Below are 56711 nucleotides of genomic sequence, written 5' to 3' on the forward strand. Positions count from 1 at the left end.
AAGTCGCGCAAGACGGACAGCGAAGCGGCGCACGTGCGCGCCGCCATGGAGCAGGATGGCGCCGCCCTGTGCGAATTTTTCAGCTGGTTGGACGCCACCCTGGCCGACCCGCAGCGCGCGCCGTTGACGGAAATCGGCGTCGACGAGCACCTGACGGCCGCGCGTGCCCGCCGCGCCGGTTTTGTCAGCCCCAGTTTCGGCACCATCGCCGGCTTCAATGCGCATGGCGCCATCATGCATTACCACGCCCATGCGGATTCGGCCGCCACCATCGACGGCGACGGCCTGCTGCTGATCGATTCGGGCGGCCAGTACCTCGGTGGCACCACGGACATCACGCGCGTGGTCCCCGTCGGCACGATCACGGCAGAACACCGGCGCGATTTCACCCTGGTCTTGCGCAGCATGATCGCCCTGTCGCGCGCGCAATTCCCGCGCGGCGTGAAGTCGCCCATGCTGGACTCGATTGCCCGCGCGCCGCTGTGGGCCGAAGGCATCGACTTTGGCCACGGCACGGGCCATGGCGTGGGTTTCTTCCTGAACGTCCATGAAGGGCCGCAATCGATTTCGCAGTCCGCCATGCCGGAGCCGCAGACGGCCATGGAGATAGGCATGATCACCTCCATCGAACCGGGCATCTACCGGCCCGGCGAGTGGGGCATCCGCATCGAGAACCTGGTGCTGAATGTACCAGCGGGGACGACGCAGTTCGGCGAATTCCTGCGCTTCGAAACCTTGACCCTGTGCCCGATCGACACGCGCTGCGTGGAACGTTCGCTGTTGCGCGACGACGAAGCGGCCTGGCTCAATGACTACCACGCCACCGTGCGCGCGCGCCTGGCGCCGCACCTGGCCGCGCCGGCCGATGCGCCTGCGCTGGCGTGGCTGGAACAGCGCACGGGAGCCATCTGATGCGCTCGACCCGCGCCACCTCCGCCATCGAGCGGCTCAAGGAACGCACCGGCAACCGTCTGTACACGATGGCGCGCACGGGCGATGAACTGTTCTTCCTTACGGAAGGCCCGGGCTTGCCGCCCTTGTGCCCGCCGCTGGAACTGGACGCCTTTGTCGCCTTCGTGAATGGCCTGGGGCCGCAAAAGGCGCGCCGCGTCAGCAAGCTCGACGTGGCGTTTGAAAAGCAGCTGACGAAAAAGCCCCAGGATTAAATGCCGACCATCGACTTCCTGCGCGCCTACTGGTCGCCGGCCGAGCTGGCGACGAATGGCGTGATCCTGCTGAACCTGCTGGGCGCATTGCTGCTGGGCTTGCTGGTGGGTTATGAACGCTCGTATCACGGGCGCGCGGCCGGCATGCGCACCTACAGCCTGGTTTGTATGGCCTCGGCCGCGTTGACCGTGCTGGGCGGCTATCCCGAATTCTGGTACGGCGGCCATGGTGCCATCGTCGGCAGTGATCCCACGCGCGTCATCCAGGGCATCGTCACGGGCGTGGGCTTCCTGGGCGCTGGCGTCATCATGCGCGAGGGCTTCAATATCAGCGGCCTGACGACGGCCGCCTCGATCTGGGCCTCGTCCGTGATCGGCATCATGGTGGGCATCGGCTTTTATCTGTCCGCCATGGGTCTGGCCTTCCTGTGCGCGATGGCGATGATTTTCCTGTCAAAATTGGAGAACTGGCTGCCGTCGCGCCATGCGGTGGCCATCACCATGCGCTTCAAGCAAGGGTTCATTCCGCGCGAAGATGCACTGCGGCGCATGGCGGCCAAGCGCGGCTACGACATCGCCGGCGGCTCGCTGACCATCGGCAGCAGCGACGGCATGCAGGAATGGCGCTTTGTCGCCATCGCACATGGCAAGAACACGGGTGCCAGTCTGTCGGCCATGTCGGCCGAACTGGCCGCCTTCGATGGCATCGCCGGCTTCCAGCTGTCGCATGCACGCAACTGAAAAGGATGGACATGGACGCCCAGGCTCAAAAAGTACTCGATTTCTGGTTCCTGCCGCCGGACCACCCCGGCCACGGCCAGGCGCGCATGGAATGGTTCCGCAAGGATGACGGTTTCGATGCGCTGATACGCGCGCGTTTCGGCGCGCTGATCGATGCCGCCATAGCCGGTGCCTTGGGTGAATGGGATGCGACGCCGCACGGCGCGCTGGCGCGCCTCATCGTGCTCGATCAGTTCACGCGCAATGTGTACCGCGGCACGCCGCGCGCCTTTGCCGGCGACGCCTGGGCGCTGGCGCTGGCCGTCGCCATGACGCAGCAGGGACTCGACCAGCAGCTGCCGCCGATGCTGCGCGCCTTCGTGTATTTGCCGTTCGAACATGCGGAAGACCTGGCCATGCAGGCGCGCGCCGTCGAGCTGTTCCAGCGGCTGTCGCAGGCGCAGCCCGGTTTTGAGAGCATGCTCGACTATGCCGGGCGCCACCAGGAAGTGATCGCCCGCTTCGGCCGCTTCCCGCACCGCAACGCCATCCTCGGCCGCGCTTCCACTCCGGAAGAAGTGGAATTCCTGCGCCAGCCGGGATCGAGTTTTTAGAACATCATCATGAACGTGACATTGAATATCATCGGCGCCGGCCACGTGGGCAAGGTGCTGGGCCGCTTGTTCGCCGGCGTGGACGGCATCGCGGTGCAGGACGTGCTGACGCGCTCGATGGCGTCGGCGCAGGCGGCCGTGGACTTTATCGGTGCCGGCACCCCCGTCGACAGCTATGCGGCCTTGCGGCACGCCGACGTCACCCTGCTGGCCGTGTCGGACGACCAGATCGGCCCGGCCTGCGCGGCGCTGGTGGCCGAGGGACGCCAGGCGGGCGCCATCGTGTTCCACTGCAGCGGCGCGCTGGCGTCCAGCGTGCTGCTGGCGGCCACGCAGGCCGGTGCCTTTGTCGCCAGCGCCCACCCGATCCGCAGCTTCGCCGACCCGCAGCAGGTGGCGGCCACCTTCGACGGCACGTTTTGCGGCGTCGAAGGCGACCCGCTGGCGCTGGCCTTCCTCACTCCGGCCTTGAATGCCATCGGCGCGCGTCCCGTGCCCATCGATCCGGCCGCCAAGACCCTGTATCACGCCGCCGCCGTCTTTGCCAGCAATTACCTGGTGACGGTGCTCGATGCCGCCCTGCGCGCCTACCAGGCGGCCGGCATCCCCGAACCGGTGGCGCGCGAACTGGCGCAGCCGCTGGTGACGGAAGCGGTGGCGAACGTGTTTCGCCTGGGCGCCGCGCCCGCGCTGTCCGGCCCCATCGCACGGGGCGACTCGGCCACCGTGCAACGCCAGCAGCAGGCCGTGCAAGCCTGGGATGCGGCCACGGGCGAGCTGTACCGGGCGCTGGTCGCGCCCACGCAGGACCTGGCCAGGCGCAAGTCCGCGCTTTAGGCGGCGTGCAGGCGGTTGCGGCCCCGCTCCTTGGCCTGGTACAGGGCGCTGTCGGCGCGCGAGAAGAAGGCCGACTCGCTTTCCTCTGGCCGGTACTCGGCCACGCCCAGGCTGATCGTCACGGGCAGTTGCGGCTCGGGCAGGCCGAAATCGTGGCGTTCGACGGCGGCGCGCAGGCTTTCCGCCACCTCGACGGCCTGCGCCAGGCTGCAGTTATTCAGCAGCACCAGGTATTCCTCGCCGCCCCAGCGCGTGATGACATCGCTTTCGCGCACGGTGGCGCGCGCCACGTCGGCCACGCCGCGGATGACCTTGTCGCCCCACAGATGGCCGTGGGTATCGTTGACGCGCTTGAAGAAATCGATGTCGAAGAGGATGGCCGACATGGGTTGCGCATTGCGCTTGGACAATAACATCGCGCGCTGGAACAGCAACTCCAGCGATTGGCGGTTCAGCAAGCCCGTCAGCGCATCCGTCGAGGCGATACGCTCGATGCGGCGCTGGTAGCGGTTCACCGTCAGCAGGGTCAGCACGAGCACCAGCAGTGTCACGCCGAAGCTGATGGCCAGGTTGAAGATGAAGACGCGCTGCAGCGACTGTACCTCGTCGCTGACATTCTGCTCGACCACCAGATACCAGCCCAGTTCCGGAATGAAACGCGAGTTGACGAGGATTTGCGCGCGTCCCAGCTGGTAGGACAGGTGCGTCGGTGTGCTCTGGTGGTTGATGATCTGGCCGGCAATGGCGTTTACGCCGGGCAGGCTGCGGATGTTGCCGTGCCCGTTGCGCATGCTCTTGCCCGCCAAGACCAGGGTGCCGGCAGCGTCGACAAAATAAATGTTGCGGTGGAAGCGCGCCTGGTAGCGGTCGATGATGTGGCTCATGGTGGCCAGGGTCAGGCCGATGCCGGTAGCGCCGATGAACTGGCCGTCGTAGTCATAGACGCGGTGGTTGATGAAGATGGTCATGCTGTCGCGGTTGGCCATGTCGACGTCGACATTCGTTTCATAGTCGGTGGTGTCCATGGCGCGCACGCGGTAATACCAGATGTCGCGCGTCGCCTCCGGGCTGACGGATTTCAGGGTGCCTTCCGCATAGTAATATTTGCTGCTCTTGTCCGAGACGAGAAAGCTGGTGATGGCGCCGTATTTTTTCTTGACCTCGGCCAGGTAGCGCACGATCTGTTCCGGCTTGTTTTCGCCGGCGAGTATCCAGTCGCGCACGAAGGTGTCGTGCGCCATCAGCGACGAGATGAAGACGGGGCGCAGCATGTCCTTCTGGATTTCCGAGTAGATGTTGTCGCCCGTCAGCGGCAAGGTCTGGTCGGCGATGCCGTGTTCGATGGCCTGGCGCGAGGCCAGGTAGCTGGCCAGGCTGGTGGCCATGAAGCCCGCCCCCAGGATCAGGGTCAGGAGGATGAGCAGGCGGTACTTGATCGACAGAAGACGCATGGGGACGAGGCAGTGGCAGGCGGGATGGCCATCGTGAGGCAAGCCAAAAGTATGCAACAGGGCGGATATTGGCGCAATGATAACTGGTTTTCTTGATAATTTACGCTGTCGAACGCGACAAGATAACCACGACTTACCAAATAAAAGTGCCGATTTGTCGACAAAGATGCAAATTAGCAATAAGATTTGACGAGGGGAATCATTGCGCACCGCCCCTGTCTTGCCGCCCGTTTCAGGCGCGGGACATTCCGCGCAGGGAGTGTTGCATGTTATTTTTAAAGAGTACGTCCGTCAGCAAGGCCCCCGGCATCTACGAGGTCGATATCGCCGCCAAACCACCGGGCAAGACCTTCGGCATTTTTCTCGCCACCGATCCCGACCATCCGCCGCTGGCCTTGCTGGGGCAATTGAAGGCGCTCGGCTTCGAGAATACCTATAGTTCTCCCTACCTGCACAAGGATATGGGCAAAGTGCTGGACCTGCATTTCCAGAAGGATGGCACGGATATCTTCAAGGGCTGGAAAACCGAGGAGTGCACGCACAATCTGGCGGCCATCACGGCGCTGTTCGAGGAGCATGGCATTGCTATCGCCCCACGCGTCATGTCGATGGCGGAAGCCTACGCATAATTTGCTTCAACCCGCCTCCACGCCGATGTGATACAGCGCCCACGGGCAGCTGGCGAACCGTTCGGCCAGGGGCAGTGCCGCGACGGCCGCGATGCGGTCGGCATCGTGGATGGCCCAGAGCGGCCCCAGGCCGCCCAGCGCCATCGGCTGACCGTCCAGGTGGGTGGCGACGATAAAACGCTGTGCGCGCGCCTGCGCCATGGTCAGCGCCGCCGCATAGCCGTCCACGGCGCGCAGCAGCAGCCGCACGGCATCTTCCTCGGGCGCACCCGCCGCCTTCAAGACATCGGCCAGCAGCGGCCCGCGCAGGGCATGCGCCTTGCCATCGTATTCCAGCGTGGGGTGGATGGTGCGCGCCGGCAAATTCGCCAGCGCCGCAAAATCGAAGGCCCGCGCGCGCTCAAAGCTGATTTTCTGCTTGTGCATCATCTGGTCGCGCACGGCGTCGAACGGACCCCGGTTCGGTTTATCGATGCTGCCCGTGACGGTCAGCAGGGCCGGGCCGCGCAGGCCGGCGGGCGCCACCCGGGCGATGGCCGGCAGGGTAGTGGCGGCCATGGCGGCGGCGAGAAACTGGCGTTTGTGCATGCACCTCTCCTCTTGACTGGAAATCGCTAATGTCCTTAAGTCTATCTTAAGTTCGCTCAACGGTGCGCATTTTACGGTTATTATCAGTTTGCAATTCCCGCTTACATCTTGTCACAGTTCTTACGGAATGGAGAAAGACGTAGCTTTTTTCGCCTGTTATTGTGTAGTCATCGCACTTCGCTGAACTGCGAATCCAGGCACCATTCACTAATTGAGAGAGAGAACATGATGAAGAAGAAAATCCTGTTTGCAATGATCGCTACTGCTACCGCATTCACCGGCATGAGCGCCGCGCACGCCGAAGGCGCCTATGTGGGTGCCGGTGTCACGGGCAACCGCTACAACTTCGATATTCCTGGCGCCACCAGCGCCGATAATCACAGCGGCTACAAGGCGGGTGCCAAGATCTTCGCCGGTTACGATTTCGACAAGACCTGGGCGGTCGAGGGCGGCTACGCCGATTTCGGCAGCAAGGATTACAGCTATGTCACCGGCGCCGGCAACGGTTCCGTGAAAAGCGATTCGCACGGCTACTACCTGGCCGGCAAGGCCACCATGCCCGTGAGCGACAAGGTCGGCGTGTTCGGCAAGCTCGGCGTGGCCAAGGTCAAGAACAGCTTGAGCGGCACGGGTCTGTCGACTGGCATCAGCGGCAACGACAAGACGGGCGTGTATGCTTCTGTCGGCGCGCAGTACGCGATCAACGAGAAAGTCTCGCTGACGGCGGAAGTGGAACACTTCGGCAAGAGCGCCGACCAGGGCCGCAAGGCCACGGGCCTGGCACTGGGCGCACGCTACAACTTCTAATTTACTGGAAGTTTGCTGAAAAAAAAGGCAGTTACCACGAGGTAACTGCCTTTTTGCATTGCCGGACCGAAATTACGTGGTCAAAGGCTTGTAGCGGATACGCTTCGGTTTCGCGCCTTCTTCGCCCAGGCGCTTCTTCTTGTCGGCTTCATATTCCTGATAGTTGCCGTCAAAGAAGGTGACCTGCGAATTGCCTTCGAAGGCCAGGATGTGCGTGGCAATACGGTCGAGGAACCAGCGATCATGCGAGATGACCATGACGCTGCCGGCAAATTCCAGCAGGGCGTCTTCCAGCGCGCGCAAGGTTTCCACGTCCAGATCGTTCGACGGTTCATCGAGCAGCAGGACGTTGCCGCCCATCAACAGTGTTTTTGCCAGGTGCAGACGTCCCCGTTCACCGCCGGACAGGTTGCCCACTTGCTTTTGCTGGTCCGAACCCTTGAAGTTGAAGCGGCCCAGGTAGGCGCGCGACGGCATTTCGAAGCGGCCGACCGTCAGCATGTCGGCGCCGCCGGACACATCCTCGAACACGGATTTGTTGTCAGCGAGACTATCGCGGTTCTGGTCGACGATGGACACGCGCGCCGTCTGGCCGATGGCCACTTCGCCGCTGTCCGGCGTTTCCTTGCCGGTGATCATCTTGAACAGGGTCGATTTACCGGCGCCGTTGGGGCCGATGATGCCGACGATGGCGCCTGGCGGCACCGTAAAGCTCAGGTTATCGATCAGCAGGCGGTCGCCGAACGCCTTCGACACGTTCTTGAACTCGATGACTTCATTGCCCAGGCGCTCGGCCACGGGAATGAAGATTTCCTGCGTTTCGTTGCGCTTCTGGTATTCGTGCTCGGACAGCTCGTTGAAGCGGGCCAGACGGGCTTTCGACTTGGCCTGGCGCGCTTTCGGATTCTGGCGCGACCATTCCAGTTCCTTCTGCAGCGCCTTCTGGCGCGCCGATTCCGTCGCTTCTTCCTGCTTCAGGCGGGCTTGCTTCTGGTCCAGCCAGGTCGAATAGTTACCCTTCCATGGGATGCCGTGGCCGCGGTCCAGCTCCAGGATCCACTCAGCCGCATTGTCGAGGAAGTAGCGGTCATGGGTGATGGCCACCACGGTGCCGGGGAAGCGCAGCAGGAATTGTTCCAGCCAGTCGACCGATTCCGCATCCAGATGGTTGGTCGGTTCGTCGAGCAGCAGCATGTCGGGCTTGGACAGCAGCAGCTTGCACAGCGCCACGCGGCGCTTTTCACCGCCGGACAGCACGCCGATGGTGGCGTCCCATGGCGGCAGGCGCAGCGCGTCGGCGGCCATTTCCAGCTGCAAATTCAGATTGCCGCCGTCGGAGGTCGAGATGATCGCTTCCAGGCGCGCCTGTTCCGTGGCCAGGGCGTCGAAATCGGCGTCTTCCTCGGCATACGCGGCGTACACGGCTTCCAGCTTGGCTTGCGCTTCAAACACTTCGCCCAGGCCCGACTCGACTTCCTGGCGCACGGTTTTTGCCGGGTCCAGCTGTGGTTCCTGCGGCAGGTAGCCGATGTTCAGGCCCGGCATCGGCACGGCTTCGCCCTGGATGTCGGTGTCGATGCCGGCCATGATTTTCAGCAGGGTCGATTTGCCGGAGCCGTTCAGGCCCAGCACGCCGATCTTCGCGCCTGGGAAGAAGGAGAGGGAAATATCTTTCAGAATCTGGCGCTTGGGCGGGACGATTTTGCCCACGCGATTCATGGTGTAGACGTAATTTGCCATTAGAAATCTCGGGTGATATACAAAGACGGACAGGATACGGTAAACGCCCGCTTCCGGCCAGCGCTGTGCGCTGCGGAAACGGACCCCTGGGTGTCTAGGCGGCGCTGCGCGCGCGGCGGGCCGTCCACAGCCCTTCGGCCGCGTACAGGGCCAGCGCCGTCCAGATGACGAGGAAGCCCAGCATGCGCTCGGGCGTGAACGATTCGTGGAAGACCCATACGCCAATCAGCAACTGGCCCGTGGGGGCGATGTATTGCAACAGCCCCAGCACGGCCAGCGGCAGGCGGCGCGCGCCGGCGGCGAACAGCAGCAGGGGGATGGCCGTGATGGGGCCGGACGCCAGCAGCAGCGCGCGCGTGGCGGTGGAATCCGTATTGACGAAGCCGCTCTGGCCATGCCAGCCCAGCCACAGCATATAGGCCAGCGCCAGGGGAAACAGAATCAGGGTTTCGAACGACAAGCCTTCCAGCGCGCCCAGCGCGGCCGTCTTGCGCAGCAAGCCATAGCCGCCGAAGGTGGCCGCCAGCAGCAGGGCGATCCACGGTACCTGCCCCGCCTGCCAGGTGAGCCAGGCCACGCCGCAGGCGGCCAGGCCGATGGCCAGCCACTGCAGGCGGCGCAGGCGCTCGCGCAGCAGCAAGAAGCCCAGCATGACATTGATCAGGGGCGTAATGAAGTAGCCGAGGCTGGCGTCGACCACGTGGCCGTTGTTGACGGCCCAGATATAGATGAACCAGTTGGCGGACAGCAAGAACGCACTGGCGACGAAGCTGGCCACCACTTTCGGCTGGCCGCGCAAGGCGCCCAGCCAGCTCCACTGGCGGCGCACGGTCAGCACGATGCCCAGGAACAACAGCGACCAGACCATGCGGTGCGCCAGGATTTCCTGCGGCGCGATCTCGCCGATGGCATGGAAATACAGGGGAAACAGGCCCCAGCACAGGAAGGCGAGGGAGGCGTAGAGCATGCCTGGATTCATGATGGGCTTCGCTGGAGAGTAGACAGTCTGTCATTATGTCTGAAAACACCGGGGGCTGCCCGGCGCCGCTGGCGAGGCGTAGAATGGCAACAAATCAATGGCCGCAAGCCCGCGCAGCAAGGCGGAGCGGCACAAAACCACGACTTTGGGGCAGCCCGTAACCATGCAAAAATACTCTTGCTATTTGCTAATACCTATCATATTGTGCGATGCAACAAAACAAAAACGGGTGCAATCTTGACGTCGGAACATAAAAAAAGCGGCCTGGCCGGCTTGACGCTGGCGGCCGTCGGCATCGTTTACGGCGATATCGGCACCAGCCCGCTGTACACCCTGAAGACGGTCTTCGACCCGGCCCACGGCCTGGCGCTCTCGCCCGAGAACCTGCTGGGCATCGTCTCGCTGATTTTCTGGGGCCTGACCCTGATCGTCTCGCTCAAGTACGTGACCCTGGTGCTGCGCGCCGACAACCGCGGCGAGGGCGGCATCATGGCCCTGATGGCGCTGGTGCTGTCGTCCGTCAGCCGCCTGTCGCGCTGGCATTTTCCGCTGATGGTGATCGGCGTCTTCGGCGCCACCCTGTTCTATGGCGACAGCGTGATCACGCCGGCCATTTCCGTGCTGTCGGCGATCGAAGGCCTGGAAGTGGCCACGCCCGCCTTCAGTCCCTACGTGGTGCCGCTGACCATCGCCGTGCTGGTGGGCCTGTATTCCGTGCAGTCGCATGGCACGGCCGGCATCGGCCGCTATTTTGCCCCCGTCATGGTGCTGTGGTTTGCCGCGCTGGCCGGCATGGGCGTGGTCAACATCATCAAGTCGCCCGCCGTCCTGGCCGCACTCAATCCCCTGCACGCGGCGACCTTCCTGATGAATAACGGTTTCGTCGCCTTCGTCGCCCTGGGCGCCGTGGTGCTGGCGCTGACGGGTGCCGAGGCGCTGTACGCCGACATGGGCCACTTCGGCAAGAAACCGATCCGCCTGGCCTGGTTCCTGATCGCCTTCCCCGCGCTGGCGCTGAACTATCTGGGCCAGGGCGGCTTGCTGCTGGCCCATCCCGAAGCCGTCTCGAATCCGTTTTACCAGCAGCTGGGCGCGTGGAGCGTGTATCCGCTGGTGATTTTGTCGACCATGGCTACCGTGATCGCCTCGCAGGCCACCATTTCCGGCACCTTCTCGATGACCAAGCAAGCGATCGCGCTGGGTTTCCTGCCGCGCATGCGCGTGCGCCACACGTCGGAAAGCGAAATCGGGCAGATTTACATCCCCGCCGTGAACTGGCTGCAGCTGGCCGTGGTGCTGCTGGCCGTCGTCGGCTTCGGCTCCTCGGAAAACCTGGCCGCCGCCTACGGCATTGCGGTCACGGCCACCATGCTGTCGACCACCATCCTGACCTTCTTCGTCATCCGCTACCGCTGGAAGATGAACCTGGCCCTGTGCTGGGCCGCCACGGGCTTTTTCCTGATCATCGACATCAACCTGGTGTCGGCGACCGCCTTGAAACTGTTCCACGGCGGCTGGTTCCCGCTGCTGCTGGGTTCGATCTTGTTCATCGTCATGCTGACCTGGAAACGGGGCCGCCAGCTGGTGTTCCAGAACCTGGAAAAGCATGCGATTCCGCTCAACGATTTCCTTTCGTCGCTGTTCATCGCGCCGCCGCTGCGCGTCCCCGGCACGGCCATCTTCCTGCGTGGCGAAACGGATGGCGTGCCGCATGCGCTGCTGCATAACTTGCTGCATAACAAGGTTCTGCACGAGCGCGTGATTTTCCTCACCGTCTTCATGCATGAAGAGCCGTGGGTGGCGCCATCGGAGCGCGTGCGCGTGGTGGAGCTGGGTCACCAGTGCTACCAGGTCAACGTGCATTATGGCTTCAAGGATGAACCGGACATTCCGGCTGCGCTGGCGCAGTGCGCCGAGCAGGGACTCGATTTCGAGATGATGGAAACGTCGTTCTTCATTGCGCGCCAGACCATCATTTCGACGCCGGGCGCCGGCATGATGCCGTGGCGCGAACACCTGTTCGTCACCATGTCGCGCAATGCGCGCACGGCGGCCGACTACTACCAGATTCCGAGCAACCGGGTGATCGAACTGGGCACGCAGGTGGAAATCTAGGCAATGTGGTTGTTGTGCCAATGTTGTATTGGCACACAACCGCCACCGTGCTTACGTCTGCTTACAAATGGGGCACATGACTCCTGTTAAACTCCAGCCCGTACCGGTCCGCACCGTACGGGCCTTAGTCACACACCAATATTTAAAGGGAAACCATGAAATCGGTATTTCAATTGATCGCCACCCTCGCTTGCGCCGTTGCCCTGACCGCTTGCGGTGCCGCCGCCAACACGGAGAAGCCGGTCGTGCTCGACCCGAACACGCAAGTGAAAGAGTTCCTCTTTCCTGACCTGGTGAAAGGCACCGGCACGGTCGCCGCGGCGGGCGATACCTTGACGGTGCTCTACACGGGCTGGCTGTATGACGCGAGCAAGCCGGATGGCAAAGGCGCGCAATTCGACGCGTCCCCTTCTCTCAACGGTTATACGTTTGTCCAGGGCATCGGCAAAAATATCCTGGGCTGGGACCGTGGCCTGGTCGGCATGCAGGTGGGTGGCACGCGCCGCCTGCTCATTCCGTATGAGCTGGGTTATGGCGTGAGCGGCACCCGTGACGCGACGGGTGCGGTGGTGATCCCGCCTTACGCCGGCCTGGTGTTCGACATCACGCTGCGAAAAGTGGATAAAAAGTAAGCACGCGCAGGGCACATGAAAAGGGCGATTCCACGGAATCGCCCTTTTTGCTTTGCTGGCCGGTTTAAGCGGGCGCCAGCTCCTGGAAGTAATACGTGGCGCCGCCCAGGTTGGCCGGCGCGTCATATTGCAGCACTTGCGTGCGGCGCAGCGCCACCGGGGCGCTGAAGGCGGGGCCGTCGTAGACGAAGGTGTGGAATTCGCCGTTTTCGCCGCAGGCATCGACGCCGGGCGGCAAGTCGGCGAGGAAGGCGGCGTCGAACTCGCGCCCGCAAAATTCGCGTGGCAGGTGCTGGCCATTGATGCAGACGACGATGGCCTTGAAGCCGGCGGCGAGAAATTCATCGACCAGCGCGCGCCGCGCTTCGCCCCACAGGGGCAGGTGTGCCGTCAGGCCGGCGCGGGCGCAGACTTTTTCTTCCCAATCGCGGTGCGGCTGCAAGTCGATGTCGCCGAAGATGGCGTGTTCTATGCCTGCGTCTTTCGCCGCGCGCAGCATGGCGATGAATTGCTCTTCGTAGCTGGCCCAGCTGGCGTGATAGCGCTGCAGGCGCGCGCCCAGGCTGGCTGCCTGGGCTTCGAGCAATTCCGGCGGCACGCCGTGCGAGCGCGATTTGCGGCCATCTTCATCCATGGCCGTGATCAACAGCGGCACGTCCAGGCCGGCGTTGCGCGCGCGCCACAGGGCCAGGCACGAATCCTTGCCGCCGCTCCAGGAAATCAGCGCCGTCGTCATGCCGGTTTCTCCGCGCGCAGCATGTCGACGTGCTGTATGCCGTCTTCGTCGTACGGTGCGCTGACGGTGACAAAGCCGAACGACTGGTAGAAGCGCTCCAGGTACTGCTGCGCGCCGATGCGGATGGCGTGGCCAGGGTGCCGGCGTTCCGCGCGCGCGATGCCCTCAAGCAATAACTGCTTGCCGGCGCCGCTGCTGCGCGCTTCGGGCGCCGTCAACACGCGGCCCAGCGACATTTCCACATACTTGGCGCCCGGCGCCAGCACGCGCAGGTAGGCGGCCAGCACGCGCTGGCCATCGGCCGTCTGCCAGCCCAGCAAGTGCATCGCTTGCTGGTCATGGCCATCGAGGTCCGGATACAGGCACTGTTGTTCCAGAACAAAGACGCGCTGGCGCAAGGCCAGCACCTGGTACAAATCGTGGGGGCCGAGTTCGTCGAACGTGTTCCATTGCCAGCTGATCATGGGGCATCCTTGATTGAGAGTGGCCGTGATTTTACCGGCTTCACGGCGCCGGCGTGGGATAGCGCTGCGCATACCACTGCTTCAGGTGCTCGATGCAGCGCGTCACGCGGGGCGCCACCAGCTGGCGCGACGGGTAGATGGCAAACAGCGCCAGGCTGGGGCGCTCGATTTCCGGGAACAGCTCGACCAGGGCGCCGCTGGCCAGCTCTTCGCGGCAGACGAAGGTGGGCAGGATGCCGATGCCCAGGCCGCGCAGGATCAGGCTGCGCATGAACAGCGTGTTGTTCGTGCGCACCCAGTTCGGCACCTCGATGTCGCTGTGCGGCCCCGCATGGCGCAGCGGCCAGCGGTTGCCGAACAGGGCGTGGCTGTAGATGAAGCAGCGCTGGCGCGTCAGGTCCGTCGGTTCGGCCAACGGGCCATGGCGCTCCAGGTAGGCGGGCGCGCAGCAGATGTGCAGGCGGTAGTCGTGGATGTGGCGCGCCACGTAGCTCGAATCGGTGAGCGCCGTGGTGACGCGAAAGCCCAGGTCGTAGTTGGCGGCCGCCAGGTCGACGTATTCATCCTTCAGGTCGACGTCCAGCCGCAGCGCGGGCCAGTCGGCCATGAAATCGGCCAGGCCTTCGGCCAGCTCGCCCACGCCCAGAGATAATGGCGCATTGATGCGCAGGCGGCCCGTCACGTGCGCCGTGGAGTGGGCCACCATGTCCTCCGCCTGCGCCAGCTCGTCGAGCAGCTTGCGGCAGTGCTCGAGGTAGGCGGCGCCCGTTTCCGTCAGAGCCAGCTGGCGCGTGGTGCGCGTCATCAGGCGCCCGCCCAGTTCCTGCTCCAGCTGGCCGATGCGCCGGCTCACGTACGAGGCCGACAGGTCCAGTTCGTCGGCCGCGCGGCGAAAGCTGCCCAGCTCGGCCACGCGGCGAAACAGCTGCATCGCCTGTAATTTGTCCATGTCACTCCTATTCAGTCCTATTCCGCATCAGTGCTGTGCATTATTCATCATTTTTCCGCATTTTGATTCGGAATATGCTGGTGACCTCTCCACAGAAAGGCCACACCATGAAAAAATTACTCATCAGCAGCCTGTTGCTGGCTGCCTTTTCCGGCGCCCAGGCGGCCGAGGTTCTCGTCGTGCTGTCGGACGCGAATCACCTCGATTTGCGCGACGGCAAGGTGTTTTCGACGGGCTTTTATCTGAATGAATTGATGCAGCCCGTGAAAAAGCTGCTCGACGCGGGCCACACGGTGACGTTCGCCACGCCGCAGGGCCCGGCGCCGACTCTGGACGCCAGCTCGGATACGGACGCCTATTTTGGCGGCGACGCGGCGGCCCACGCGGCGCACAAGGCCTTGCTCGACCAGCTGGCGCTGACGGTGCCGGGCCGCTCGCCCGTGATCAGCCTGAAGCGGGTGGAACAGATCGGTTATGGCCATTACGCGGCCGTGCTGGTGCCGGGCGGCCACGCGCCCATGCAGGATCTGTTGAAGGATGCCAGCCTGGGCGCGCTGCTGCGCCAGTTCCACGCCGACAACAAGCCGACGGCGCTGCTGTGCCATGGCCCCATCGCCCTGCTGTCGGCCCTGCCGCAGGCGCAGGCATTTGCGGCCGCGCTGGAAGCGGGCCGGACACCGGCCAAGCCGGCGGACTGGATTTACAGCGGCTACCGCATGACGGTGATCAGCAATGAGGAAGAGGCGGCGGCGCAGGGCGCCTTGAAGGGCGGATTGATGAAGTTTTATCCGCAGTCGGGCTTGCAGGCGGCCGGTGCGCAATATGTGCAGAACCAGGCGCCGTGGACCAGCAACGTGGTGGTCGACCGCGAATTGATCACGGGACAGAATCCCGCCTCGGCGCCCGCGCTGGCAGACAAGCTGCTGCAGGCGTTGCGCTGAAGCAAAAATCCCCGGCTGCGCCTGGGGGGCGCGGCCGGGGAGGCGCAACGTGTTGCTGCTATTACACGATCGTCAGGGTGACGTCGATGTTGCCGCGCGTGGCGTTCGAGTACGGGCAGACGATGTGGGCGGCGGCGACCAGCGCTTCGGCGGCGGCGCGTTCCATGCCCGGCAGCGAAATCTTCAGTTCCACTTCGATGCCGAAGCCCGTGTCGATGGCGCCGATGCCGACATTGCCTTCGATCGACAGGTCCGCCGGCACGGCGATCTTGTCGCGGCCGCCGACGAATTTCATGGCGCCGATGAAGCAGGCCGAGTAGCCGGCGGCGAACAGTTGTTCCGGGTTGGTGCCCACGGCGCCATTTCCGCCCAGTTCCTTCGGCGTGGTCAGCTTGACGTCCAGCACATTGTCGGACGAGACGGCACGGCCTTCGCGGCCTCCGGTGGCGGTGGCTTGCGCGCGGTACAGGACTTGTTTGATCGACATGATGGTTTTCCTTGTGTTGATTAAATAGTTAACGACTAAATAGTGTGCTACTTGTTTCGTGGGCCGCAGCCCCAGGATGTCCGTCTGAAGAAGCAATTCCGGCGTCCATGTGCTCAATATATATCGCGCACTATTTAATTGCAAGCGATTTTATTTCGTGGCGGCGCCTATTTAAGCTTTATTTTCTTGCCTTTGTCGCCAGTATTGGCCTTCCATCGCATAATGGCCATCGCCGCCGGGGCCGATGGTTATGCTTGGCTCCACTTCACACCCCAGGGAAAAAATCATGACCAGCCTCTTTTTTATTCTCCGTCTCACCTTGGCGACGATGCTCACCTACATCATCGCCACCGCCCTCCTGGTCGAAAACTTCCTGCGCTATATCTTCGGGCACACGGAAGGCTTTTTTGTCATCGTCGGCGCCCTGCTGGCCAGCGCCGTCATCACGAATGCCTTTTCGCATGTGCGCCGGGTGCGCCTGATCGTCGGCGACGTCAATGCGGCTACCCTGTCGAGTCGCCAGCGGCGCCAGATCGAGATCCCGTTCGAGGCGGGCGAGGCATTCGACATGATCGACGCGGCCATCCGCGAATTGCCCGGCAGCGAAGTGGTCGAGAGCGCGCGCGACAGCCTGCAGGTGCAAGCCCGCGTGCGCCGCGCGGCGCCGTACACGGACACGGGCTTGCCCCGCATGCGCGTGCTGGGTTTCCTCGAGCCGCGGCCGAACCAGATCCTCGCCACCGTCACGCCGAATGGCGAAGCGGGCAGCGTAACCCTGATCTGCGAGCCGGCGCGCAATGCCTGGACCGACTGGTTCCTCGTCGACCATGGCAGCAACCTGGAAAACGCGGAAGCGGTGACGCGGGCGATCACCCGCCGGGTGGCGCAGCGCCGCCGCGGCGAGCAGGCCGAGGCGCGCCAGACGGTGACGGAAAAGGAACTCACGGTGGCCAAGCTGAGCCTGCTGCACGCGCAGGTGGAGCCGCACTTCCTGTACAACACCCTGGCCAGCGCCCAGCTGCTCACGCGCAGCGACCCCGTGCGCGCCGACGAGATGCTGGGCAACCTGATCCTGTATTTGCGCCACTCGCTGCCGCGCACGGAGCAAGCCATGTCGACCCTGGGCACGGAGCTGGAACGGGCGCGCGCCTACCTCGACATCCTGAAAATCCGCATGGGCGGGCGCCTGAACCTGCAGATTGAGGTACCGCAATACCTGCGCCAGGTGGAACTGCCGCCGATGATGCTGCAAACGCTGGTGGAAAACGCCATCAAGCATGGCCTGGAGCCGAAAAGCGGCGGCGGCACCATCTGGATCATGGCGCGCAGCGGCAATGGCACGGTGATCGTCACGGTGGCCGATGACGGCAAGGGTTTCAGCGACGACGGCGCCGGCACGGGCATCGGCCTGCGCAATGTGCGCGAACGCCTGCGCCTGATCTATGGCAATGCCGCCGCGTTTGCCATCGTCGCCAATTTCCCCGATGGCGTGACGGCCACCCTCACGGTGCCGGACAGCACGGCGCAAGGAGTGTCGTATGCATCCGCCTGAAATGACGTGCGTCATCGCCGAAGACGAAACCCTGCTGCGCGACGCGCTGGTGGCGATGCTCGGTGAACTGTGGCCGGACCTGCGCATCGTCGCCGCCTGCGACGACGGCGGCACGGCGCTCGAGGCCATCGCCACGCGCAAGCCCGATATCGCCTTCCTCGACATCCGCATGCCGGGCTTGACGGGGCTGGAAGTGGCGGCCGGCGCGCTGGAAGCGAGTCCCGCCACGCAGGTGGTGTTCGTCACGGCCTACGACCAGTACGCGATCGATGCCTTCGATAACGGCGCCGTCGACTATGTATTGAAACCGATTGCCCGCGAGCGGCTGCAGGCGACCCTGCAGCGCCTGCAGGCGCGGGCCGGCAAGGCCCGCGCGGGCGACGGCGCGCTGGCCGGCTTGCTGCAGCAATTGAGCCATGTCTTGCCGGCGGCGGCCAAGTCGCCGCCGCTGGTGTGGCTGACGGCCAGCAGCGGCAAGGATACGCGCCTGATCATGGTGGAAGACATCGCCTATTTTCAATCCGACACCAAGTACACGGCCGTCATGACGGCCGAGGGCGAGGCGCTGCTGCGCAAGCCGATCCGCGAACTGCTCGACGTGCTCGACCCGGCCATTTTCAAGCAGATCCACCGCTCCACCATCGTCAACATGAAGATGGTGGCCTCGGTCACGCGCGACGAGGTGGGGCGTGGCGCCTTGCGCCTGAAAACGCGGCCGGAAACCCTGGCCGTGAGCCAGCCGTTCATGGCCTTGTTCCGGAACATGTAGGCCGGCTTAGTCCGCCGTCTCGAAACCTTCGAGCACATTGACGACATTGATGCCGATTTCCTTGACCGCATAGCCGCCTTCGAGGATGAAGGCGGTGGGCAGGTTCAGATGCGCGAGGCGTTCGCCCACGCGCAGGTAGTCGCCGCTTTGCAGCGAGAAATGCGACAGCGGGTCGCCCACGAAGGTGTCGACACCGAGCGACACCACCAGCGCGTCGGGCGCGTACATCTTGATGCGCAGGCAAGCCGTCTCCAGCGCGGCGAACCAGCTGGCCGTGGTGGTGCCGGCCGGCAGCGGCAGATTGACGTTGTAGCCGAGCCCCGCGCCGCTTCCCGTCTCGTCGGCGTGGCCCAGATAAAACGGGTATTCGCTGCGCGGATCGGCGTGGATGGAGGCGAACAGCACGTCGTCGCGTCCGTAAAAGATGCTTTGCGTGCCGTTGCCGTGGTGGTAATCGATGTCGAGGATGGCGACCTTGCGCGCGCCGTCGTCGAGCAGATGCTGCGCGGCCAGGGCCGCGTTGTTGAGAAAACAGTAGCCGCCGAAGAAATCGCTGCCCGCATGGTGGCCCGGCGGGCGCGTCAGGGCAAACGTGGCCCGCTCGCCCAGGCGCAGCGCATGGGCCGCATTGACGGCGCAGTCGGCGCCCGTCTTGGCCGCCGTCCATGTGCCGGCCGTCAGCGGCGTGCCGTTGTCCATCGAGTACAGGCCCAGCTTGGCCGTGAAGTCGTCCGGTTCGATGTCGCTGCGCAAGGTGCGCACGGGCCACACGGATGGCAAGGCATCCTTGCTGGCGTTATCCGGGTCGAGTGCCAGCCAGTCGTGCCAGGCGTGGCGCAGGAAATGCAGGTAGCGCGGCGTGTGGATGCGTTCCAGCGACGTCAGCGGCACGCCGTGCGGCGTGACGATGCGGCCCAGGTTGCGCCGTCCCAGTTCGGCCACCACCATGTCGGCCCGCTCCGGCGCCTCGAAGCAGGGCACCATGGCGCCGCGAAACCATTCGAAGCGGCCCCGGTGCTGGCCGTGCAATTCATTATAGAAGGTCAGCATCGGGGCGTTTTGCGCAAGGTCAGGTGTGCGAGCACAAGGTGCTGGCGCGGTAGGCGGCGACGAAGTCGTCGAAGCTGCCGGCGGGCGCCGCTTCCATGGCGCGCTGCTCGGCCAGAGAGCTTTCCGCCAGCTGGTCGAAATACGCGCTTTGCCCGGGTGTGGGCGGATGCGCGCGGAACCAGGCGGCGTGGCGTTCGCTCTGGCGCAGGCCGAAGGCGGCAAACGAGCCGCCGTTGGCGCGCAGCTCGGCCAAGACCTTCGCCGAGGGCGTCGCGTCCGGGTCGGCCAGTTTACGGGCTTGCGCCGCCAGGCTGTCCGCATGCTGCGTGCCGCCCTGGCGCGCGTCGAGCAAGGCCGCCACGGGCGCGATACGCGCCAGCAATTCCTCGCCCCACGCCTGCAGGGTGATCTCTTCGCCGTCGCGGCGCAGGCTCAAGCCCGGCTTGCGGCCTTCTTTGACGGTGCGGGCGAAATTGTGCGTGTAGCAGGCGCTTTGCTCGGCGGAAATAGGCGCGCTGTCGTCGAGCGCGCAGAACAGCAGGAAGGCGTCGAGGAAGCGGCCTGTTTCCAGGCTGATGCCGACCGGTTCGAACGGGTCGACATCCATGCAGCGCACTTCGATGTATTGCACGCCGCGCAGGCACAGGGCCTGGATGGGGCGCTCGCCCGTGCGGATCACGCGTTTCGGGCGGATGGTCGAATAGTACTCATTTTCGATCTGCAGCACATTGGTGGACAATTGTATCCACTCGCCATCCTTCTTCGTGCCCAGCGCCGCGTACGGCGGATACGGGTCGTTGACGGCGTGCGTCAGGGCGTTGACGTAATCATCGAGGCTGTTTTCGTGCGGACGCAGGCCGGACTGGGCATCGTTCTGGTAGCCGAGGTCGCTCATGCGCAGGCTGGTGGCGTACGGCAGGAACAGGGTGTCGTCGGACAAGGTGTCGAGCTTGTGCGCGCGGCCGCGCAGGAAGCCGGCGGACAGGGCTGGCGAAGCGCCGAACAGGTACATCAAGAGCCAGCTGTAGCGGCGGAAATTGCGGATCGTCGCCAGGTAGCTTTCCGACTGCACGTCTTTCGGCGTGGCGGTTGCGTGCGCCGGGCTGGCGCTGGTGCCCGGATGGCTGGCCAGCACTTGCCACAGCTGCTCGTCGAGCGAATAGTTGTAATGGATGCCGGCGATGCATTGCATGGCTTTACCGTAGCGCAAGGCCAGGCCGCGCCGGTAGACGTGCTTGAGCATGCCCATGTTCGACGTGCCGTAGTTGGCGATCTCGATATCTTCCTCGGGCGGCAGCTGGCAAGGCATCGACTGGCTCCACAGCAACTCGTCGCCGAGGCGGCTGTAGGCATGGCGGTGCACGGTATCGAGCTTGTCGAGCGTGACGGCGATGTCGGTTTCGGCCGGGGTGATGAATTCGAGCAGCGCTTCGGCGTAGTCGGTGGTGATTTCAGGGTGCGTCAGCGCCGAGCCCAGGGCGGCGGGGTGGGGCGTGGAAGCCAGATGGCCGGCATGGTCGACGCGCAGGGTTTCACGCTCGATGCCGCGCAAGCCGCCCAGCAGCGCGCGGTTGGCATCTTCGGTCAGCAATGCCAGGCGGCGAGTCAACAGGTTGGGCAATTTGAGCTTCCTTTCTTGTGCAGCATATAAATAATTTGTGCTGAGATTAACCGAATTTTGGCAAATGCGTCGGCGCCGGCCCAAAAAACGCCGCGTCGCCAGCGTCCGCCCCGGGCAAGGGGGGCGGCGCTTCGGTCAGGAATTCGCTTGATATTTTAACAAACTGCGGGGGGATCTGGCGCGCCGCCGGGTCAAGCTTTGCGCAGATGGCGCGGTCAGCCCAGGCGGGCGCCGCTGACTCTTTCGATGCCGGCCAGGTCGCGCCAGCTTTGCACTTTGTTGTAGCCGGCAGCGGCCAGCAGCTCGCGCACCTGGGCCGCCTGGTCATAGCCGTGTTCCATCAGCAGCCAGGCGCCCGTCGCCAGGTGGCGCGCGGCGCCGGCAACGATGGTGCGCAGGGCCGACAGGCCATCCGCATGGTCGGTCAGCGCGCCGGCCGGTTCGAAGCGCAGGTCGCCCTCGGCCAGGTGGCGGTCGCCGCTGGCGATGTAGGGGGGATTCGAGACGATCAGGTCGAATTTTTCCGTGCCCAGCGCCTCGAACCAGTCGCTGGCCATGAAGGTGATGTTGACGCCGTTGGCGCTGGCATTGCGGCGCGCCACGGCCAGCGCCGCGCTGCTCACGTCCAGGGCCGTGACGACGGCGTCCGGCCGCGTGTAGGCCAGGGCGACGGCGATGGCGCCGCTGCCTGTGCCCATGTCGAGCACCCGGCCGCCGGGCGGCAGGCGCTCGAGCGCCAGTTCCACCAGCACTTCCGTGTCGGGGCGGGGGATCAGCACGGCATCGTTGACTTCAAAGGGCAAGCCGAAGAATTCGCGCTGGCCGACGATGTAGGCGATCGGCTCGCCTTGCAGGCGGCGCGCCAGCAAGACTGACAAACGCTCGGCCTCAGCGGCAGTGAGCACACGCTCCGATTGCGTGATCAGCGAGACGCGCGACAGGCCCAGCGCGTGGCCCAGCAGGATGCGGTTGTCGAGCGGATCGAGCAGCGGACGGATTTGCAGGGCGCCGACAGTGCTGCCGGCGGGTATCAGTGTTTCTGGCATGAATAGTCTATTATTTCTTGCGGCGCAGCAGTGTCCACAGCAGGCCTACGGTAAAAATGGCAAACCAGATGAACGCCCATTGCGGGATGGACAGGCCGAAAAACGGCTCGCCGGCATTTTCGCAGGCGCCATACGATTCAAACATGAAGGGTATGAGTTCGGCCGTGAAAATCTTGTTCAGCGCCGTTTCCACCGGGTCGATGCCGCACGAGAAGCCGGGGTTGGCCAGCACGTACAAATGCTTGGCGCCCACGCCCAGGCCGCCCAGGGCCGCCAGCACGCCGATGCCGGCGCCGATTTTCGGGCGGTTGGCGGCGGCGCCCGCCAGGCAGGCGATGCCGATGGCGAGGAACAGGTAGCGCTGGATCACGCACAGCGGGCACGGCGCCATGTTCATGGCATGCTGCAAATACATGGCCACACCCAGCATCAGGAAACACAGGGCGGCGATCGACAGGAGGACGGTGCGTGAATTTTTCATGGGCGACACGGTGAGGTGGATGGAATCGAGCTGGTCATTTTCGCACAAGGGCCGATTTTTATTGCTTAGCCGCTACTTAAACCCTTGATCTGGCTGGGCGCTTTAAAAAGTGTTCAGGGCAAGGCGCAGCGCCGCAGGCAGTACGAATGTACGGCCAGGCGATGCAACGCCGCCATGGACGCTTTTTAATCGCCCAGCGCGGCAAGCAGCTCCGCCTGGTGCTCCGCCGCCAAGGCATTCGTCAGTTCCGTCAAATCCCCATCCATGATGAAATCCAGTTTATATAACGTCAGGTTGATGCGGTGGTCCGTCAGGCGGCCTTGCGGGAAGTTATACGTGCGGATGCGCTCGCTGCGGTCGCCCGAGCCGATCAGGCTCTTGCGCGTGGCCGCTTCCTTCGACTGCTGTTCGCGCAATTGCACGTCCTTGATGCGCGCGGCCAGCACTTTCATCGCCTGCGCCTTGTTCTTGTGCTGGCTGCGGTCATCCTGGCATTCGACGACGATGCCGGTCGGCAAGTGGGTGATGCGCACGGCCGAATCCGTCTTGTTGATGTGCTGTCCGCCCGCGCCCGAGGCGCGGTAGGTGTCGATGCGCAGGTCGGCCGGGTTGATGTTGACGTCTTCCACTTCGTCCGCTTCCGGCATCACGGCCACCGTGCAGGCGGAGGTGTGGATGCGGCCCTGCGTTTCCGTGGCCGGCACGCGCTGCACGCGGTGGCCGCCCGACTCGAATTTCAGCTTCGAATACGCGCCATTGCCGACGATACGCACGATCACCTCGCGGTAGCCGCCCAGGTCGGAGTCCGACGACGACACGAGTTCCACCTGCCAGCGGTTGCGCTCGGCAAAGCGCGTGTACATGCGCAACAAATCGCCGGCGAACAGGGCCGATTCGTCGCCGCCCGTGCCCGCACGAATTTCCAGGAAGATATTGCGCTCGTCGTTGACATCCTTCGGCAGCAGCATGGTCTGCAGTTCGCGCTCGAGCTGCGCCATGGTGGCCTTGGCTGCCTCGATCTCTTCCTGGGCGAATTCCTTCATGTCCGGGTCGGACAGCATCTCTTGCGCTGTCGCAATATCGTTGCCCGCTTCCTGGTAGGAACGGTACAGGGCCACCAGCGGGCCCAGTTCGGCGTGCTCGCGCGTCATCTTGCGGTAGCTGTCCATGTTCGACGTGGCGTCCGGGTGCATCAGCAGTTCGTCGAGTTCGACCAGGCGATTCGCCAGTTGATCGAGTTTGGCCAGCATGGATGGTTTCATAGCGATTCGCGGTAAAAAGAGTGTAGGGATGATGCAGGCCCGGCAGGCGGGCAGGGGGCGGCCGCGCGGGCGGCCAGCGGGGCTGCGCTAACGGCGGGGGCGGAACAGTTTCGGCAGCAGGGTGACCAGCTGCTTGCGCTCGTCGCCTTGCGCATGGTGCAGCGCCTGCTGCGGGCCGTGCAGGAACTTGGCCGTCAAGCCTTTCGACAGCGCTTCGAGCACGGCGTCGATGTCGGCACCCTTGGCCAGCATCTTGCGCGCCCGTTCCACTTCCATCAGGCGCAACGATTCGCTGTTTTCATGCAAATGCTGGATGACGGGCACCATGGCGCGGTCGTCGACCCAGCTCATGAACGATTGTACGCGCGTCTCGATGATGGCCTCGGCTTGCGCCACGGCCGCTTGCCGGCTTTCCAGGCCCGTCTGCACGACTTTGCCCAGGTCATCGACCGTGTACAGGAAGACGTCGTTCAAACGGCCCACTTCCGCCTCGATGTCGCGCGGCACGGCCAGGTCGACCATGAACATGGGCTTGTGGCGGCGCGCCTTGATGGCGCGCTCGACCAGGCCCAGGCCCAGCAGCGGCAAGGACGATGCCGTGCACGAGATGACGATGTCGAACTGGTGCAGCTTTTCCGGCAGGTCGGCCAGGCGGATGGCCGTGCCGTTGAAGCGGTGCGCGAGTTCCTCGCCGCGCTCCATGGTGCGGTTGGCAATCGTGATGCTTTTCGGATTTTGTGCGGCAAAGTGGGTGGCGCACAGTTCGATCATTTCGCCGGCGCCGATGAACAGCACATTCTGTTCGGCGATCTTGTCGAAGATGCGTTGCGACAGGCGCACGGCAGCGGCCGCCATGGACACGCTGTGGGCGCCGATTTCCGTGCTGCTGCGCACTTCCTTGGCCACCGAAAAGCTGCGCTGGAACAACTGGTGCAGATACGTGCCCAGTCCGCCCGCCTCGTCGGCCGTGCGGATGGCGTCCTTGATCTGCCCCAGGATCTGCGTTTCGCCCAGCACCATCGAATCGAGCCCGGAGGCGACGCGGAAGGTGTGGCGCACGGCATCGTGCTGCGGCAGCATATATAAGTGGGGGCGCAGCTCGCTGTAGTTGAGCTTGTGGTAGTCGGCCAGGAAATGCGCGCCCGCGTCGAGCGGGTTCGGCACATGGCTGGCCGCATACAGTTCCGTGCGGTTGCAGGTCGAGAGGATGGCCGCTTCGTCGTTGTCGCGCAGATCGATGCGCTGGAACCAGGTACGCGCCGCCATCACCGCCGAACCCAGATGCTCAGGCGCAAACGCCAGCTGTTCGCGGAGCGACACTGGGGCGGTGGTATGGTTGAGACCGACGGCGAGCAGTTGCATTTCAGGGCTGTTGGGATGACTTATGCCGACATTATAACGCTTTGTGCCCGCGCTTTGAGCAGGTCAGCCGTTTGCCGCCGTTCAGCCGCCCAGTTTTTCCAGACGGTAACCATAACTGTAGACGGGCACGAGGCGGTAGCCGTGTTCCGGTTTCAGCTGCAGCTTGTTGCGCACGCGCGAAACGTGGGTATCCATGGTGCGCGAGGGCAGGGCCGTGTCGCGTTGCCACACGGCTTCGTGGATGTAGGCGCGCGACAGGGGGCGGCCCAGGTTGCGGAAAAACAGCAGCGCCAGGGCGAATTCCTTGTGCGTCACGTCCAGCACTTCGCCATCCTTCAGCAGCCGGCCGGGGCGGGTTTCAAATGTGTAATGACCGAATTGCAAGTTCTCGGCGCCATTCTGGGCCGGGTAGGCCACGCGCAGCAGCGCCTGGGTGCGCAAGGTCAGTTCGCTGCGCCGCAGGGGCTTGATCATGTAGTCGTCGGCCCCAGCCGTCATGCCCGCCACCACGTCGTCCTCGCCGGAACTGTTGGTCATAAACAACACGGGCGCCTTGGGCGCCAGTTTTTCCCGGGCACGGCGCAAGACTTCGGCGCCGTCCAGATCGCTCACATGCCAGTCGAGGATGAGCATGTCGCAACTGTCCTTGCGCAATTGCCCCAGCATTTCCTTGCCACTCTGAAACTCGTGGCAAGCGTGGCCGGCGGCGGTGAGCACCTGGCAGATCAGTTCTGCCTGGCTATGGTCGCTATCGAGTACGGCAATTCGCATAATGGGCTGGAGTGTGTAGCAACAAACAGACGGTCTGCTCTGCTTATCGTAATGTTAAGGAATGCTCAAGTGAAATATAACAGAGATTGCAACTGTGTCCAGTGAAATCGGCAGCGCAGGCCTTTACGTTACACTTGTTCATCTACCCCCTACCAGCGGAGAAGCGGCCATGCCAGACAAGAGCACTACCGATTGGACCCTGATACCGGCCAGTCATGCGGAAATCGAGCAAGTGCGTGAACGTTGCCGGCGCCTGGTGCAGCGGCGCGCCATGATGTCGGCCGGCGCCTCGGCCATTCCCATTCCCGGCATCGACCTGATGTCGGATGTCGGCCTGTTTTCCATGCTGATCAACGATATCAACCACGAATTCGGCCTCACGCCCGAGCAGATCGAGCGCCTGAACCCGCAGTTCAAGATGATGGCCTACCGCGCGGCGGTGGGCATGGGCGGCATGCTGGTGGGAAAGTTGGTGTCGCGCGAACTGATCCTCCACCTGCTCAAGCGCAGTGGCGTCAAGATTGCCACCAAGCAGGTGGCGCGCTTCGTGCCGTTCGCCGGCCAGGCGGTGGCGGCAGCCATCGGCTACGCCGTATTCCGCCAGATCGGCAACCAGCACGTGAACGCCTGCGCCGCGGTGGCGCAGGAATTGCTCACGGTGAGGCCGGAGTAGGTCTTACGCGTCCGGCAGCACCACGTTGACGTCGAGCACCTCCAGGTTGCCCTGGCGGTCCAGCGAGATCTTGATGTCGTCGGCATTCACCTTGGTGTACTTGGAAATGACGGCGATCAATTCCTTGTGCAGGGCGGGCAGGAAGTCCGGACCATCGCGTCCGCTGCGTTCGCGGGCGATGATGATCTGCAGGCGTTCCTTGGCCGCGGTGGCCGTCTTCGGCTTGGGGGGGAACAGGAAAGAAAGCAAGGCCATATCACTTCGCCCCAAAAATGCGCTGGAGTAATCCAGGCTTTTCATAGTTGGTAAAGCGCAACTCGACCTCTTCGCCGAGGAAACGCGAGACCACGTCTTCATAGGCTTGCGCCACGTCCGTGCCCGTGAAATGGATGGCCGGGTTGCCCTGGTTCGAGGCGGCCAGCACTTGTTCCGATTCCGGAATGATGCCCACCAGCGGGATGCGCAGGATTTCCTGCACGTCCTGGTAGGACAGCATTTCATCCGATTCCACGCGTTTCGGCGAGTAGCGGGTGATCAGCAGATGTTCCTTGACGGGCTCGCCGCCCGTCTGCGCGCGGCGCGACTTGGCTTGCAGGATGCCCAGGATGCGGTCCGAATCGCGCACCGACGACACTTCCGGGTTGGTGACGATGATGGCTTCGTCGGCAAACGTCAGCGCCATCAGCGCGCCATGCTCGATGCCGGCCGGCGAATCGCAGATGATGAACTCGAAACCCATGTTGATCAGGTCGTTCAACACGCGTTCCACGCCTTCTTCCGACAAGGCATCCTTGTCGCGCGTCTGCGACGCGGGCAGGATGAACAGGTTGTCGCAGTGCTTGTCCTTGATCAAGGCCTGGTTCAGGGTCGCTTCTTTATTGATCACATTGATCAGGTCGTAGACGACGCGGCGCTCGCAACCCATGATCAGGTCGAGGTTGCGCAGGCCCACGTCGAAGTCGAGCACGGCTGTCTTGTGGCCGCGCATGGCCAGGCCAGTGGAAAAACTGGCGCTAGAGGTCGTCTTGCCGACACCGCCCTTGCCGGACGTCACAACAATAATTCTTGCCACAAATAATCCTTTTCAGATATCTCTTGAATTGTGCAGCTTAAGAGCGGTTCACGGGAGTGACCGGATTGACAGAGTGTATATCGATTCTGTCTCCAGCCAAACGAATTTGCGCGGGTCCGCGCGCCATTTCCGGGGGGAAACCATCCTCGAACGTGCGGTACACGCCGGCGATCGAGACCAGTTCCGGTTCCATGGCCAGCGCGAAGATGCGCGCCTGGGGATTGCCCGAGGCGCCGGCCAGCGCGCGGCCGTACAGCGAGGAATACACGTGGATGCTGCCGTCGGCGATGATTTCGGCGCCATTGTTGACGACGGCGGTGATGATCAGGTCGCAGCCGCGCGCGTAAATGCGCTGGCCGGCACGCACGGGCGTGTCGATCACCATCACTTGCGCTTCGGCGCCCGACTGGGCGGCGGCCGTGGCGGAATCCTTGGGGCCATCCTTGGGCGGCGCATCGTCGCGCGTCTTGCCGCTGTCGAGGCTCAGGCCTTGCGCCAGGATGGCGTCATGCATGTCGGCGGGCGCATTGCGTACGGCCACGGCATTCAAACGGTATTTTTTCAGCAGGGCCACGAGGCCGGCCCAGTCGATGGGCGTGCTGCCAGGCGGCAAATCGGCCACGTCCAGCACGGCCAGGTCGTCCTCGAAAAAATCGGCCACGCCCCCCGTCATGTCGCGCAAGGCGGCATCGAGTGCCTGCGTATCGGCGCTATGCATGATGGCGGAAACGGCAACGACGGTGGAAATCTTGATTTCGATAGGCTTCTGCGACGGGCTTTTGGACATAAACATTTATCAAAGTGAAACTGCGGCAGGCCAGATGTTCCGTACGGCAACAATGGGAGCAGTAAATTTCTTGCATTCTACTGCAAAAAAATCAGCATCAGGGGCCTGGAGTGTGCTATTCCGCAGGGCAACACCTACTTCAGGTCAAAAAAAACGGGCGGCGCCCCGGAAAACCGGTGCGCCGCCCCGAAAGCAGCCCAACATGCGCCCTGACGGCGCTGTTCCTGGCTCAAGCCGCGCGCATCTGGCGCGCCGCCGCCACCATATTTTTCAGGGCCACCTCCGTTTCCGCCCAGCCCCGCGTCTTCAAGCCGCAGTCCGGGTTCACCCATAAATTGGCTGACGGAATGACCGCGCTGGCTTTTTGCAGCAATTTCACCATGTCGACGGTCGTGGGGATGCGCGGCGAGTGGATGTCGTACACGCCGGGGCCGATTTCGTTCGGATACTGGAACTGGCCAAAGCCCGTCAGCAGCTGCATGTCCGAGCGGCTCGTTTCTATCGTGATGACGTCCGCATCCATGGCGGCGATCTGCGGCAGGATGTCGTTGAACTCGGCGTAGCACATGTGGGTGTGGATCTGCGTCGTGTCCTTGACCACGGAAGCGGCGATGCGGAAGGCGCGCGTGGCCCAGTCCAGGCAGGCATCCCACTGGCCGCGGCGCAGCGGCAAGCCTTCGCGGATGGCCGGCTCGTCGATCTGGATGATGCCGATGCCTGCCGTTTCCAGGTCTTGCACTTCATCGCGCATGGCCAGGGCGATCTGCAGCGCCGTCGTGGCGCGCGGCTGGTCGTCGCGCGCGAACGACCATTGCAAGAGCGTGACGGGCCCCGTCAGCATGCCTTTCATGGGTTTATCCGTCAGGCTTTGCGCGTGCACCGTCCATGCGACGGTCATGGCGGCCGGGCGCTGCACGTCACCGTAGATGACGGGCGGCTTGACGCAGCGCGAGCCGTACGATTGCACCCAGCCGTGGCGCGTGAAGGCGAACCCGTCGAGCTGCTCGCCGAAATATTCGACCATGTCCTTGCGTTCCGCTTCGCCATGCACGAGCACGTCCAGGCCCAGCGCTTCCTGGCGCACCACGGCGTGGGCGATTTCGGCGCGCATCTGCCGTTCATACTCGTCCACGGCCAGTTCGCCCCGTTGATGGCTGGCGCGGGCGGCGCGGATGGCCGCCGTCTGCGGGAAGGAGCCGATGGTCGTCGTGGGAAAGTCGGGCAGGCGCAGGCGCGCGCACTGCATGGCCTGGCGCTGCGGGAAGCCGGAATCGCGGCGGTCGACGGTGGGCGACAGCGTCTGCAGGCGCTGCGCGACCGCCGCACGGTGCACGCGGGGGCTGGCGCGGCGGCTGGCGATGGCCCGGCGGGACCTCGCCAGCGCGGTATCGTCGGGATGGCCTTCCAGCGCACCTTTCAGCAGCGCAAGTTCCGTGAGTTTTTCCGTGGCAAACGCCAGCCAGCTCTTGATGTCGCCATCGAGGTCCGTCTCCGCTTCCAGGCTGAACGGCACGTGCAGCAAGGAGCACGACGGCGCCAGCCACAGCTGGCCGTTGCGTTTGGCCGCCAGCGGCTGCAGCACGGCCAGGGCCGCGTCGAGGTCGGTGCGCCAGATATTGCGCCCGTCGACGATGCCGACCGACAAGACTTTATGCGCGGGCAGCCAGTCCGTCACACTGGTCAGTTCATGCGGCGCGCGGATGCCGTCCACGTGCAGGCCGGCCACGGGCAGGCGGCACGTCAGGCTGAGGTTTTCTTCCAGCGGCGAGAAATACGTGGCCAGCAGGATATTCACGCCCACCTGGTTCAGCTGCCAGTAGGCGCTTTCGAAGGCGCTGCGCCAGGCATTGGGCAAGTCCAGGCCCAGGATCGGTTCGTCGAGCTGCACCCAGGCCACGCCTTGTTGTTTCAGGCGGTCGAGCAGGGCGCCGTAGACGGGCAGCAACTGTTCCAGCAGGGCCAGGCGCTCGAAGCCCGGCGTCTTTTCCTTGCCCAGCCACAGGAAGGTGAGGGGGCCGATCAGGGCCGCCTTGACCTCGTGGCCCAGCGCCTGTGCCTCGGCCACTTCCGCCAGCAGGCGCTCGCAGGCCAAAGAAAATTGCGTCTGCGGCGATAATTCGGGCACCAGGTAATGGTAATTGGTGTCAAACCACTTGGTCATTTCCAGCGCGGCTGTGCCTGCGGCGTGTTCATGGTGCGCGTGGCCGCAGCCGGCATGCGCGGCGTGCGCGTCCGCGCCGCGTGCCATGGTGAAATAGCGCGCCAGCGGCGATTGCTCCGGCGTAAAGTTGAAACGCGCCGGTTCGCAGCCCAGCAGCTGTATATGGCTGGCTACCTGGTCGTAGAAGGCGAAGTCGCCCACGGTGACGCAGGCCAGGCCCGCGTCCCTTTGCAGGGCCCAGTGGCGCGCCCGCAGTTGCCGGCCCGTCGCTTCCAGGGCCGCCTCGGAGACTTCGCCGCGCCAGTGGCTTTCCAGCGCCCGTTTCAGCTCGCGCGCGGCGCCGATACGGGGAAAGCCAAGGATGTGGGTACGAATGGTCATGATGTCATCGAGATTTAATGTGAATGCGCTAGAGTGTGCGGCAACTTGGTCTATAATCAAAACGAAACATTTTGCCGAATAACATGAAAATAATTCACGTACAGACGTCATTTCCCCGATGCTAGAAATCCGCCACCTGCGCACCCTGAGTGCCCTGCGTTCCTCCGGCAGCCTGGTGCGCGCCGCGCAACTGCTCAACCTGACCCAGTCGGCGCTGTCGCACCAGATCCGTTTGCTGGAAGAGCGCTACAAGGCGCCCCTGTTCGAGCGCAAGTCGATGCCGATCGCGTTTACGGCCACGGGCAGCCGGCTGCTGGAGCTGGCCGACAAGCTGCTGCCCGAGATCGAGCTGGCCGAGCGCGACGTGGCGCGTTTGTCGCAGGGCGACAAGGGGCAGCTGCGCGTGGCGCTCGAATGCCATACCTGTTTCGACTGGCTCATGCCCGTGATGGATGCGTTCCGCCAGCGCTGGCCGGAAGTGGAGATCGATCTTGTCTCCGGCTTTCACAGCGAACCGGCGGACTTGCTGCGCTCGGGCGAGGCGGATCTGGTCATTGGCTCGCCGTACGGCCCCGATTTCACCGTGTTTCCCCTGTTCCGCTTTGAAATGCTGGTGGTGATGGCGCAGAAGCACCGGCTGCAGGCGCAGCGCCGCCTCGCGGCGAGCGATTTTACGGGCGAGACCCTGATCACCTATCCCGTGCCGGAAGAGCGCATCGACCTGATCCGCGAAGTGCTGCGGCCGGCCGGGATCCAGTTTGAACGCCGCACGGCGGAATTGACGGTGGCCGTGCTGCAGCTGGTGGCGAGCCGGCGCGGCATCGCCGCCTTGCCGAACTGGGCCATCAAGAATTACGTCGATTACGATTATGTGGTGGCGCGCCCGGTGGGCGAGCACGGCTTGTGGAGCGACCTGTACGTGTCCGTGCCGGAACCGTTGCAGGACAAGGCGTATGTGCGCGATTTCGTCAGCGTGATACGCGAACAGTGCGCGGCCTCGCTCGACGGTATCAAGTTGTTGTCCTGATCAACGTTGAATTGGAAACAAACCAACAGCAAAGCTTGATAAATATCAAGGTTCAGCAATGAACCACCGCTTACAGTTGAGTACTGTGCGGCGCAACATGGCGTCGCCTACTCTTTGGGGAGGAACGACATGTTTTCATTTTCCGAACAATGGGCACTGGCCGGCAAGGCCGTGGTGGAAGCACAATTGATCGCTGCGCAAGCGTATGCCCAGGCCGCCGTCGACAGCGGTGCCAGCGTGCTGGACTTGCAGATCGATGCGGCCCGCACGGCGCTGGCTGCCGCTACGGTAGCGGGCAATCAGCTGTTGTCCGTGAAGGACCCGCAAGCGCTGCTGCAACTGTCGCGCACGCAGTCGCAACTGGCCATCGAACGCATCGGTGCTTATGGCCGCCAGGCAAAGGATGTTGCTCAAGAAACCCAGGAGAAATTCGACACTGTGACAAAGGGTGAGTTTGCTGCATCGCGTCAAAAATTTGGCGAGCTGTTGCAGGTGGTAAAGCAAACGCCCGTGCCCCTGATTATTCCCTTCAATAATTTTCTAAAAACCACTTTCGGCGGCGCCGATGAAGGGTATGATAAAAATAAAAACACGCGTCCTGCGCGCCAGGCGTAAGCGTTTTGCGGCCCGGCAGCGGCTATCCGCCGCGCCAGGTTGCCCGCCGCCACCGCAAGCAGGCTGTCATCGCCGCCGCCAGCGGTGCGGCGCTGGAACTGCGGCGCATGCCGCGCTAGAATGAAACGCAGCTTGCTGTGTCTTCCCGGATTCACTGGATTCCAATTGGATTCTATTAGCACCTTGACCTTGGCCCTCGTGGCCAGCATATCGGAGAAATAAATGGATGATGTCGTAATCGTGGCCGCCGGCCGTACCGCAGTCGGCAAATTCGGTGGCAGTCTGGCCAAGATTCCTGCGTCCGAACTGGGCGCGCATGTAATCAAGGGCTTGCTGGCACAAACCGGCATCGACCCGAACCTGATCGGCGAAGCGATCCTGGGCCAGGTGCTGACGGCTGCCGTCGGCCAGAACGCCGCGCGCCAGGCCGTCATCAAGGCTGGCTTGCCCAGCTCCATCCCGGCCTTCACCATCAACAAGGTCTGCGGCAGCGGCCTGAAGGCCACGCACCTGGCGGCGCAAGCGATCAAGTGCGGCGACGCCAACATCATCATCGCCGGTGGCCAGGAAAACATGAGCGCGTCGCCGCACGCGATGAACGGCTCGCGCGACGGTTTCCGCATGGGCGACTTCAAGATGATCGACACCATGATCGTCGACGGCCTGTGGGACGTGTACAACCAGTACCACATGGGCATCACGGCGGAAAACGTCGCCAAGAAATACGAAGTGACGCGCGCCGAACAGGATGAATTCGCGCTGCAGTCGCAACTGAAGGCGGAAGCGGCGCAAAAGGCGGGCAAGTTCAAGGATGAAATCCTGCCGCTGGAAATCGCCAACAAAAAAGGCACCGTCGTCTTCGACAGCGACGAATACATCAAGCCCGGTTCGACCCTGGAATCGCTGGCCGGCCTGCGCCCCGCGTTCGCCAAGGATGGCACCGTCACGGCCGGCAATGCTTCCGGCCTGAACGATGGCGCCGCCGCCGTCATCATGATGTCCGCTTCGCAAGCGAAGGAACTGGGCTTGAAGCCGCTGGCACGCATCAAGGCCTACGCCTCGTCGGGCCTGGACCCGGCCGTCATGGGCATGGGCCCCGTCTCCGCTTCGCGCCTGTGCCTGAAGAAGGCCGGCTGGACGCATGAAGAGCTGGACTTGATGGAAATCAATGAAGCGTTTGCCGCGCAAGCGATTGCCGTCAACAAGGAAATGGGCTGGGATACCAGCAAGATCAACGTGAACGGCGGCGCGATCGCCATCGGCCACCCGATCGGCGCCTCGGGCGCGCGCATCCTGGTCACCCTGATCCACGAAATGATCCGCCGCGACGCCAAGAAAGGCCTGGCCGCGCTGTGCATCGGCGGCGGCATGGGCGTCGCCCTCGCAATTGAGCGTGATTAATCGCTGACACCGGACTTGGGCCGTTACGCGCAATGCGTGGCGGCCTGGTACGGTGCGGTACGCCGCCGTCATGCGGCAGTTTTGGATCGCTGTATTTAAATAATTAACTTTTTGGCAATAGAACGACACTGAGGGGATGAAAAATGGCAAGAGTTGCATTGGTAACTGGTGGCATGGGCGGTCTGGGCGAAGCGGTGTGTTTCAAGCTGGCGGCGCTCGGCTATCGCGTGGTGACCACATATTCCCCAGGCAATCCGAAGGTCGCTGACTGGCTGGCGACGACGAAGGACATGGGCTATGACTTCAAGGCGTATCCGTGCGACGTGGCCGACTACGATTCGGCAGCGGCCTGCGTGGCGGCCGTGGAAGCGGAAATCGGTCCTGTCGACGTGCTGGTGAATAACGCCGGCATCACGCGCGACATGACGTTCAAGAAGATGGACAAGCCGAACTGGGATGCCGTGATAGGCACCAACCTTGATTCCGTGTTCAACATGACCAAGCCCGTCTGCGACGGCATGGTGGAACGCGGCTGGGGCCGTATCATCAATATCTCGTCCGTGAATGGCCAGAAGGGTGCCTTCGGCCAGACCAACTATTCGGCCGCGAAAGCCGGCATGCACGGTTTCACCAAGTCGCTGGCGCTGGAAGTGGCGCGCAAGAACGTCACCGTCAACACCATCTCGCCAGGCTACATCGGCACCAAGATGGTCATGGCGATTCCGCAGGAAGTGCTCGACAGCAAAATCATCCCGCAAATTCCGATGGCGCGCCTGGGCAAGCCGGAAGAAGTGGCTGGCCTGGTCGCCTACCTGGCTTCCGATGAAGCCGCGTTCGTCACGGGCGCGAATATCTCGATCAACGGCGGCCAGCACATGTCGTAATCGTTGTTGAGGTAAAACAAAAAGACAGCTGCGGCTGTCTTTTTTTTTGCTTGCAAGCAAAACAAGGAGATCGCCGGATTTGCCTTAGAATCAGTATTTCTCCACTGCATCATCTCCATGACCCTAGTTCCCGCCTTGCGCCGCGCCAGCGTGGCCGCCATTCTCTTCCTGGGCGTCAGCGCGGCCCAGGCCAGCGTCGCGTTCCACGTTACGGTGGTTACCGAGCGCGTCAACCAGCCCGGCGTGAAAACCAGCCTGCCCGCGCGCGATATTCAGGACAGCGATGTCGTGCTGGGTCTCCATTACCTGAGCGTGCGCGATGGCAAGAGCTTGTCCGTGCTCGACTTTGCCACGCGCCGCCGCCACGTCATCGATACGGCGGCGTCCACCTACGATACGTATTCGCTGTTCGACGTGGCGGGCTTTCGCCGTTTCGAGATAGAACACCGCAAGGGCATGGCCGGCGCGCTTGAGGCTGGCGGCTTGCAAGCCCACGTCACGCCGCCCGTGTACGAGGAGCAATCGCTGTCCGTGCTCGCTGGCAAGCGGCATGGCGCGCTCGTGCCTCAAGTACTCGACGGCGCCGTGCTGTGGTCGCTTGACGGGCAGCCCCTGCTGCGCCTGGGCATCGCCGGCAGTCCCGTCAGCGGCGACGACGCGACGGCGTTTGCCCAGTTCCTGCGTTACACCTGGGGCGGCCACCCGCTGGTGCTGAAGATGCTGGCCGACGGCAAGCGCATTCCCGCCACCTTCACCTTGCACTACCAGGAGGTGGGCGGCACGGTGACGCGGCAGTTCCGCATCAGCGCCATGACGGCGGGCGCACCGGCCACCTACACCTTGTCCGCCTACCGGCCCCGTCCGCTGGCGGCCGATGCGTCCCCGCTCGAGCGCGTGCTGGCGCAGGCGGCGCTGTTGCCGCGGCCGGGACCCCAGGCCCACCCTGCGCTGCGGGCCGAAGCGGAAAAACTCTTTGCCGCAGACCAGCCTTTTGACGCTTTCCTGACCATGCTGGAAGATCATTTTTCCACGGGCGAACTGGTCGACAAGCTGTCGCCCCAGCAGATACTGGCCATGCAGGAATGCCAGCCCATCCATGATTTGACGCGGGGATTGCTGGCCAAGGATCAGGACGGTATCGCGGCCGCGCTGGCCAGTGTGCAGGAATTGAGAAAGCAAACGGGGCTGGAGCAGCCCGTCTTGGCCTTGTTTGAGGGGAATTTGCGCGCCAAGCTGGGGCAATGGCCGGCAGCGACGGCCTTGTATCTGCAAGTGCTGCAGGCCAGGCCGCGGATGGCGGCCGTGTACCAGGACCTGGGCGACGCCTTGCTGGCGCAATTCGATGCGGCCAATGCCTGGCGCAGCTGGGATGCGGGGCGGGCCATGGCGCCGGCCCTGCGGCAATTTCGCAAGGTCAACGACCTGGAACGCAGCCTGCTGCGCGATTACCCCGCCTTCTTTGCCGGCGGCGCGCCGCCGCTGACAGTTCAGCCCAGCACCAGCCGTCCGGCCAGCAGCACGAAGACGGTGGGCAGCACGAACTTGCCGTAAGGCGAAGGTTTGCCGCGCAGGCGGCGCGCCAGGCGTGCGGCCAGCACGGCGTACAGGGCATCGAACAGCAAGCCCACCAGCACCAGGATGGCGCCCAGGCGCAGGTATTGCATGCCGACCTGCTCGCTACCGGTGACGAATTGCGGCAGGAACATGCTGCAAAACAGCAGTGCCTTCGGATTGAGCAGATTCGTCAGGAAGCCGCGCACCAGGCTGGCGCGGGCGCCGTGCGCCGTGGCGGGGGCGGCCGCTTCCTGCGCCGTTTTGGTGGACAGGGCCGACTGCAGCAGGCGCAGCGCCAGGTACAGCAGATAGGCGGCACCCGCCCATTTGACCCACTGCAAGGCTTGCGGATGCGTCACCATCAGCGCCGCCAGGCCCGCGCCCGACAGCGCCACGTGCACGGCGCGCGCGCCGGCGATGCCCAGCGCCGTCACCAGCGCCGTGGCCACGCCGCGCGCGGCGCCCGTCGCCAGCACCAGCGCCATGTCGGGGCCCGGTAATAAAAAGGCGCCGGCCAGTGCCAGCAGGTACATCAGGAAGGTAGAATCGGACATGGCGCAGTTCGGTCACAGGCAAGAGTAAGGGCGGGAGCAACGGCAGCTTGCCGCATGCTCGCCGGGCCTCATTATGTTCTTGTCGTGATGAAATGTGCTTGCTTTTCCTGCCCTGCATGCCCTAGTATTCGGGTAGATTCCACTCCTATAAAAACAAAAATTAGATGAAAATTTCAGAAGTTAGCCTCGACGCCACCGATTTGCAGATACTCAGGCTGTTGCAGGATGAAGGACGGCTGTCCAACGCGCGCCTGGCCGAGCGCTTGAAGCTGAGCGAAACCCCCGTCTGGCGCCGCCTGCGGCGCCTGGAAGACGAGGGTTTTATTACCGGCTACCAGGCTTTGCTCAACCGCAAGAAGCTGGGCATCGGCCTGGTGGCCTTCGTGCGCGTGGTGTTTGCCAACCATGGCGGCGAGCAGCCGTCGCAGTTCGAGCAAGCCATCGCGACCATTCCCGAGATATTGTCCTGCCACAATGTAGCAGGCGAAGCCGATTATTTCCTGCAAGTGGTGGCGCGCGACCTGGAAGCGTATGGCGAATTCGTCTCGACCGTGCTGCGCCGCCTGCCCGGCGTGGCGGAAATCCAGTCCAGCCTGTCGATGCGCGAAATCAAGTCGTCGAACCGCCTGCCCCTGCTGCTGGCCTGAGCCGGCGGGGGCGCACTATAATTGGAACAGTTGCCAGGAATCGTGCCTGGCGCCCTGACCGCCATTCCAAGGACCGCCATGCCCGATTCTTTGTCCCCCCTGTTTCCCGCCCTGACGCCGAACCGGCACGGCATGCTGGCCGTCGATGACGTGCACACCATTTATTGGGAAGAGTGCGGCAACCCCGACGGCATTCCCGTGCTGTTCCTGCATGGCGGCCCGGGCGCGGGCCTGTCGCCGCAGCACCGCCGCTTCTTCGATCCGCAGCGCTACCGCGTGATCCTGTTCGACCAGCGCGGCGCCGGCAAGTCCACGCCGCTGGGCGAGTGGCGCAACAACACGACGCAGCTGCTGATCGAGGACATCGAAACGCTGCGCATCCGGTTCGGCATCGCCCAATGGCTGGTGTTTGGCGGTTCCTGGGGCTCGACCCTGGCGCTGGCGTATGGCCAGGCGCATCCGGCAGCCTGCCTCGGCTTCGTGCTGCGCGGCATCTTTTTGTGCACGCAGGCGGAAATCGACTGGTTCATCGAAGGCGTGCGCTGGTTTTATCCGGACCTGTACGAGGAATTCGCCGCCCCCATTCCGGCAGAGGAACGGGGCGACCTGCTGGCGGCCTACGTGCAACGCATTCTCAGCAGCGACCCCGCCGTGTACTGGCCCGCGGCGCGCGCCTGGAGCCGCTTCGAGGGCCGCCGCGTGTACCTGATGCCGCAACCGGAAGATGCGCCGAACGATGCGCTGGATCTGGGCGTGGGCCGGCTCGAATCGCATTACATGGCCAACCTCGGTTTCATGGAGGAAGACCAGCTGATCCGCAACATGGGGCGCATCGCGCATTTGCCGGCCGTTATCGTGCAGGGACGCTACGACGCCATCTGCCCGCCACTGTCGGCCTACCGTTTGCAGCAAGCCTGGCCTGGTTCCCAGCTTGAAATGATTCCCGACGCGGGCCATGGCGCGCTCGAGCACGGCATCGCTTCGGCGCTGGTGCGCGCCACCGAGCGCTTCGTGCCGGGGCGCGGCTTCGCATGACCTTGCAACGCGCCGGTTGGCAAAGCAGCCAGCCGGCGTGCGCCACCTGCTACACTATGGCCTGTGCTGGCGCCACGGTCGGGCGCCGGTGTGAACCCACGACTTTTTATCCATGAACATACAGATCGGCGACATCGGCCATATCATCCAGCTGGCGATTGCGCCGGTTTTCCTGTTGACCGGTATCGGTACCATGCTGGTGGTGCTGACCAACCGCCTGGGCCGCATCATCGACCGCACGCGCGTGCTGGAAGACCGGCTCGACATCGGCTACAACGATTTCTATATGGATGAGCTAGATACCCTGTATCAGCGTACCCATCTGATCAATTACTCGATTTCGCTCAGCACGGCGTGCGGTTTCTTCGTCTGCGTCATCATCGCCATGCTGTTTTTGGGCGATATTCTGAACCTGACCCTGGATAAATACATCGCGGCCTTCTTTGTGCTGGCCGTGATTTGCCTGATCGGCTGTTTTATTTATTTACTGCGCGAAATTTACCTGGCTGCCAGGGCCCAGCGCATCCGGCGCCATATCCGCCCGCCCCGCTAGGCGGCGCGCCGGTTTACCCTACTATTGAAGAACGAGTCCCGTATGCACGATTACAAACGTCCCCCCACCCTGCACCGCTACGGCCAGCGCAGCGAACTCGAGCTGGCCTTGAGCCTGGGCCAGTTCCGCCTGATGCCCGTGGGCAATTGTTTGACCCTGAGCTTTTCGCAAGTGTGGGACAAGCAACTGTTCGACCTGTTCGCCCCGGCCGACGCTTGTTTGATCATCCACAATACGGAAGAATTCGGCGAACGCCTGCACCGCGCCGTGCAGCGCACCTTGCCCAGCTGGGCAGGCATCGATGGCCTGGTCGAATACGGCCAGCGCGCCGCGCTGGGCGCCGCCTTCACCAAGACGCGCGCCGAAGCGTTTGAGCAGGAATGGCTGTTCGCCTGGCGCTCGATGCAGCCGCAAGCGAGCCTGAACCCCGTCACGGTGAAGCTGGGCAGCCTGGAAAACTTCGCGGAAATCCGCGACCGCGATACGTATTTAGCCTGATTTATCCGGATTTATCGGCGTACTGGCTGTCGATGCGGGTGAGCACGGCCGCCATCATGCGCTCGATATCGCCGCGTATCATGGTCGTGCCCAGCATGCCGGGCACATAGAAGCCCGGCATCAGCCGGCTGGAAAAGACGATGCGCGTGCCGCCCGTCTCGGGCACGGGATACAGATTCCAGCGCGATTCGTAATGCCGCATGTCGCCCGAGATCAGGGCGATGTCGATGGCCGTCAACGGCGTTTCCGTGGCCCGCACCACCAGGTGGATGGGGTGGTTCATGAACAGGAAGCGCGCCATGCCCTGCTGTTCGATGATGACTTCATTGCCGTTGCGCGACAGCACGCGGCAGGAACTGAGGTCGGGCACGAATTCGCTCATGCGCTCGTAGGTGGTCAGGGTCTTCCAGACGGACGCCGGCGGCGCCTGCACGCTGCCGCTGGCATCGACTTCATACATGCGCTGCCCGTCGACCTCGATGCGCTTGACGTCGACCTTCAGCTTGTCCAGGCGTGGCGCCTGCGCCAGCGCGGTCGCGGGGACGGCGCACAGCATCAGCAGGCAGAGGAAGAGTCGCGTCATGCCACCTAGCCTACGGGAAACTCGCGCCCGGCACAAGCTGTACCCATCGCCAGCCTGTGCGACCAGCAATTTAGAACTCCCGGTCTAGAGAAAGTCGCTGCGGCGAGCGGCAATGCTTGTTACCGTACGGCCTGCAACCACCTTACCGGACCGATCACCATGACTGCCTATCCCCATCTGCTGGCCCCGCTCGACCTGGGTTTTACCTCTTTGCGCAACCGCGTCATCATGGGGTCCATGCACACGGGCCTGGAAGATCGTTTTTATCATTATGGCAAGCTTGCCGCGTTTTACCGCGAACGGGCGCGCGGCGGCGTGGGACTGATCGTCACGGGCGGCATCTCGCCGAACCGGCAAGGCTGGCTGCTGCCGTTCGGCGGCACCTTGAATTTCCTCGGCGACGTGCCCAACCACCGCAAGGTGACGCGCGCCGTGCACGAGGAGGGCGGCAAGATCGTCATGCAGATCCTGCATGCGGGCCGCTATGGCTATCAGCCGTTCGTCGTCTCGGCGTCGGCAAAAAAGTCGCCGATTTCGCCGTTCCGCCCCCGTCCCTTGAGCGAGCGGGGCATTGAGCGCACCATCTGCGACTACGTGCGCTGCGCGCGCCTGGCGCAAAAGGCGGGCTACGACGGCATCGAAGTGATGGGCAGCGAAGGCTATCTGCTGAACCAGTTCCTGTGCGCGCGCACGAATCTGCGCCAGGACCGCTGGGGCGGCACGATCGGGAACCGCATGCGCCTGCCCGTGGACATCGTGCGCCGCATCCGCGCCGCCGTCGGCCCCAATTTCATCATCATGTACCGCCATTCCCTGCTCGACCTGGTTGAGGGCGGCAATACCTGGGACGATGTGGTGACGGTGGCCAAGGCCCTGGAGCAGGCGGGCGTGACCATTCTCAATACGGGCTTCGGCTGGCATGAAGCAAGAGTCCCCACCATCGTCACCTCGGTGCCGCGCGCCGCGTTCGCTTCCGTGGCGGGCCGGCTGCGCCGCGAAGTGTCCATTCCCGTGGTGGCGTCGAACCGCATCAACATGCCGCACGAAGCGAACGCCATCCTGGAGCGGGGCGACTGCGACCTGGTGTCGATGGCGCGCCCCTTCCTGGCCGATCCTGACTTTGTCGCCAAGGCGGCCGCGGGCCGCGCGGATGAAATCAACACCTGCATCGGCTGCAACCAGGCCTGCCTCGACCACACGTTCGCCAACAAGCGCGCCAGCTGCCTGGTCAACCCGCGCGCCTGCCATGAAACGGAACTGGTCTATGCGAAAAAAGCCGTGCCGCGCCGCGTGGCCGTCGTCGGCGCCGGGCCTGCCGGCCTGTCGGCCGCCACCGTGGCCGCCGAATGCGGGCACGAGGTGACCCTGTTCGACAGCAGCGACAGCGTGGGCGGCCAGTTCAAGGTGGCCATGCAAATTCCCGGCAAGGAAGAATTTACGGAAACCATCCGTTATTTTGCCCGCCGCATCGCCTTGTCGAATATCAAGCTGCGCCTGGGCCAGCGCGTCACGCGCGAGCAGTTGCTGGCCGGCGGCTACGACGACGTCATCGTCGCCACCGGCATCAAGGTGCGCCTGCCGGCCATTCCCGGCATCGACCATCCGACGGTGCTGTCCTACCTGGACGTGCTGCAATCCAGGAAGCCCGTGGGCGCGCGCGTGGCCATCATCGGCGCGGGCGGCATCGGCTTCGACGTGGGCGAGTATTTGCTGCACGACCCGGCGCACCCGCTGCCCCAGCCCGTAGCGACGTGGGCGGGCGAGTGGGGCGTGGACTTGAACGCGGCGACGGGCGGCGGCCTGGTGCCACCCGCCGCACCGCATCCCGTGCGGCAGATTTTCTTGTTGCAGCGCAAGACGTCGAAAGTGGGCGCGGGCCTGGGCAAGACCTCGGGCTGGGTGCACCGCGCGGCGCTGGCGAGAAATGGCGTGGCCATGCTGGCCGGCGTCACCTACGACAGGATCGACGGGCAGGGCTTGCACATCACCGTGGGCGGCGAGCAGCGTCTGCTGGCGGTGGACAACATCGTCATTTGCGCGGGCCAGGACAGCTTGACGGAACTCATGCCGCCCGTCGGCAAGGATGGCAAACCGCTTGCGTCGGGCGGCCCCCGCTTCCATAAAATCGGCGGCGCCGCGCTGGCGGCGGAGCTCGACGCCAAGCGGGCGATACGGGAAGGTGCCGAGTTGGCCGCCAGCCTGTAAAAAGAAAGCCTGCCGGCTGGGTAGCGGGCAGGCTTGCTGGATGGAAAGGGTACCGGCTTAATGCCCGCCATGCCCCTTCTTCGCCGCATCAAAACTCTGCAGCACGTGTTCGGCCATGCCGTTCGCCAGTTCGTGTTCGCCGATGAACACCTTGCCCGCGTTTTCCGCGCGCAACAATTCCGCCTCTTCCTCGCTGTGCGTGCGCACCACCGTCATGATGTTCGGGTTCAGCGCGCGCGCCGTTTCGATCATGGCGCGCACGTGGAAGGTGTCCGGCGTGGCGATGACGAGCATGGTGGCGTGCGTGATGTGCGCCTGGATCAGTACGGCCGGCTCGCCCGCATTGCCGGCCACGGCCGGGATGCCCTGCTTGCGCAGCTGGTCGACGATTTCGCGGTTTTCCTCGGCCACGACAAAGTGGATGCCCCGCTCCATCAGGGCGGCGGCGATGCGCCGGCCCACGCGGCCATAGCCGACGAGCACGATCTGGCCCGACAGCTTTTCCTGCGGCACCGTCATCGGCAGCTCGGCCAGCGGGTCCGTCGTGCGTTCGAACTTGCGGGCGAAGTCGCTGTTGCCGATCACGCGCAGCAGCGGCTTGGCCATGCTGAACACCAGCGGGTTGAGGGCAATCGACAGGATGGCGCCGGCCAGGATCAGGCTTTGGCCTTCCTGCGGCATCAGGCCCAGGGACAGGCCCAGGGCGGCCAGGATGAACGAGAATTCGCCGATCTGCGCCAGGCTGGCCGAGACGATGATGGCCGTTTTCGGCGGATAGCGCAGCACCATCACGAGCAAGAAGGCGGCAATCGACTTGCCGAAGATGATGATGGCGCACACGGCCAGCACCTGCAGCGGCTTGTCGATGAGGATGGTCGGCTCGAACAGCATGCCGACGGAGACGAAGAACAGCACGGCGAACGCGTCGCGCAGGGGCAAGGACTCTTCCGCGGCGCGGTGACTGAGTTCGGATTCGCGCAGCACCATGCCGGCGAAGAAGGCGCCCAGCGCGAACGACACGCCGAACAGCTTGGTCGAAGCGTAGGCGATGCCGACGGCGGCGGCGATCACGCACAGGGTGAACAGTTCGCGCGAACCGGTGCGCGCCACTTGCCACAGTATCCACGGGAACAGCTTGCGGCCGACCACCAGCATGAAGACGATGAAACCGGCCACTTGCCCCAGAGTAATGGCCAGGGTTTGCCACAGGCTGGCCGCCTCGGCGCCCGGCGCGACCTTGCCGCCCAGCACACCGGCAAACGCCGGCAGCAGCACCAGCACCAATACGGTGACGAGGTCTTCTACCACCAGCCAGCCGACGGCGATGCGGCCATTGAGCGAGTCGAGGATGCCCCGTTCTTCCAGCGCGCGCAGCAGCACCACGGTACTGGCCACGGACAGGGCCAGGCCAAACACCAGTCCGCCGCCGAGGCTCCAGCCCCACCAGTGGGCCAGGCCCATGCCCATCGCCGTGGCGACGCCGATCTGCAGGATGGCGCCGGGCAGCGCGATCTTGCGCACGTCCCACAAATCTTCGATGGAAAAGTGCAGGCCGACACCGAACATCATCAGCATCACCCCGATTTCCGCCAATTGCCCGGCTATTTCCGCATCCGCCACAAAACCGGGCGTGGCCGGTCCGATGATGATGCCGGCGGCCAGATAGCCGACCAGGGCCGGCAGTTTCAGGCGCGCGGCGATGAAGCCGAAGATGAGGCCGAACCCGAGGGCGGCGGCGATGGTGGTGATCAGGCTGATGTCATGGGGCATGCGTGTGGGGTTCCTTATGGGGACGTGCGGATGGAAAAGATGTTGCTCAGCGACCAAGTATAAACGCATCAAAGGCCCTGCCGGAAAATTTCCTGCGGCTTTATTGCAAAAAACCTGTGCTATATCTTCGTCCAGCTGGAAGCGAACGCCCGCCTATCCGTCACGAACATCGCCTAATTCAGGAATCAGGCGATGTTACACCCATGCGCTCAGAGCTTGCGCACGACCACGCAGCCGATGGAATAGCCGGCGCCGAACGAGCAGATGACCCCGGTGCTGCCGGCGGCCATGTCATCTTGATATTTATGGAAGGCAATGATGGAGCCGGCCGACGAGGTGTTGGCGTAGGTGTCGAGGATCACGGGCGCTTCGTTGGCTTGCGCGTCGCGGCCCAGGATCAGGCGCGCGATCAGCAGGTTCATGTTCAGGTTGGCCTGGTGCAGCCAGTAGCGGCTCACTTGCGCCACTTCCACGCCGGCCTTGGCCAGGGTCGCCTTGATCATTTCGGCCGCCATCGGGCACACTTCCTTGAAGACCTTGCGCCCTTGCTGGCGGAACAATTTGTCGGCCTTGCCCACGCCGGACTCGTCAAAACGGTTGAGGAAGCCGAAATTGTTGCGGATGGCGTTAGAAAAGCGCGTTTTCAGTTCCGTGCCGATGATCTCGAACTGGTGGCTGGAAACGGCCGTATCTTTCGCTTCGACGATGATGGCCGTACAGGCGTCGCCGAAAATGAAGTGGCTGTCGCGGTCGCGCCAGTTCAGGTGGCCGCTGGTGATTTCGGGATTCAAGACCAGCACGGCGCGCGCCTGGCCGCTTTGCACGGCGGCCACCGCTTGCTGGATGCCGAAGGTGGCGGACGAGCACGCCACGTTCATGTCAAAACCATAACCATCGATGCCGAGCGCATCCTGCACTTCCACGGCCATGGCCGGGTAGGCGCGCTGCATGTTGCTGCAGGCCACCAGCACCATGTCGATGTCGGCCGGCGTGCGGCCCGCGCGCGTCAGGGCGTCTTTGGCGGCGGCGACGGCCATTTCCGCCTGCAGCGACAATTCGTCATCGCCCCGTTCAGCAATGCGCGACACCATGCGCGCCGGGTCGAGGATGCCTTCCTTTTCCATCACGAAGCGCGACTTGATACCGGACGCCTTTTCGATGAAGGCCACGCTCGACAGCTCCAGCGCCGTCACTTCGCCCGCGGCGATCGCGCCAGCGTTGTCGGCATTGAACTTTTCCGCGTAGGCATTGAAGCAGGCGACCAGCTCTTCGTTGGAGATCGAAAATGGCGGCGTGTACAGTCCGGTACCGCTGATGACGACTTGTTTCATGGTTAAACTTTCAAATTTGGCAATCGACGTGGCGCCGATAAGTGAAGCAAATTTTACACAAACGGGCTCGACTGTAGAGAGTTTCGTGTTGCGGGGCAGGGGGATGTGTGGCGGAAGATTGATTTTTGTCGCGTGGACGGCTTACCGGGGGGCATGGCGCCCCCCGCGCTACTGCTTACTTCTGCTGTTCTTTCTTGACGTCGGCCTGCACCACCACCGGTTCGGCCTTGGCCAGCTGGACTGGTAAACCCTTCAGGTGGTTCAGTGCCTGGTGCAATTGGAAATCGTCCTGGCTGCCGAATTCCAGCGGTTTGCGGGTCTTTTCCAGGGCGATGATGCGCAATTGCTCTTCCATTTCGTCGTTGACGGGCGCGGCCTTGGCGCTTTCCTTGTCGCGGTCGTTGCTCAGATGCTTGGTCAGGTCCGCTTCGCGGATGCGCAAGCCGTTCAAGCCGTCGCCGTCCGCATTCTCATCGACCAGCAAGTCGGGCACGATGCCCTTGGCCTGGATCGAGCGGCCGTTCGGCGTGTAGTAGCGGGCCGTCGTCAGCTTGACGGCCGTGTCGGCAGTCAGCTGGCGGATGGTTTGCACGGAACCCTTGCCGAAGGTTTGCGTTCCGATGATGGTGGCGCGCTTGTAATCCTGCAGGGCGCCGGCGACGATTTCGGACGCCGAGGCCGAACCTGTGTTGACGAGCACCACCAGCGGCACTTTCTTGATGGCGGCCGGCAATTTTGCCAGTGCGTCGCCTTCCGAGCGGAACGTATAGTATTCGGCGCGGCCGTAGAACACCTGTTTCGAGTCCGGCAACTGGCCATTCGTCGAGACGATGGCCGCATCCTTCGGCAGGAAGGCGGCCGAGACGCCGATGGCGCCCTGCAGCACGCCGCCCGGATCGTTGCGCAGGTCCAGCACCATGCCCTTGATGTTCGGGTCTTGCTTGTAGAGCGCCGTGATCTGCGCGGCCATGTCGTCGACGGTCGGTTCCTGGAATTGCGACACGCGCAGCCAGGCGTAGCCGGGCTCGACCATTTTCGCCTTCACGCTCTTTTGATGGATTTCCTCGCGCGTGATGGTGAAGGCCAGCGGCTGCGGTTCATCCTTGCGGGCAATGGTCAGCGACACCTTGGTGCCCGGTTCGCCGCGCATGCGCTTGACGTTGTCGTCCAGGCTGACGCCCTTGACGGGCTGGCCGTCCAGACGGGTAATCAGGTCGCCGGCCTTGATGCCGGCGCGGTAGGCGGGCGAATCCTCGATGGGCGAGACGATCCTGATGTAGCCGTCTTCGCTCAGGCCGATTTCGATGCCCAGGCCGACGAACTTGCCTTCCGAGCCTTCGCGCAGCTCGGCGTAGGCTTTCTTGTCGAGGTAGGCGGAATGGGGGTCGAGCGAGGCGACCATGCCGGCAATGGCGTCTTCCAGCAGTTTTTTGTCTTCCACCGGCTCGACGTAATCGGACTTGATCAGGCCAAACACGTCGGCCAGCTGGCGCAGTTCTTCCAGCGGCAGGGGCGGCTCGACGGTCTTTTGCGCCATGGCCGAAAATTGCAGCGACACGGCGACGCCGGCCACCACGCCCAGGCCGATCAAGCCGGTATTTTTGAGTTTGCCCATCATTGCACCTTTGCAGCTAGCGTGTCTTGCACAAGCGCCAGTCCCCGTGGAGCGGCGCTTTGTTGAAAGTATAGACCTGAATCTCTGCCGGCGTGGGCCGGCCGTGGAAAAAGCGTGCCTGGGCTCAGTCTACGCGCGAAAACGGGGCTGCCAGCTTGCCATATGTTGCGGTTTTGTATGCGATGTATGGTTAGTCTTGAGGGGAGTAAGCATTTGTAAGAGTCGAAAAAAAGCGTGTGCCGCGGCCCTATAGTGGACTCGCATTCTCGACCCGAAGTGGTTTTGCCTGCGTCCGCGGACGCAGGCTTTTTTTTATCCACGGGTTCAAGCTCATTTAGACTGGCGCTTCTTCCTTGGCAGCGGATAAAAAAATGTTAACTGATTTGCAGGCACGCGCCGCGCTCACCGCGCTGATTGAAAAGTATCTGCAGGGGCGGGATCCTGATGCCGGCCTGCTGATCGACATCGTTCAGGATCCGTCACGGCAAGTGCCGATTCGGGGTGTGCTCGACGATATCGGACAGTTCAATCACACGCAGTTCACGCAACAGGAGCTGGCGCTGATCGACGACCTGCTGTATCTGTATGGATAAACGCGTGAACACACCTTGAGCCTGGCCGAACTGAGCGGCGACTCCCGGGGCAGTCCGGGGGCAATATTGGCCAAAGGGCATGGTCGCGTGCTACATTCCTGCAGTGCCTGGCGCGGCAGGCTATCCGCCCGCAGCTATCCGCCCGGTCTCTTTGACATGCCCCATAAGGACAATCCGTGAATCGCTATCTCTTGAGCAGTCTGACCCTGACCCTGTTGGCTGCGTTTGCCGATGCCGCCGAACCCGCATCCGCCGTGGCCGCCCCGACCGTGGCGCCCAGTGTCGCACCTTCCGCGCCTGCCGCCGCCGGCATCGTTTCCGGCATCGACGTGCAGTACATCGACCCTGCCGTGCGCGTGCAGGACGATTTCTTTACCCATTTGAATGGCAAGTGGCTGGCCACGGCCGAAATTCCCGCCGACAAGTCGAGCTGGGGCTCGTTCGCCAAGCTGCGCGATGACACGACGCCGCAATTGCGCGGCATCATCGAAGCCACGCAACAGGACAAGACCAAGAAGGCCGGTTCCGAAGCGCAAAAGATTGCCGACCTGTACGCCAGCTACATGGATGAAGCCAAGCTCGACGCGCTGGGCACGAAGCCGCTGGCCGGCGAACTGAACCGCATCCGCTCGCTGCGCGACAAGAAGGGCGTGCCCGCCCTGATCGCCCACCTGAGCCAGGCGCGCGTGTCGACCCCGTACGCCGTCTACGTGGGCCAGGATGCGCGCGCCTCGACGAAATATGCGGCTTACGTGAGCCAAAGCGGCCTGGGCATGCCCGACCGCGACTACTACCTGGAAGCCAAGCAGGCTGGCGTCAAGGAAAAATACCAGGCGCACGTGGAAAAGATGCTGGCCATGGCCGGCGACAAGAACGCCGCCGCCCGCGCCAAGGCCGTTGTCGCCCTGGAAACATCGCTGGCCGAAGTGCAATGGACCAAGGTCGAGAACCGCGACCCCGTGAAACGCTACAACAAGACCGACATCACCAAGCTGAACGACCTGACCCCCGGTTACGACCTGAAGTCGGGCCTGGCCGCCCTGGGCATTGCCAACAAGGTCGATTACGTCATCGTCAACCAGCCCAGTTACCTGGCCGGCTACAACAAGGTGCTGGCCGCGACCGACCTGGACACCCTGAAAGCCTACTTCGAATGGCAGTTGCTGAACAGCTATGCCAGCTACCTGTCGAAAAACTTCGTCGACGAGAGCTTTGCCTTCTATGGCACGGTACTCAGCGGCGTGACGGAAAACCAGCCGCGCTGGAAGCGTGGCGTAGGCGCCGTCGAACTCGTGCTGGGCGAAGCCGTCGGCAAACTGTACGTGGCGCAATATTTCCCGGCTGAGCGCAAGGCGCACATGCAGGAACTGGTGAAAAACGTGCTGGCCGCCTACAAGGACAGCATCGACACGCTGGACTGGATGAGCCCGGAAACCAAGAAGGAAGCGCAAGCCAAGCTGGCCAAGTTCACGCCGAAGATCGCGTATCCGAACAAATGGCGCGATTACACGAAGCTGCAAATCGTGCAGGGCGACCTGGTGGGCAACATAATGCGCGCGGCCAATTTCGCTTCCGCGCGCCAGGTGGCCAAGCTCGGTAAACCGATCGACCGCGAAGAGTGGGGTATGACGCCGCAAACGGTGAACGCCTATTACAGCTCGACGATGAATGAAATCGTCTTCCCTGCCTCCATCCTGCAGCCGCCGTTTTTTGACGCCAACGCGGACGACGCCGTCAATTATGGCGCCATCGGCGCCGTCATCGGCCATGAAATCAGCCACGGCTTCGACGACAAGGGCAGCCAGTCCGATGGCGATGGCAACCTGCGCGACTGGTGGACCCCGGCCGACCGCAAGAACTTCGCGGCCAAGGCCGACGCGCTGACCAAGCAATACGACGGCTACAGCCCATTGCCTGGCTACAATGTCAACGGCGCGCTGACCCTGGGCGAGAACATCGCCGACAACTCGGGCGTGGCGATCGCTTATAAAGCCTATAAAATCTCGCTGGGCGGCAAGCCGGCGCCCGTGCTGGACGGCCTCACGGGCGACCAGCGCTTCTACATGGGCTTTGGCCAGGTGTGGCGCAGCAAGATGCGCGAAGCGCAGCAGATCGTGCAGATCAAGACCGACCCCCATTCGCCGGGCCAGTACCGCGCCAACGGCACCATGGTCAACCAGCCTGGCTTCTATGAAGCGTTTGGCGTGAAACCGGGCGACAAGATGTATGTTGCCCCGGAAAACCGCGTGATCATCTGGTAATCACGTGCACGTCGTCGTAGAAAACGTACTACTGTAACAACAGAAAGGACCACCTCGCGTGGTCTTTTTTGCATTCTGGCCAAAGTTCTTTCTGTCGTTTCGGCCGGTATGCTACAGTCAAAAACCGGGCCAGAAGCCTTGGGCCTTCTGACCCTTATATTTCACACAATACAATATAGAGGACAACCGTGAATCGTTATTTGTTAAGTGCATTGACCCTGAGTTTGCTGGCCGGCGTGTCCGGCATGGCTGGCGCCGCTGATAGCGCCAAGAAGGCCGCTCCCGCCACCGCCGTCGCGGCCGCCGCACTGACCTCCGGCATCGCCGTCGAATACGTCGACCCTGCCGTGCGCGCGCAGGACGACCTGTTCCAGCACCTGAATGGCAAATGGCTGGCGGAAACCGTCATTCCTGCCGACAAGTCGAGCTGGGGCAGCTTTGCCAAGCTGGCCGACGATACACAAACGCAGCTGCGCGGCATCGTCGAAGGCGCTGCCGCCGACAAGGCCCGCGCGGCCGGTTCGAATGCCCAGAAAATCGGTGATTTTTATAACAGCTTCATGGATGAAGCCAAGCTGGAAAGCCTGGGCCTGACGCCCTTGAACGCGGAGCTGGCGAAGATCGCCGCGCTGCAGGACAAGGCGGAGTTGCCTGCCGTGATCGCCCACTTCAGCAAGCTGGGCGTGACCTCGCCGTACGACTTCGGCATCCACCAGGACGCCAAGGATTCCACCAAATACGTGGCCGACATCGTGCAAAGCGGCCTGGGCCTGCCTGACCGCGACTATTACCTGGAAGCAGGCAAGGCCGACACGCGCGCCAAATACCTGGCCCACGTGGAAAAAATGCTCAGCCTGGCCGGCGACGCGAACGCAGCCGCGAATGCGAAAGCCATCGTGGCCCTGGAAACGGAACTGGCCAAGGCGCAATGGAGCAATGTGCAGAACCGCGATCCCGTCAAAACCTACAACAAAGTGGAACTGGCGAAACTGGCGGAAGTGGCGCCAGGCTACGACTGGGCCCGCTATCTGAAGGACACGGGCATCGCCGGCAAGGTCAATTATGTGATTGTCAGCCAGCCCAGCTACCTGAAAGGCTTTGCCGAGATCGCCAACAAGACGCCGCTGGAAACGTGGAAAGCGTACTTCCAGTGGCACTTGCTGCACGCCAACGCCGGCTACCTGCCGAAAGCGTATGTCGATGAAAACTTTGCGTTCTATGGCACCACCCTGACGGGCGTGACGGAAATGCGTCCGCGCTGGAAGCGTGGCGTGGGTGCCGTCGAAGGCGCGCTGGGCGAAGCCGTGGGCCAATTGTACGTCGAGCAATACTTCCCGGCCGAGCGCAAGGTGCGCATGGAAGCGCTGGTGAAAAACCTGATGACGGCCTACAAGCAAAGCATCGACAAGCTCGACTGGATGAGCCCTGTCACCAAGAAACAGGCGCAAATCAAGCTGGCCAAGTTCACCACCAAGATCGGCTATCCGAACAAATGGCGCGATTACTCGGGTCTGACGGTGGCGCCCGACGATTTGATCGGCAACATCCAGCGTTCGCACTTGCTCAACTACAACCGTGAATTGAACAAGCTGGGCCAGCCCATCGACCGCGACGAGTGGGGCATGACGCCACAGACCGTGAACGCCTATTACAATCCGGAACTGAACGAAATCGTCTTCCCGGCCGCCATTTTGCAGGCACCGTTCTTCGACGCCAATGCGGACGACGCCGTCAACTACGGCGCCATCGGCGGCGTGATCGGCCATGAAATCAGCCACGGCTTCGACGACCAGGGCGCCCAGTACGACGGCGACGGCAACCTGCGCGACTGGTGGACCAAGGCCGACCATAAAAACTTCGCCAAGAAAACCAAGCAACTGGTGGCGCAGTACAACAGCTTCAGCCCCGTCAAGGGCCACTTCGTCAACGGCGAACTGACCCTGGGCGAAAACATCGCCGACAATTCCGGTGTGGCGATCGCGTACAAAGCGTACAAGTTGTCGCTCAATGGCAAGAAAGCGCCCGTCATCGACGGTTTCACGGGCGAACAGCGTTTCTATGCGGGCTTTGCCCAGGTATGGCGCATGAAGATGCGCGAAGCCCAGCAACTGGTCTTGCTGAAAACGGACCCGCACTCGCCAGGCCAGTTCCGCGCCAACGGCACCATGCGCAACCAGCCAGGCTTCTATCAAGCCTTCGACGTGAAGCCGGGCGACAAGATGTATCTGCCACCGAAAGACCGCGTCATCATGTGGTAAGACGGCTGTTCCAGGCATCAGTTGCCAGCCGCACCGCGCAAGCAGTGCGGTTTTTTTACGTCGTGTGATCTGGCGCAAACTGCGGGCGAAAAAAAACCGCCCCAACGGGCGGTTCCTCGATACTGGTGCTGCGCGGCTTACTTGGCAGGCTCGGCTGCTGGTGCGGCGGCGCCGTCAGCGGCTGCGGCCGGTGCCGGCACTTCCGGTTCCTTGAACTTGCCGCCCGACGCGTTGGCGATATAGACGACGGCGCGCGCCACTTCCACATCGTCGAGGTCGGGATTGCCGCCCTTGGCCGGCATCGCGCGCAAGCCTTCGATGGCGTGTTTCAGAACCGTATCGTAGCCCTGGGCCAGGCGGGCCGACCAGCTGCCCGCATCGCCAAATTTCGGTGCACCGGCCACGCCGGCGCCATGGCACGCCACGCAGGTCGCCGTGTACACGGCTTCGCCGCTTTGCAGCACTTTCGGACCGCTGGCATCCTTGAAGGTAAAGCCGGCATTGGCCACGGGGCTCAGGCGCTCGGCAATGGCTTCCGGCGACTGGCTGTCCGTCCCGGCGCCCGTCAGTTTTTGTGCCGTGACGAACTGCACCAGCAGGATGATGCCGATGACGGTGACGAGGAAGAAGCCTGCTACGGCGGCAAGCAATTGTTTAGGCGTTTTGATCGCTGATTGTTGTTCGTTATGTGCGTCGCTCATGATGTCCTTAGTCCAGATTTGAAACTGATGGCCGTGTAAGGTAGCATTTTTACATGCTTGTATGTAAACCTTTATGAAACCCACAATTATAGGCACAAAAATTGAGCAGTGACATGCAATTGCCGACGATACGACAGTTTCCGTAGACGTAGGTAAAGAAAAACGGTATCCTTCGCATCACTTCAGAAATTCCCCCTACGCGGCTGTAGCTCAGTGGATAGAGTATTGGCCTCCGAAGCCAAGGGTCGTGGGTTCGATCCCCGCCAGCCGCACCAGACAAACCAAGACCTTGTGTTTTCCTTCCGAGTTCTTGCTGTTCATTGATTAATACTTTACATGGTTAGCCATATTCGTGGATGTACGCGACCTGCGCCATGATGTATCTTTCATGTAGTGATACCTTATTCTTCTATATTCAAGCAAAGAGCCACTGCAAATGATCCTCGAGCTACCGCTGGTCGAATCACTGACGGTTGAATTCAAGAGTGACCGTAAGCGCTTACCTGATCGTGAGCTTGTTGAAGCGGTCATTTGCCTTGCGAATGCCGAGGGTGGACAGTTATGGCTAGGAGTAGAGGATGATGGCACCCCGACTGGATTACACGTAGAACGTTTGGAACTGACGGGGCTAGCGGGGCTTATCGCGGCCCGTACATCACCTTCCTTGGCGGTCAATTTCAAGGCTGTCATCGTGGGTGAGGTTCGTGTCGCGTGTATCTTTGTTCCCAAGGCCCATGGTGAGGTAGCAACTACTTCTGGTACTTATCTCCGGCGCCGGATCAAGGCTGATGGACAGCCTGAATGTGTGGCCATGTTGCCGCATGATCGTGCCAGCCGGATCAGCAGCTTTGGTTTGATGGATGCTTCAGCACGAATAGTCGCAGGGGCATCCTTGAGCGATCTCGATCCATTGGAACGCGAGCGCTTGCGTCAGAGCGTGCAGCAATATGGTGGTGACCGTGTGTTGCTGGAACTTGATGATGAAGCGCTTGATGGCGCCTTGGGGCTCACTTCGCGCTTGAGTGATGGCAGCCGGGCACCGACTTTGGCTGGCCTCCTGCTCATTGGCCGGGATACGGCATTGAACGAGTTGGTTCCCACACATGAATTTGCTTTTCAGGTGTTGGCGCGCGAAGCCGTGACGTTTAATGAATTCCGCCGCTTCCCTTTGCTAAAAGCGTTAGATTGGCTGGAAACGAATTTCCGTCCTTATAACCCCGAACGGGAGATTCAAGTTGATCTCTTTCGTGTCCCGGTACCCAAAGTAGATTTTGGTGCCTTTCGAGAGGCTGTTGCAAATGCCTTGGTGCATCGTGATTATCATCGCTTGGGCGCAGTGCATGTTCGTATGGATGATGATGGATTGACGATCAGTAATCCAGGCGGTCTGGTGGATGGCGTCACCTTGGCAAATCTATTAACGACCGAGCCGCGACCGCGCAATCGAGCCTTGGCCGATGCCATGAAACGCATAGGCTTGGTTGAGCGTTCTGGTCGTGGCGTAGATAAAATTTATCGGGGACTGCTACGCTTTGGACGATCCGAGCCAGATTATCGCCGCACTGATAGCACCAACGTTGTTTTGCGTTTGGATACGAGGGATGGGGATGAAGCATTCCTGAAGCGTGTGATTGAAGAAGAAGGGCGTCGCGGTGGTGAGTTACCGATAGATAGCCTTATCGCCTTGGCCGCATTGCGTGGTATGAAGCGCATGACAACGGAGGAACTGGCGTTGCATATTCAGCGGGAAGCTGCTCAAGCCAAACGCACACTCGAGGCACTTGTTGAGGCCGGATTGGCACAGGCACATGGTACGGCCCGTGGTCGGACGTACACTTTGGCCGCTGGCTTGTACCGTGCTGAAGGTGATAAAGCCGCTTATACACGGCAAATGGGATTCAGCGGCCTTCAGCAGGAGCAAATGGTTTTGAGCTATGTACAGCAACATGGTTCGGTGCGGCGTGCCGAGGTGGCTGAGCTATGCCGCTTGACTTCGCTGCAGGCGAAAAATTTGCTGAAGCGCTTGCGGGAGTCTGGGCAGCTCCTGCAGCGGGGGGAACGCCGTACCGCATATTATGTGCCAAATGATGGAGCGACATCGCTTTGATGGTTTTGGGTTTTTTTGGATATTTTTGGACATCTTTGGACATCTTTGGATATCAGTGTGTGATTTCAGCTGATTGACCTGCACAGTAACCCAAACGACTACCCAGGCCGTTTTGGGTTGATGAGTACTGCGCCCATGTCAATAATGTCTGCACCGCCGCCTCCGACGAGGCCCGATTCTGGCCTGTGACAAGGCACCATCCGTCAGTACCCATCCGTCAGATACCAGGCCCATTCGGCGCCCATCCAGCAATGACTGTCGTTTTCCAGGACGCCCCTGCCGTTGTCGCTTCACACCCTCCAAAGTCCCTCCATCGCCGATATCGAAATTGATATCGAAACTGCGGAAAAATTGATTGGAGAGATTATCGTCCAGCCCCTAAGATAAACGCCGAGCATGCGCACGACATGCAAGCGACATAAAAAATATCAATACAATATCTGGAGATTCATGATGCGCAACGCCACCGGCCCGCTCGCGGCCACTTTCCCTCGTCCATTCATTTTGAAGGCCGCCGTTGCGGCATTGGCCGGTATCGGCTTGCTGAGCTCGGCTTCGGTGTGGGCGCAGGAGGCGGTGGCGGCCGATGCCAGTGCCGAGCCTGCCGCGGAAGTGTCGGTCGTGACCGTCAGCGGCGTGCGCCGTTCGGCGCAGAACTCGCAGCAGATCAAGATGCGCTCGGACCAGGTCATCGATTCCATCGTCGCCGACGACATCGGCAAATTCCCCGACAACAACGTGGCCGAGACCCTGGCGCGCATTTCCGGCATCCAGATCCGCCGCGATTCAGGCGAGGCCAGCGCCGTCATGATCCGCGGCTTGCGCGATGTCACGACCCTGCTCAACGGCCGTGAACTGTTCACGACGACGGGCCGCTACGTCAACCTGGCCGACATTCCCGCCACCATGCTGCAGCGTGTCGACGTCTATAAATCGCAGGGCGCGGACCAGGTCGAAGGCGGCGTGGCCGGCATCATCGACGTGCGCACGAACCGTCCGTTCGACTTCAAGGAGTTCACGGCCAGCGTCAACACGCGCGCCGTCTACAGCGACAAATCGAAAGCCACGGACCCGAACGTCAGCGGCATGGTGGCGAACCGCTGGAAGACGGGCATCGGCGAGGTGGGCGCGCTGCTGGGCTTGTCGCAGCAGCAACACCGCTACCACGAAGAACGCGCGTTCAGTACCGCGCCTGTAGATAAAAGTTTCCTGTCGCCCGGCTTGACGGGGCCGGACCAGGTGGGCTTGCTGCCGATCAAGGGCGACCGCCGCCGCACCACCGCCAATGCCGTGCTGCAATGGCGTCCGAACGCCGACGTCGAACTGTACGCGGAAGGCATGGCCACGCGCTTCCTGCTCGATGCCGAGTCCGATTACTTCGTCGGCTTGCCATGGTGGGGCACGCCCGTGTCGGCAACCAAGATTCCCGGCAGCAACCAGCTGCAAACCCTGACCTCGACCAACGTCAACACCATCATGTCGACGCAGGCGAACAAGAACCAGACGAAGACGCACCAGTTTGCCGTTGGCGGCTTGTGGGATATCAACCCGGAATGGCGTTTCACGTCGGAAGTGGCCAGCACCAAAAGCACTTATGCGTGGCGCAATCCGATTCTCGACGCCATCACCGTCGTGCCGAACGCCACCATCAATACCAACCAGAACGGCACTCTGCA

53 protein-coding genes and 1 tRNA gene (2 of these 54 running past the window's edge) are annotated in these 56711 nt (G+C 62.8%); 29 read left to right on the forward strand and 25 right to left on the reverse strand.

The features are described 5' to 3' along the window. The 5 genes in view from IGS61_RS14175 to IGS61_RS14195 are tightly spaced (at most 9 nt apart) and all read left to right on the forward strand, a layout consistent with a single transcriptional unit that may run on beyond the window. Positions 1–912: the final stretch of an aminopeptidase P family protein gene (locus IGS61_RS14175; protein WP_230540157.1), read on the forward strand. It extends 912 nt beyond the left edge of the window; the window shows 912 of its 1824 coding nt (coding positions 913–1824); its start codon lies off the left edge, out of view; the stop codon is at positions 910–912. Continuing rightward, entirely contained in the window at positions 912–1166 is a 255-nt protein-coding gene (locus IGS61_RS14180; RefSeq protein WP_046681889.1) for a hypothetical protein, read from the forward strand. Before IGS61_RS14175 ends, IGS61_RS14180 begins: the two co-directional genes overlap by 1 nt. Beyond that, positions 1167–1907 carry an MgtC/SapB family protein gene (locus tag IGS61_RS14185; RefSeq protein ID WP_230540158.1) on the forward strand — a complete coding sequence of 247 codons (741 nt, stop codon included), beginning with the start codon at positions 1167–1169 and terminating at the stop codon, positions 1905–1907. A 5-nt stretch (positions 1908–1912) separates the two neighbouring features. Continuing rightward, a complete protein-coding gene (locus IGS61_RS14190) occupies positions 1913–2500 on the forward strand; it encodes a DUF924 family protein (protein ID WP_230540159.1) in 588 nt (195 codons plus the stop codon). A 9-nt stretch (positions 2501–2509) separates the two neighbouring features. Continuing rightward, positions 2510–3337, forward strand: a complete 828-nt coding sequence (locus IGS61_RS14195) for a Rossmann-like and DUF2520 domain-containing protein (RefSeq protein ID WP_230540160.1) — start codon at positions 2510–2512, stop codon at positions 3335–3337. On the opposite strand, the gene IGS61_RS14200 is transcribed toward IGS61_RS14195, so the two are convergent. Continuing rightward, positions 3334–4788, reverse strand: coding sequence for a sensor domain-containing diguanylate cyclase (locus IGS61_RS14200; RefSeq protein ID WP_230540161.1), 1455 nt, complete (start codon positions 4786–4788; stop codon positions 3334–3336). The two genes, IGS61_RS14195 and IGS61_RS14200, sit on opposite strands and share 4 nt — an antisense overlap. 266 nt (positions 4789–5054) lie before the next feature. Here IGS61_RS14200 and IGS61_RS14205 point away from each other — a divergent pair, with 266 nt between their 5' ends. Continuing rightward, complete coding sequence (locus IGS61_RS14205) at positions 5055–5417, forward strand: hypothetical protein (protein ID WP_230540162.1); 363 nt, start codon at positions 5055–5057, stop codon at positions 5415–5417. 6 nt (positions 5418–5423) lie between these two features. Here the strand turns inward: IGS61_RS14205 and IGS61_RS14210 are convergent, their stop codons facing one another. Then, complete coding sequence (locus IGS61_RS14210; protein ID WP_230540163.1) at positions 5424–6005, reverse strand: molybdopterin-dependent oxidoreductase; 582 nt, start codon at positions 6003–6005, stop codon at positions 5424–5426. Between the two features lie 225 nt (positions 6006–6230). Between IGS61_RS14210 and IGS61_RS14215 the strand changes: the two genes are divergently transcribed. Beyond that, complete coding sequence (locus tag IGS61_RS14215; RefSeq protein WP_230540164.1) at positions 6231–6812, forward strand: porin family protein; 582 nt, start codon at positions 6231–6233, stop codon at positions 6810–6812. Positions 6813–6884: 72 nt separating this feature from the next. On the opposite strand, the gene ettA is transcribed toward IGS61_RS14215, so the two are convergent. Then, positions 6885–8552, reverse strand: a complete 1668-nt coding sequence (gene ettA, locus IGS61_RS14220) for an energy-dependent translational throttle protein EttA (protein WP_034752850.1) — start codon at positions 8550–8552, stop codon at positions 6885–6887. Between the two features lie 94 nt (positions 8553–8646). Next, complete coding sequence (gene rarD, locus IGS61_RS14225; RefSeq protein ID WP_230540165.1) at positions 8647–9531, reverse strand: EamA family transporter RarD; 885 nt, start codon at positions 9529–9531, stop codon at positions 8647–8649. A gap of 237 nt (positions 9532–9768) precedes the next feature. On the opposite strand from rarD, the gene IGS61_RS14230 reads away from it, so the two are divergent. Both IGS61_RS14230 and IGS61_RS14235 read left to right on the forward strand, forming a co-directional pair. Next, complete coding sequence (locus IGS61_RS14230; RefSeq protein ID WP_230540166.1) at positions 9769–11646, forward strand: potassium transporter Kup; 1878 nt, start codon at positions 9769–9771, stop codon at positions 11644–11646. 155 nt (positions 11647–11801) lie between these two features. Continuing rightward, positions 11802–12278 carry an FKBP-type peptidyl-prolyl cis-trans isomerase gene (locus IGS61_RS14235; RefSeq protein ID WP_230540167.1) on the forward strand — a complete coding sequence of 159 codons (477 nt, stop codon included), beginning with the start codon at positions 11802–11804 and terminating at the stop codon, positions 12276–12278. Between the two features lie 64 nt (positions 12279–12342). Here IGS61_RS14235 and IGS61_RS14240 read toward each other — a convergent pair whose 3' ends face one another. From IGS61_RS14240 to IGS61_RS14250, 3 genes are read right to left on the reverse strand one after another with little or no spacing between them, the layout of a single operon-like run. Continuing rightward, entirely contained in the window at positions 12343–13014 is a 672-nt protein-coding gene (locus IGS61_RS14240; protein WP_230540168.1) for a diphthine--ammonia ligase, read from the reverse strand. Then, positions 13011–13478, reverse strand: a complete 468-nt coding sequence (locus IGS61_RS14245; RefSeq protein ID WP_230540169.1) for a GNAT family N-acetyltransferase — start codon at positions 13476–13478, stop codon at positions 13011–13013. Before IGS61_RS14245 ends, IGS61_RS14240 begins: the two co-directional genes overlap by 4 nt. 40 nt (positions 13479–13518) lie before the next feature. Further along, positions 13519–14427 (reverse strand): LysR family transcriptional regulator, encoded by a 909-nt coding sequence (locus tag IGS61_RS14250; RefSeq protein ID WP_230540170.1) that lies wholly within the window; start codon positions 14425–14427, stop codon positions 13519–13521. Between the two features lie 107 nt (positions 14428–14534). On the opposite strand from IGS61_RS14250, the gene IGS61_RS14255 reads away from it, so the two are divergent. Continuing rightward, the gene (locus IGS61_RS14255) at positions 14535–15368 is read left to right on the forward strand and encodes a type 1 glutamine amidotransferase domain-containing protein (RefSeq protein ID WP_230540171.1); all 834 of its coding nucleotides are present in this window, start codon (positions 14535–14537) and stop codon (positions 15366–15368) included. Positions 15369–15429: 61 nt separating this feature from the next. On the opposite strand, the gene IGS61_RS14260 is transcribed toward IGS61_RS14255, so the two are convergent. Next, positions 15430–15855 (reverse strand): organic hydroperoxide resistance protein, encoded by a 426-nt coding sequence (locus IGS61_RS14260; RefSeq protein ID WP_099377761.1) that lies wholly within the window; start codon positions 15853–15855, stop codon positions 15430–15432. Between the two features lie 286 nt (positions 15856–16141). On the opposite strand from IGS61_RS14260, the gene IGS61_RS14265 reads away from it, so the two are divergent. Beyond that, positions 16142–17407 carry a histidine kinase gene (locus IGS61_RS14265; protein WP_230540172.1) on the forward strand — a complete coding sequence of 422 codons (1266 nt, stop codon included), beginning with the start codon at positions 16142–16144 and terminating at the stop codon, positions 17405–17407. Beyond that, positions 17394–18176, forward strand: a complete 783-nt coding sequence (locus IGS61_RS14270) for a LytR/AlgR family response regulator transcription factor (protein ID WP_230540173.1) — start codon at positions 17394–17396, stop codon at positions 18174–18176. The genes IGS61_RS14265 and IGS61_RS14270 overlap by 14 nt, the downstream gene beginning before the upstream one ends. 6 nt (positions 18177–18182) lie before the next feature. Here IGS61_RS14270 and IGS61_RS14275 read toward each other — a convergent pair whose 3' ends face one another. The 7 genes from IGS61_RS14275 to IGS61_RS14305 all read right to left on the reverse strand — a co-directional run bounded on the left by IGS61_RS14275 (position 18183) and on the right by IGS61_RS14305 (position 25769). Continuing rightward, the gene (locus IGS61_RS14275; protein WP_230540174.1) at positions 18183–19226 is read right to left on the reverse strand and encodes a histone deacetylase family protein; all 1044 of its coding nucleotides are present in this window, start codon (positions 19224–19226) and stop codon (positions 18183–18185) included. A gap of 19 nt (positions 19227–19245) precedes the next feature. Continuing rightward, positions 19246–20847 (reverse strand): glutamate--cysteine ligase, encoded by a 1602-nt coding sequence (gene gshA / locus IGS61_RS14280; protein ID WP_230540175.1) that lies wholly within the window; start codon positions 20845–20847, stop codon positions 19246–19248. A 215-nt stretch (positions 20848–21062) separates the two neighbouring features. Beyond that, positions 21063–21893 carry a peptide chain release factor N(5)-glutamine methyltransferase gene (gene prmC, locus IGS61_RS14285; RefSeq protein WP_230540176.1) on the reverse strand — a complete coding sequence of 277 codons (831 nt, stop codon included), beginning with the start codon at positions 21891–21893 and terminating at the stop codon, positions 21063–21065. Positions 21894–21903: 10 nt separating this feature from the next. Beyond that, on the reverse strand, positions 21904–22374 hold the full coding sequence (locus IGS61_RS14290) for a disulfide bond formation protein B (RefSeq protein WP_230540317.1): 471 nt from the start codon (positions 22372–22374) through the stop codon (positions 21904–21906). 185 nt (positions 22375–22559) lie between these two features. Then, a complete protein-coding gene (gene prfA, locus IGS61_RS14295; RefSeq protein ID WP_152257601.1) occupies positions 22560–23636 on the reverse strand; it encodes a peptide chain release factor 1 in 1077 nt (358 codons plus the stop codon). A gap of 87 nt (positions 23637–23723) precedes the next feature. Continuing rightward, positions 23724–24998 (reverse strand): glutamyl-tRNA reductase, encoded by a 1275-nt coding sequence (gene hemA, locus IGS61_RS14300; RefSeq protein WP_230540177.1) that lies wholly within the window; start codon positions 24996–24998, stop codon positions 23724–23726. An 81-nt stretch (positions 24999–25079) separates the two neighbouring features. Further along, a complete protein-coding gene (locus IGS61_RS14305) occupies positions 25080–25769 on the reverse strand; it encodes a response regulator transcription factor (RefSeq protein WP_230540178.1) in 690 nt (229 codons plus the stop codon). Between the two features lie 169 nt (positions 25770–25938). On the opposite strand from IGS61_RS14305, the gene IGS61_RS14310 reads away from it, so the two are divergent. Next, complete coding sequence (locus tag IGS61_RS14310) at positions 25939–26442, forward strand: YcjF family protein (RefSeq protein WP_230540179.1); 504 nt, start codon at positions 25939–25941, stop codon at positions 26440–26442. 3 nt (positions 26443–26445) lie between these two features. On the opposite strand, the gene minE is transcribed toward IGS61_RS14310, so the two are convergent. The 4 genes from minE to metE form a co-directional block, all read right to left on the reverse strand. Then, complete coding sequence (gene minE / locus IGS61_RS14315; protein WP_034752886.1) at positions 26446–26697, reverse strand: cell division topological specificity factor MinE; 252 nt, start codon at positions 26695–26697, stop codon at positions 26446–26448. A gap of 1 nt (position 26698) precedes the next feature. Beyond that, positions 26699–27514: a septum site-determining protein MinD gene (gene minD / locus IGS61_RS14320; protein WP_034752889.1), complete on the reverse strand. Its 816-nt coding sequence runs from the start codon at positions 27512–27514 to the stop codon at positions 26699–26701. Between the two features lie 37 nt (positions 27515–27551). Next, the gene (gene minC, locus IGS61_RS14325; RefSeq protein WP_230540180.1) at positions 27552–28301 is read right to left on the reverse strand and encodes a septum site-determining protein MinC; all 750 of its coding nucleotides are present in this window, start codon (positions 28299–28301) and stop codon (positions 27552–27554) included. A 229-nt stretch (positions 28302–28530) separates the two neighbouring features. After that, entirely contained in the window at positions 28531–30843 is a 2313-nt protein-coding gene (gene metE, locus IGS61_RS14330) for a 5-methyltetrahydropteroyltriglutamate--homocysteine S-methyltransferase (protein ID WP_230540181.1), read from the reverse strand. 118 nt (positions 30844–30961) lie between these two features. On the opposite strand from metE, the gene IGS61_RS14335 reads away from it, so the two are divergent. From IGS61_RS14335 to IGS61_RS14355, 5 genes are all read left to right on the forward strand, one after another. Then, entirely contained in the window at positions 30962–31870 is a 909-nt protein-coding gene (locus IGS61_RS14335) for a LysR family transcriptional regulator (protein WP_230540182.1), read from the forward strand. Positions 31871–31999: 129 nt separating this feature from the next. Next, a complete protein-coding gene (locus IGS61_RS14340; RefSeq protein ID WP_230540183.1) occupies positions 32000–32485 on the forward strand; it encodes a phasin family protein in 486 nt (161 codons plus the stop codon). 222 nt (positions 32486–32707) lie between these two features. Continuing rightward, a complete protein-coding gene (locus IGS61_RS14345) occupies positions 32708–33886 on the forward strand; it encodes an acetyl-CoA C-acetyltransferase (RefSeq protein WP_034783723.1) in 1179 nt (392 codons plus the stop codon). Positions 33887–34029: 143 nt separating this feature from the next. Continuing rightward, complete coding sequence (gene phbB / locus IGS61_RS14350) at positions 34030–34770, forward strand: acetoacetyl-CoA reductase (protein ID WP_230540184.1); 741 nt, start codon at positions 34030–34032, stop codon at positions 34768–34770. 117 nt (positions 34771–34887) lie between these two features. Then, entirely contained in the window at positions 34888–36321 is a 1434-nt protein-coding gene (locus IGS61_RS14355; RefSeq protein WP_230540185.1) for a hypothetical protein, read from the forward strand. Here the strand turns inward: IGS61_RS14355 and IGS61_RS14360 are convergent. Further along, entirely contained in the window at positions 36258–36878 is a 621-nt protein-coding gene (locus tag IGS61_RS14360; RefSeq protein ID WP_230540186.1) for a LysE family translocator, read from the reverse strand. The two genes, IGS61_RS14355 and IGS61_RS14360, sit on opposite strands and share 64 nt — an antisense overlap. Positions 36879–37042: 164 nt before the next feature. Here IGS61_RS14360 and IGS61_RS14365 point away from each other — a divergent pair, with 164 nt between their 5' ends. From IGS61_RS14365 to IGS61_RS14380, 4 genes are all read left to right on the forward strand, one after another. Beyond that, complete coding sequence (locus IGS61_RS14365) at positions 37043–37525, forward strand: Lrp/AsnC family transcriptional regulator (RefSeq protein WP_076564899.1); 483 nt, start codon at positions 37043–37045, stop codon at positions 37523–37525. Between the two features lie 78 nt (positions 37526–37603). Continuing rightward, on the forward strand, positions 37604–38560 hold the full coding sequence (gene pip / locus IGS61_RS14370) for a prolyl aminopeptidase (protein WP_230540187.1): 957 nt from the start codon (positions 37604–37606) through the stop codon (positions 38558–38560). A 112-nt stretch (positions 38561–38672) separates the two neighbouring features. After that, the gene (locus tag IGS61_RS14375) at positions 38673–39113 is read left to right on the forward strand and encodes a DUF2721 domain-containing protein (protein WP_101483434.1); all 441 of its coding nucleotides are present in this window, start codon (positions 38673–38675) and stop codon (positions 39111–39113) included. 42 nt (positions 39114–39155) lie between these two features. Then, a complete protein-coding gene (locus tag IGS61_RS14380) occupies positions 39156–39611 on the forward strand; it encodes a hypothetical protein (RefSeq protein WP_230540188.1) in 456 nt (151 codons plus the stop codon). A 1-nt stretch (position 39612) separates the two neighbouring features. Here IGS61_RS14380 and IGS61_RS14385 read toward each other — a convergent pair whose 3' ends face one another. Further along, positions 39613–40194 (reverse strand): SRPBCC family protein, encoded by a 582-nt coding sequence (locus IGS61_RS14385; protein ID WP_230540189.1) that lies wholly within the window; start codon positions 40192–40194, stop codon positions 39613–39615. Positions 40195–40353: 159 nt separating this feature from the next. On the opposite strand from IGS61_RS14385, the gene IGS61_RS14390 reads away from it, so the two are divergent. After that, positions 40354–42399: an NADPH-dependent 2,4-dienoyl-CoA reductase gene (locus IGS61_RS14390; RefSeq protein WP_230540190.1), complete on the forward strand. Its 2046-nt coding sequence runs from the start codon at positions 40354–40356 to the stop codon at positions 42397–42399. A 57-nt stretch (positions 42400–42456) separates the two neighbouring features. On the opposite strand, the gene ybaL is transcribed toward IGS61_RS14390, so the two are convergent. The 3 genes from ybaL to IGS61_RS14405 form a co-directional block, all read right to left on the reverse strand. Continuing rightward, positions 42457–44169: a YbaL family putative K(+) efflux transporter gene (gene ybaL, locus IGS61_RS14395; RefSeq protein ID WP_230540191.1), complete on the reverse strand. Its 1713-nt coding sequence runs from the start codon at positions 44167–44169 to the stop codon at positions 42457–42459. A gap of 209 nt (positions 44170–44378) precedes the next feature. After that, positions 44379–45500 (reverse strand): beta-ketoacyl-ACP synthase III, encoded by a 1122-nt coding sequence (locus IGS61_RS14400; protein WP_230540192.1) that lies wholly within the window; start codon positions 45498–45500, stop codon positions 44379–44381. A gap of 175 nt (positions 45501–45675) precedes the next feature. Beyond that, entirely contained in the window at positions 45676–47118 is a 1443-nt protein-coding gene (locus IGS61_RS14405) for a S41 family peptidase (protein ID WP_230540193.1), read from the reverse strand. Positions 47119–47486: 368 nt separating this feature from the next. Between IGS61_RS14405 and IGS61_RS14410 the strand changes: the two genes are divergently transcribed. From IGS61_RS14410 to IGS61_RS14420, 3 genes are all read left to right on the forward strand, one after another. After that, positions 47487–47708 carry a hypothetical protein gene (locus IGS61_RS14410; protein WP_077398527.1) on the forward strand — a complete coding sequence of 74 codons (222 nt, stop codon included), beginning with the start codon at positions 47487–47489 and terminating at the stop codon, positions 47706–47708. 176 nt (positions 47709–47884) lie between these two features. Beyond that, on the forward strand, positions 47885–49969 hold the full coding sequence (locus IGS61_RS14415; protein WP_230540194.1) for a M13 family metallopeptidase: 2085 nt from the start codon (positions 47885–47887) through the stop codon (positions 49967–49969). Positions 49970–50157: 188 nt separating this feature from the next. Continuing rightward, a complete protein-coding gene (locus IGS61_RS14420) occupies positions 50158–52227 on the forward strand; it encodes a M13 family metallopeptidase (protein WP_329958057.1) in 2070 nt (689 codons plus the stop codon). 137 nt (positions 52228–52364) lie between these two features. Here the strand turns inward: IGS61_RS14420 and IGS61_RS14425 are convergent, their stop codons facing one another. Then, positions 52365–52928 (reverse strand): c-type cytochrome, encoded by a 564-nt coding sequence (locus IGS61_RS14425; protein ID WP_152251614.1) that lies wholly within the window; start codon positions 52926–52928, stop codon positions 52365–52367. Between the two features lie 199 nt (positions 52929–53127). On the opposite strand from IGS61_RS14425, the gene IGS61_RS14430 reads away from it, so the two are divergent. The 3 genes from IGS61_RS14430 to IGS61_RS14440 form a co-directional block, all read left to right on the forward strand. Next, positions 53128–53203: transfer RNA gene (locus tag IGS61_RS14430), tRNA-Arg, on the forward strand. Positions 53204–53364: 161 nt separating this feature from the next. Next, positions 53365–55035: a DNA glycosylase AlkZ-like family protein gene (locus tag IGS61_RS14435; protein WP_230540195.1), complete on the forward strand. Its 1671-nt coding sequence runs from the start codon at positions 53365–53367 to the stop codon at positions 55033–55035. A gap of 450 nt (positions 55036–55485) precedes the next feature. Beyond that, positions 55486–56711, forward strand: the 5' portion of a protein-coding gene (locus IGS61_RS14440) for a TonB-dependent receptor (protein ID WP_230540196.1). 1432 nt of this gene lie beyond the right edge of the window; only the first 1226 of its 2658 coding nucleotides appear in the window; the start codon lies at positions 55486–55488; its stop codon lies beyond the right edge, outside the window.

Origin of the sequence: Janthinobacterium sp. FW305-129 (assembly GCF_020858115.1) — a bacterium.
Classification (GTDB): Bacteria; Pseudomonadota; Gammaproteobacteria; order Burkholderiales; family Burkholderiaceae_D; genus Janthinobacterium.

Excerpts from the sequence above, each read along its gene's own strand:
- IGS61_RS14180 (WP_046681889.1), top strand. The coding sequence starts at position 912 with ATGCGCTCGACCCGCGCCACCTCCGCCATCGAGCGGCTCAAGGAACGC.
- IGS61_RS14185 (WP_230540158.1), top strand. The coding sequence starts at position 1,167 with ATGCCGACCATCGACTTCCTGCGCGCCTACTGGTCGCCGGCCGAGCTG.
- IGS61_RS14190 (WP_230540159.1), top strand. The coding sequence starts at position 1,913 with ATGGACATGGACGCCCAGGCTCAAAAAGTACTCGATTTCTGGTTCCTG.
- IGS61_RS14195 (WP_230540160.1), top strand. The coding sequence starts at position 2,510 with ATGAACGTGACATTGAATATCATCGGCGCCGGCCACGTGGGCAAGGTG.
- IGS61_RS14200 (WP_230540161.1), bottom strand. The coding sequence starts at position 4,788 with ATGCGTCTTCTGTCGATCAAGTACCGCCTGCTCATCCTCCTGACCCTG.
- IGS61_RS14205 (WP_230540162.1), top strand. The coding sequence starts at position 5,055 with ATGTTATTTTTAAAGAGTACGTCCGTCAGCAAGGCCCCCGGCATCTAC.
- IGS61_RS14210 (WP_230540163.1), bottom strand. The coding sequence starts at position 6,005 with ATGCACAAACGCCAGTTTCTCGCCGCCGCCATGGCCGCCACTACCCTG.
- IGS61_RS14215 (WP_230540164.1), top strand. The coding sequence starts at position 6,231 with ATGATGAAGAAGAAAATCCTGTTTGCAATGATCGCTACTGCTACCGCA.
- ettA (WP_034752850.1), bottom strand. The coding sequence starts at position 8,552 with ATGGCAAATTACGTCTACACCATGAATCGCGTGGGCAAAATCGTCCCG.
- rarD (WP_230540165.1), bottom strand. The coding sequence starts at position 9,531 with ATGAATCCAGGCATGCTCTACGCCTCCCTCGCCTTCCTGTGCTGGGGC.
- IGS61_RS14235 (WP_230540167.1), top strand. The coding sequence starts at position 11,802 with ATGAAATCGGTATTTCAATTGATCGCCACCCTCGCTTGCGCCGTTGCC.
- IGS61_RS14240 (WP_230540168.1), bottom strand. The coding sequence starts at position 13,014 with ATGACGACGGCGCTGATTTCCTGGAGCGGCGGCAAGGATTCGTGCCTG.
- IGS61_RS14245 (WP_230540169.1), bottom strand. The coding sequence starts at position 13,478 with ATGATCAGCTGGCAATGGAACACGTTCGACGAACTCGGCCCCCACGAT.
- IGS61_RS14250 (WP_230540170.1), bottom strand. The coding sequence starts at position 14,427 with ATGGACAAATTACAGGCGATGCAGCTGTTTCGCCGCGTGGCCGAGCTG.
- IGS61_RS14255 (WP_230540171.1), top strand. The coding sequence starts at position 14,535 with ATGAAAAAATTACTCATCAGCAGCCTGTTGCTGGCTGCCTTTTCCGGC.
- IGS61_RS14260 (WP_099377761.1), bottom strand. The coding sequence starts at position 15,855 with ATGTCGATCAAACAAGTCCTGTACCGCGCGCAAGCCACCGCCACCGGA.
- IGS61_RS14265 (WP_230540172.1), top strand. The coding sequence starts at position 16,142 with ATGACCAGCCTCTTTTTTATTCTCCGTCTCACCTTGGCGACGATGCTC.
- IGS61_RS14270 (WP_230540173.1), top strand. The coding sequence starts at position 17,394 with ATGCATCCGCCTGAAATGACGTGCGTCATCGCCGAAGACGAAACCCTG.
- IGS61_RS14275 (WP_230540174.1), bottom strand. The coding sequence starts at position 19,226 with ATGCTGACCTTCTATAATGAATTGCACGGCCAGCACCGGGGCCGCTTC.
- prmC (WP_230540176.1), bottom strand. The coding sequence starts at position 21,893 with ATGCCAGAAACACTGATACCCGCCGGCAGCACTGTCGGCGCCCTGCAA.
- IGS61_RS14290 (WP_230540317.1), bottom strand. The coding sequence starts at position 22,374 with ATGAAAAATTCACGCACCGTCCTCCTGTCGATCGCCGCCCTGTGTTTC.
- prfA (WP_152257601.1), bottom strand. The coding sequence starts at position 23,636 with ATGAAACCATCCATGCTGGCCAAACTCGATCAACTGGCGAATCGCCTG.
- hemA (WP_230540177.1), bottom strand. The coding sequence starts at position 24,998 with ATGCAACTGCTCGCCGTCGGTCTCAACCATACCACCGCCCCAGTGTCG.
- IGS61_RS14305 (WP_230540178.1), bottom strand. The coding sequence starts at position 25,769 with ATGCGAATTGCCGTACTCGATAGCGACCATAGCCAGGCAGAACTGATC.
- IGS61_RS14310 (WP_230540179.1), top strand. The coding sequence starts at position 25,939 with ATGCCAGACAAGAGCACTACCGATTGGACCCTGATACCGGCCAGTCAT.
- minE (WP_034752886.1), bottom strand. The coding sequence starts at position 26,697 with ATGGCCTTGCTTTCTTTCCTGTTCCCCCCCAAGCCGAAGACGGCCACC.
- minC (WP_230540180.1), bottom strand. The coding sequence starts at position 28,301 with ATGTCCAAAAGCCCGTCGCAGAAGCCTATCGAAATCAAGATTTCCACC.
- metE (WP_230540181.1), bottom strand. The coding sequence starts at position 30,843 with ATGACCATTCGTACCCACATCCTTGGCTTTCCCCGTATCGGCGCCGCG.
- IGS61_RS14335 (WP_230540182.1), top strand. The coding sequence starts at position 30,962 with ATGCTAGAAATCCGCCACCTGCGCACCCTGAGTGCCCTGCGTTCCTCC.
- IGS61_RS14340 (WP_230540183.1), top strand. The coding sequence starts at position 32,000 with ATGTTTTCATTTTCCGAACAATGGGCACTGGCCGGCAAGGCCGTGGTG.
- IGS61_RS14345 (WP_034783723.1), top strand. The coding sequence starts at position 32,708 with ATGGATGATGTCGTAATCGTGGCCGCCGGCCGTACCGCAGTCGGCAAA.
- phbB (WP_230540184.1), top strand. The coding sequence starts at position 34,030 with ATGGCAAGAGTTGCATTGGTAACTGGTGGCATGGGCGGTCTGGGCGAA.
- IGS61_RS14355 (WP_230540185.1), top strand. The coding sequence starts at position 34,888 with ATGACCCTAGTTCCCGCCTTGCGCCGCGCCAGCGTGGCCGCCATTCTC.
- IGS61_RS14360 (WP_230540186.1), bottom strand. The coding sequence starts at position 36,878 with ATGTCCGATTCTACCTTCCTGATGTACCTGCTGGCACTGGCCGGCGCC.
- IGS61_RS14365 (WP_076564899.1), top strand. The coding sequence starts at position 37,043 with ATGAAAATTTCAGAAGTTAGCCTCGACGCCACCGATTTGCAGATACTC.
- pip (WP_230540187.1), top strand. The coding sequence starts at position 37,604 with ATGCCCGATTCTTTGTCCCCCCTGTTTCCCGCCCTGACGCCGAACCGG.
- IGS61_RS14375 (WP_101483434.1), top strand. The coding sequence starts at position 38,673 with ATGAACATACAGATCGGCGACATCGGCCATATCATCCAGCTGGCGATT.
- IGS61_RS14380 (WP_230540188.1), top strand. The coding sequence starts at position 39,156 with ATGCACGATTACAAACGTCCCCCCACCCTGCACCGCTACGGCCAGCGC.
- IGS61_RS14385 (WP_230540189.1), bottom strand. The coding sequence starts at position 40,194 with ATGACGCGACTCTTCCTCTGCCTGCTGATGCTGTGCGCCGTCCCCGCG.
- IGS61_RS14390 (WP_230540190.1), top strand. The coding sequence starts at position 40,354 with ATGACTGCCTATCCCCATCTGCTGGCCCCGCTCGACCTGGGTTTTACC.
- ybaL (WP_230540191.1), bottom strand. The coding sequence starts at position 44,169 with ATGCCCCATGACATCAGCCTGATCACCACCATCGCCGCCGCCCTCGGG.
- IGS61_RS14400 (WP_230540192.1), bottom strand. The coding sequence starts at position 45,500 with ATGAAACAAGTCGTCATCAGCGGTACCGGACTGTACACGCCGCCATTT.
- IGS61_RS14405 (WP_230540193.1), bottom strand. The coding sequence starts at position 47,118 with ATGATGGGCAAACTCAAAAATACCGGCTTGATCGGCCTGGGCGTGGTG.
- IGS61_RS14410 (WP_077398527.1), top strand. The coding sequence starts at position 47,487 with ATGTTAACTGATTTGCAGGCACGCGCCGCGCTCACCGCGCTGATTGAA.
- IGS61_RS14425 (WP_152251614.1), bottom strand. The coding sequence starts at position 52,928 with ATGAGCGACGCACATAACGAACAACAATCAGCGATCAAAACGCCTAAA.
- IGS61_RS14435 (WP_230540195.1), top strand. The coding sequence starts at position 53,365 with ATGATCCTCGAGCTACCGCTGGTCGAATCACTGACGGTTGAATTCAAG.